The sequence below is a fragment of the Lysinibacillus sp. NPDC058147 genome (assembly GCF_042884205.1).
Taxonomy (GTDB): domain Bacteria; phylum Bacillota; class Bacilli; order Bacillales_A; family Planococcaceae; genus Lysinibacillus.
Map to the genome: position 1 here is coordinate 206408 of NZ_JBHVUJ010000005.1, position 57671 is coordinate 264078.

The 57671-nt window shown below is 36.8% G+C and carries 54 protein-coding genes, 1 pseudogene and 1 riboswitch (1 of these 56 cut by a window edge); of the genes and pseudogenes, 41 read left to right on the top strand and 14 right to left on the bottom strand.

Annotated elements, in window-relative coordinates; translation table 11 throughout:
• The 3 genes from ACFVT8_RS16490 to ACFVT8_RS16500 form a co-directional block, all read right to left on the bottom strand.
• Nucleotides 1-149: the 5' portion of a hypothetical protein gene (locus ACFVT8_RS16490; RefSeq protein ID WP_387083581.1), read on the bottom strand. Its footprint begins 76 nt before the window's first position; only the first 149 of its 225 coding nucleotides appear in the window; the start codon lies at nucleotides 147-149; its stop codon lies beyond the left edge, outside the window.
• A 136-nt stretch (nucleotides 150-285) separates the two neighbouring features.
• Nucleotides 286-507, bottom strand: coding sequence for a hypothetical protein (locus ACFVT8_RS16495; protein ID WP_387083582.1), 222 nt, complete (start codon nucleotides 505-507; stop codon nucleotides 286-288).
• Nucleotides 508-644: 137 nt separating this feature from the next.
• Nucleotides 645-818: a YvrJ family protein gene (locus ACFVT8_RS16500; RefSeq protein WP_387083583.1), complete on the bottom strand. Its 174-nt coding sequence runs from the start codon at nucleotides 816-818 to the stop codon at nucleotides 645-647.
• A gap of 352 nt (nucleotides 819-1170) precedes the next feature.
• On the opposite strand from ACFVT8_RS16500, the gene ACFVT8_RS16505 reads away from it, so the two are divergent.
• Together ACFVT8_RS16505 and ACFVT8_RS16510 are read left to right on the top strand one after the other, a co-directional pair.
• Nucleotides 1171-1761: a sigma-70 family RNA polymerase sigma factor gene (locus ACFVT8_RS16505; protein WP_387083584.1), complete on the top strand. Its 591-nt coding sequence runs from the start codon at nucleotides 1171-1173 to the stop codon at nucleotides 1759-1761.
• Nucleotides 1762-1764: 3 nt separating this feature from the next.
• Complete coding sequence (locus ACFVT8_RS16510) at nucleotides 1765-1965, top strand: hypothetical protein (protein ID WP_387083585.1); 201 nt, start codon at nucleotides 1765-1767, stop codon at nucleotides 1963-1965.
• Nucleotides 1966-2472: 507 nt separating this feature from the next.
• On the opposite strand, the gene ACFVT8_RS16515 is transcribed toward ACFVT8_RS16510, so the two are convergent.
• The 3 genes from ACFVT8_RS16515 to ACFVT8_RS16525 all read right to left on the bottom strand — a co-directional run bounded on the left by ACFVT8_RS16515 (nucleotide 2473) and on the right by ACFVT8_RS16525 (nucleotide 4255).
• Complete coding sequence (locus tag ACFVT8_RS16515) at nucleotides 2473-3372, bottom strand: 3-hydroxyacyl-CoA dehydrogenase (protein WP_387083586.1); 900 nt, start codon at nucleotides 3370-3372, stop codon at nucleotides 2473-2475.
• 226 nt (nucleotides 3373-3598) lie between these two features.
• Entirely contained in the window at nucleotides 3599-3793 is a 195-nt protein-coding gene (locus ACFVT8_RS16520) for a hypothetical protein (protein WP_387083587.1), read from the bottom strand.
• Between the two features lie 27 nt (nucleotides 3794-3820).
• A complete protein-coding gene (locus ACFVT8_RS16525) occupies nucleotides 3821-4255 on the bottom strand; it encodes a hypothetical protein (RefSeq protein WP_387083588.1) in 435 nt (144 codons plus the stop codon).
• Nucleotides 4256-4720: 465 nt separating this feature from the next.
• Between ACFVT8_RS16525 and ACFVT8_RS16530 the strand changes: the two genes are divergently transcribed.
• Nucleotides 4721-5749, top strand: coding sequence for an S-layer homology domain-containing protein (locus tag ACFVT8_RS16530; protein ID WP_387083589.1), 1029 nt, complete (start codon nucleotides 4721-4723; stop codon nucleotides 5747-5749).
• 110 nt (nucleotides 5750-5859) lie between these two features.
• Here the strand turns inward: ACFVT8_RS16530 and ACFVT8_RS16535 are convergent, their stop codons facing one another.
• Nucleotides 5860-6546 (bottom strand): ZIP family metal transporter, encoded by a 687-nt coding sequence (locus ACFVT8_RS16535; protein ID WP_387083708.1) that lies wholly within the window; start codon nucleotides 6544-6546, stop codon nucleotides 5860-5862.
• A gap of 235 nt (nucleotides 6547-6781) precedes the next feature.
• On the opposite strand from ACFVT8_RS16535, the gene ACFVT8_RS16540 reads away from it, so the two are divergent.
• Nucleotides 6782-8470 carry an FAD-binding protein gene (locus tag ACFVT8_RS16540; protein ID WP_387083590.1) on the top strand — a complete coding sequence of 563 codons (1689 nt, stop codon included), beginning with the start codon at nucleotides 6782-6784 and terminating at the stop codon, nucleotides 8468-8470.
• A gap of 178 nt (nucleotides 8471-8648) precedes the next feature.
• Here ACFVT8_RS16540 and ACFVT8_RS16545 read toward each other — a convergent pair whose 3' ends face one another.
• Entirely contained in the window at nucleotides 8649-9320 is a 672-nt protein-coding gene (locus ACFVT8_RS16545) for an NUMOD4 domain-containing protein (protein ID WP_387083591.1), read from the bottom strand.
• Between the two features lie 655 nt (nucleotides 9321-9975).
• On the opposite strand from ACFVT8_RS16545, the gene ACFVT8_RS16550 reads away from it, so the two are divergent.
• The 6 genes from ACFVT8_RS16550 to ACFVT8_RS16575 all read left to right on the top strand — a co-directional run bounded on the left by ACFVT8_RS16550 (nucleotide 9976) and on the right by ACFVT8_RS16575 (nucleotide 15787).
• Nucleotides 9976-10419, top strand: coding sequence for an SACOL1771 family peroxiredoxin (locus ACFVT8_RS16550; protein ID WP_387083592.1), 444 nt, complete (start codon nucleotides 9976-9978; stop codon nucleotides 10417-10419).
• 172 nt (nucleotides 10420-10591) lie between these two features.
• Complete coding sequence (locus ACFVT8_RS16555; RefSeq protein WP_387083593.1) at nucleotides 10592-11230, top strand: sugar transferase; 639 nt, start codon at nucleotides 10592-10594, stop codon at nucleotides 11228-11230.
• Between the two features lie 47 nt (nucleotides 11231-11277).
• On the top strand, nucleotides 11278-12372 hold the full coding sequence (locus ACFVT8_RS16560) for a glycosyltransferase family 4 protein (protein WP_387083594.1): 1095 nt from the start codon (nucleotides 11278-11280) through the stop codon (nucleotides 12370-12372).
• Nucleotides 12365-14047 (top strand): GNAT family N-acetyltransferase, encoded by a 1683-nt coding sequence (locus ACFVT8_RS16565; RefSeq protein WP_387083595.1) that lies wholly within the window; start codon nucleotides 12365-12367, stop codon nucleotides 14045-14047. The genes ACFVT8_RS16560 and ACFVT8_RS16565 overlap by 8 nt, the downstream gene beginning before the upstream one ends.
• Nucleotides 14028-14774, top strand: a complete 747-nt coding sequence (locus ACFVT8_RS16570; RefSeq protein WP_387083596.1) for a hypothetical protein — start codon at nucleotides 14028-14030, stop codon at nucleotides 14772-14774. Before ACFVT8_RS16565 ends, ACFVT8_RS16570 begins: the two co-directional genes overlap by 20 nt.
• On the top strand, nucleotides 14762-15787 hold the full coding sequence (locus tag ACFVT8_RS16575) for a polysaccharide deacetylase family protein (protein WP_387083597.1): 1026 nt from the start codon (nucleotides 14762-14764) through the stop codon (nucleotides 15785-15787). The genes ACFVT8_RS16570 and ACFVT8_RS16575 overlap by 13 nt, the downstream gene beginning before the upstream one ends.
• A 206-nt stretch (nucleotides 15788-15993) precedes the next feature.
• Here the strand turns inward: ACFVT8_RS16575 and ACFVT8_RS16580 are convergent, their stop codons facing one another.
• Nucleotides 15994-16401 (bottom strand): DUF6157 family protein, encoded by a 408-nt coding sequence (locus tag ACFVT8_RS16580; protein WP_387083598.1) that lies wholly within the window; start codon nucleotides 16399-16401, stop codon nucleotides 15994-15996.
• Nucleotides 16402-16947: 546 nt separating this feature from the next.
• On the opposite strand from ACFVT8_RS16580, the gene ACFVT8_RS16585 reads away from it, so the two are divergent.
• From ACFVT8_RS16585 to ACFVT8_RS16600, 4 genes and pseudogenes are all read left to right on the top strand, one after another.
• Nucleotides 16948-17937, top strand: coding sequence for an agmatinase family protein (locus tag ACFVT8_RS16585; protein ID WP_387083599.1), 990 nt, complete (start codon nucleotides 16948-16950; stop codon nucleotides 17935-17937).
• A 135-nt stretch (nucleotides 17938-18072) separates the two neighbouring features.
• Nucleotides 18073-18960, top strand: coding sequence for a 5'-3' exonuclease (locus ACFVT8_RS16590; RefSeq protein ID WP_387083600.1), 888 nt, complete (start codon nucleotides 18073-18075; stop codon nucleotides 18958-18960).
• 280 nt (nucleotides 18961-19240) lie between these two features.
• A pseudogene (locus tag ACFVT8_RS16595) lies at nucleotides 19241-19351 on the top strand (RNA polymerase sigma factor); the annotation flags it as partial.
• A 40-nt stretch (nucleotides 19352-19391) separates the two neighbouring features.
• The gene (locus ACFVT8_RS16600) at nucleotides 19392-19475 is read left to right on the top strand and encodes a hypothetical protein (RefSeq protein ID WP_387083709.1); all 84 of its coding nucleotides are present in this window, start codon (nucleotides 19392-19394) and stop codon (nucleotides 19473-19475) included.
• 55 nt (nucleotides 19476-19530) lie between these two features.
• On the opposite strand, the gene ACFVT8_RS16605 is transcribed toward ACFVT8_RS16600, so the two are convergent.
• The 3 genes from ACFVT8_RS16605 to ACFVT8_RS16615 are packed head-to-tail and all read right to left on the bottom strand — an operon-like array spanning nucleotide 19531 to nucleotide 20645.
• Nucleotides 19531-20034 (bottom strand): C39 family peptidase, encoded by a 504-nt coding sequence (locus ACFVT8_RS16605; protein ID WP_387083710.1) that lies wholly within the window; start codon nucleotides 20032-20034, stop codon nucleotides 19531-19533.
• 57 nt (nucleotides 20035-20091) lie between these two features.
• Entirely contained in the window at nucleotides 20092-20253 is a 162-nt protein-coding gene (locus ACFVT8_RS16610; protein WP_387083601.1) for a hypothetical protein, read from the bottom strand.
• A 47-nt stretch (nucleotides 20254-20300) separates the two neighbouring features.
• On the bottom strand, nucleotides 20301-20645 hold the full coding sequence (locus ACFVT8_RS16615; protein WP_387083711.1) for a thioredoxin family protein: 345 nt from the start codon (nucleotides 20643-20645) through the stop codon (nucleotides 20301-20303).
• A gap of 366 nt (nucleotides 20646-21011) precedes the next feature.
• Between ACFVT8_RS16615 and ACFVT8_RS16620 the strand changes: the two genes are divergently transcribed.
• The 22 genes from ACFVT8_RS16620 to ACFVT8_RS16725 all read left to right on the top strand — a co-directional run bounded on the left by ACFVT8_RS16620 (nucleotide 21012) and on the right by ACFVT8_RS16725 (nucleotide 49361).
• A complete protein-coding gene (locus tag ACFVT8_RS16620; RefSeq protein WP_387083602.1) occupies nucleotides 21012-23396 on the top strand; it encodes a 3-hydroxyacyl-CoA dehydrogenase/enoyl-CoA hydratase family protein in 2385 nt (794 codons plus the stop codon).
• A gap of 50 nt (nucleotides 23397-23446) precedes the next feature.
• On the top strand, nucleotides 23447-24619 hold the full coding sequence (locus tag ACFVT8_RS16625; RefSeq protein WP_387083603.1) for an acetyl-CoA C-acetyltransferase: 1173 nt from the start codon (nucleotides 23447-23449) through the stop codon (nucleotides 24617-24619).
• Nucleotides 24620-24739: 120 nt separating this feature from the next.
• A complete protein-coding gene (locus tag ACFVT8_RS16630) occupies nucleotides 24740-26524 on the top strand; it encodes an acyl-CoA dehydrogenase family protein (protein WP_387083604.1) in 1785 nt (594 codons plus the stop codon).
• Between the two features lie 595 nt (nucleotides 26525-27119).
• Complete coding sequence (locus tag ACFVT8_RS16635) at nucleotides 27120-27377, top strand: hypothetical protein (protein WP_387083605.1); 258 nt, start codon at nucleotides 27120-27122, stop codon at nucleotides 27375-27377.
• A gap of 81 nt (nucleotides 27378-27458) precedes the next feature.
• A complete protein-coding gene (locus tag ACFVT8_RS16640; RefSeq protein ID WP_387083606.1) occupies nucleotides 27459-27815 on the top strand; it encodes an arsenate reductase family protein in 357 nt (118 codons plus the stop codon).
• Nucleotides 27816-28202: 387 nt separating this feature from the next.
• The gene (gcvH, locus tag ACFVT8_RS16645) at nucleotides 28203-28583 is read left to right on the top strand and encodes a glycine cleavage system protein GcvH (RefSeq protein ID WP_155589994.1); all 381 of its coding nucleotides are present in this window, start codon (nucleotides 28203-28205) and stop codon (nucleotides 28581-28583) included.
• Between the two features lie 186 nt (nucleotides 28584-28769).
• Nucleotides 28770-29111 (top strand): toprim domain-containing protein, encoded by a 342-nt coding sequence (locus tag ACFVT8_RS16650; RefSeq protein WP_387083607.1) that lies wholly within the window; start codon nucleotides 28770-28772, stop codon nucleotides 29109-29111.
• Between the two features lie 16 nt (nucleotides 29112-29127).
• The gene (locus tag ACFVT8_RS16655) at nucleotides 29128-29430 is read left to right on the top strand and encodes a thioredoxin family protein (RefSeq protein WP_387083712.1); all 303 of its coding nucleotides are present in this window, start codon (nucleotides 29128-29130) and stop codon (nucleotides 29428-29430) included.
• A 64-nt stretch (nucleotides 29431-29494) separates the two neighbouring features.
• A riboswitch (SAM riboswitch) is annotated at nucleotides 29495-29598 on the top strand.
• Nucleotides 29599-30018: 420 nt separating this feature from the next.
• Nucleotides 30019-31047, top strand: a complete 1029-nt coding sequence (locus ACFVT8_RS16660) for a methionine ABC transporter ATP-binding protein (protein ID WP_387083608.1) — start codon at nucleotides 30019-30021, stop codon at nucleotides 31045-31047.
• The gene (locus ACFVT8_RS16665) at nucleotides 31037-31705 is read left to right on the top strand and encodes a methionine ABC transporter permease (RefSeq protein WP_387083609.1); all 669 of its coding nucleotides are present in this window, start codon (nucleotides 31037-31039) and stop codon (nucleotides 31703-31705) included. The genes ACFVT8_RS16660 and ACFVT8_RS16665 overlap by 11 nt, the downstream gene beginning before the upstream one ends.
• A gap of 83 nt (nucleotides 31706-31788) precedes the next feature.
• The gene (locus tag ACFVT8_RS16670; protein ID WP_387083610.1) at nucleotides 31789-32637 is read left to right on the top strand and encodes a MetQ/NlpA family ABC transporter substrate-binding protein; all 849 of its coding nucleotides are present in this window, start codon (nucleotides 31789-31791) and stop codon (nucleotides 32635-32637) included.
• Between the two features lie 291 nt (nucleotides 32638-32928).
• On the top strand, nucleotides 32929-33813 hold the full coding sequence (locus ACFVT8_RS16675) for a response regulator (RefSeq protein WP_387083611.1): 885 nt from the start codon (nucleotides 32929-32931) through the stop codon (nucleotides 33811-33813).
• A complete protein-coding gene (locus tag ACFVT8_RS16680) occupies nucleotides 33810-34856 on the top strand; it encodes a HEAT repeat domain-containing protein (protein ID WP_387083612.1) in 1047 nt (348 codons plus the stop codon). Before ACFVT8_RS16675 ends, ACFVT8_RS16680 begins: the two co-directional genes overlap by 4 nt.
• Nucleotides 34853-36277: a glycosyltransferase family 2 protein gene (locus ACFVT8_RS16685; RefSeq protein WP_387083613.1), complete on the top strand. Its 1425-nt coding sequence runs from the start codon at nucleotides 34853-34855 to the stop codon at nucleotides 36275-36277. The genes ACFVT8_RS16680 and ACFVT8_RS16685 overlap by 4 nt, the downstream gene beginning before the upstream one ends.
• Nucleotides 36274-39450 (top strand): hypothetical protein, encoded by a 3177-nt coding sequence (locus ACFVT8_RS16690; protein WP_387083614.1) that lies wholly within the window; start codon nucleotides 36274-36276, stop codon nucleotides 39448-39450. The genes ACFVT8_RS16685 and ACFVT8_RS16690 overlap by 4 nt, the downstream gene beginning before the upstream one ends.
• 524 nt (nucleotides 39451-39974) lie before the next feature.
• A complete protein-coding gene (locus ACFVT8_RS16695; protein ID WP_387083615.1) occupies nucleotides 39975-41138 on the top strand; it encodes a dicarboxylate/amino acid:cation symporter in 1164 nt (387 codons plus the stop codon).
• A 94-nt stretch (nucleotides 41139-41232) separates the two neighbouring features.
• Nucleotides 41233-41370 carry a hypothetical protein gene (locus ACFVT8_RS16700; protein WP_387083616.1) on the top strand — a complete coding sequence of 46 codons (138 nt, stop codon included), beginning with the start codon at nucleotides 41233-41235 and terminating at the stop codon, nucleotides 41368-41370.
• Between the two features lie 530 nt (nucleotides 41371-41900).
• A complete protein-coding gene (locus tag ACFVT8_RS16705) occupies nucleotides 41901-43226 on the top strand; it encodes a nucleotide sugar dehydrogenase (RefSeq protein ID WP_387083617.1) in 1326 nt (441 codons plus the stop codon).
• Nucleotides 43227-43237: 11 nt separating this feature from the next.
• Nucleotides 43238-44674, top strand: coding sequence for a polysaccharide deacetylase family protein (locus ACFVT8_RS16710; protein ID WP_387083618.1), 1437 nt, complete (start codon nucleotides 43238-43240; stop codon nucleotides 44672-44674).
• A 5-nt stretch (nucleotides 44675-44679) separates the two neighbouring features.
• Nucleotides 44680-46545 carry a glycosyltransferase gene (locus ACFVT8_RS16715; RefSeq protein WP_387083619.1) on the top strand — a complete coding sequence of 622 codons (1866 nt, stop codon included), beginning with the start codon at nucleotides 44680-44682 and terminating at the stop codon, nucleotides 46543-46545.
• Entirely contained in the window at nucleotides 46542-48293 is a 1752-nt protein-coding gene (locus ACFVT8_RS16720) for a polysaccharide deacetylase family protein (RefSeq protein WP_387083620.1), read from the top strand. Before ACFVT8_RS16715 ends, ACFVT8_RS16720 begins: the two co-directional genes overlap by 4 nt.
• A gap of 21 nt (nucleotides 48294-48314) precedes the next feature.
• Nucleotides 48315-49361 (top strand): glycosyl hydrolase family 18 protein, encoded by a 1047-nt coding sequence (locus ACFVT8_RS16725; protein WP_387083621.1) that lies wholly within the window; start codon nucleotides 48315-48317, stop codon nucleotides 49359-49361.
• A gap of 155 nt (nucleotides 49362-49516) precedes the next feature.
• Here the strand turns inward: ACFVT8_RS16725 and gltC are convergent, their stop codons facing one another.
• The gene (gene gltC, locus ACFVT8_RS16730) at nucleotides 49517-50419 is read right to left on the bottom strand and encodes a glutamate biosynthesis transcriptional regulator GltC (RefSeq protein ID WP_387083622.1); all 903 of its coding nucleotides are present in this window, start codon (nucleotides 50417-50419) and stop codon (nucleotides 49517-49519) included.
• A gap of 557 nt (nucleotides 50420-50976) precedes the next feature.
• Here gltC and sufC point away from each other — a divergent pair.
• The 5 genes from sufC (at nucleotide 50977) to sufB (ending at nucleotide 56230) form a co-directional block, all read left to right on the top strand.
• The gene (gene sufC / locus ACFVT8_RS16735; RefSeq protein ID WP_387083623.1) at nucleotides 50977-51756 is read left to right on the top strand and encodes a Fe-S cluster assembly ATPase SufC; all 780 of its coding nucleotides are present in this window, start codon (nucleotides 50977-50979) and stop codon (nucleotides 51754-51756) included.
• 18 nt (nucleotides 51757-51774) lie between these two features.
• A complete protein-coding gene (gene sufD, locus ACFVT8_RS16740) occupies nucleotides 51775-53082 on the top strand; it encodes a Fe-S cluster assembly protein SufD (RefSeq protein ID WP_387083624.1) in 1308 nt (435 codons plus the stop codon).
• Complete coding sequence (locus tag ACFVT8_RS16745) at nucleotides 53082-54311, top strand: cysteine desulfurase (protein WP_134022484.1); 1230 nt, start codon at nucleotides 53082-53084, stop codon at nucleotides 54309-54311. Before sufD ends, ACFVT8_RS16745 begins: the two co-directional genes overlap by 1 nt.
• Nucleotides 54301-54729 (top strand): Fe-S cluster assembly sulfur transfer protein SufU, encoded by a 429-nt coding sequence (sufU, locus tag ACFVT8_RS16750; protein ID WP_387083625.1) that lies wholly within the window; start codon nucleotides 54301-54303, stop codon nucleotides 54727-54729. Before ACFVT8_RS16745 ends, sufU begins: the two co-directional genes overlap by 11 nt.
• A 103-nt stretch (nucleotides 54730-54832) precedes the next feature.
• Nucleotides 54833-56230, top strand: coding sequence for a Fe-S cluster assembly protein SufB (sufB, locus tag ACFVT8_RS16755; RefSeq protein ID WP_387083626.1), 1398 nt, complete (start codon nucleotides 54833-54835; stop codon nucleotides 56228-56230).
• Between the two features lie 467 nt (nucleotides 56231-56697).
• Here the strand turns inward: sufB and ACFVT8_RS16760 are convergent, their stop codons facing one another.
• Nucleotides 56698-57162, bottom strand: a complete 465-nt coding sequence (locus tag ACFVT8_RS16760) for a hypothetical protein (RefSeq protein WP_387083627.1) — start codon at nucleotides 57160-57162, stop codon at nucleotides 56698-56700.
• Between the last annotated feature and the right edge of the window lie 509 nt (nucleotides 57163-57671).

Below are 57671 nucleotides of genomic sequence, written 5' to 3' on the forward strand. Positions count from 1 at the left end.
GATAATGGGAATGTTAGCCAAAATCCTAAATTACCTAAGCGTTCAATTTGTAATGGTGATTGATTGTAAAAATAATTATAGGTGATACCTAAAACAAGTAAAATTGCCAGCACAATATTGGTCGTTGCAATTTTATTGTTGCTAATCATAATTGCCTCCAATCGATCCTTTTATTGATGTATAGTATGCTTAAAATAAAAATCTGATAAAGAATTTAAGCTTCCCGAATTTGATTACATTACCCGTTTATCATTAGAATATTCAGTGAATTTGTTAGATAAATCTTTAATTTCTAGGACCTATTCTTCCACCTTTTGTTAACCAACTCCAACATATCTCGAAAAACTTCGCCTTTTCTTGTAATAAATAAGGAAAACCAATAAACAACCAATACAAAAAAGCAAGAACCAACACACCAGCTATTATACTGTTCGCCTGTGTAGCAATAAAAATACTGAGGAACATAATAAGAAAATATAGTACAGCAATTCTCTTGTAGGCTATCATAAATCTCCCCTCCTATTAATTACAATCATACAGAATTGATAAAGTTTTGCAATAATTTACATCTTGGTAACATTGAAATTTAACTTTTTTCAGCGGGTGTAAAATGATTGGATTTCTCTCGCTTTACAACATGTGGATTACAGGTTTTTTTTGTATTTCTGATATTTTATAACTTCAGATAACTCCTTGATGGTAGTTTCTAATTTATCGATTTTCCTTTCAAATCGAATGAACAGATAGACTGTTATGGCAATTGGGAACCCAAAATTTCCTATTAAGCTTATCCACATTGGCACATTTTCCGGTGTCATGATGTAAATCACACTCCTTCTTACTCCAAAATATATAAGGTGCTCCTCAGATCCGAATCGGAGATCAAATTGCCTTGGCTATATACTGTAATATGTAAAGAGAATCCTTCTTTAATAAAAACAACCTCACAGTTAAAAATAATTTTGTGATGGTTTCATTGCTAAAAATGCAAGAAAAACTGCTGTTTTATTCATCCATTTAATACCAATAAAGCTAAGTTAAATCACCTTTTTGCATATAAAGGTGATTTTTTATTTCTAAATAAGAACATTTGTTCTTATTTTTGGTTTATAATATAGATACAACATTCACTTTATATAGAAAGAGGGCGGATATAGGAGGGGTTATTAAATGGAGAAAGATAATCAAAAAATAGAGGAATTCTTCTATAGAAATAATGAGCAGGTTAACAATCCAATTATAAAAAGCTTTTTGTCGGATTCCCAAAATCTTTATTTGGTGCAAAAAGCAATTTTATATCCAACTGATATTAATAAGAAACGCGTTGATGAATCTTTTCAATCTCACTATAAAAATGTTAGGAAGACCAAATATGTCAGTAATTTAATTTATTTTTTTAGCTTAGATTTTGATAAAAAAAGAAGACGGCTGCAAAATCGCTCTTTATTAATATTAGATAAGGGCTTATCAGAAAAGGATGGCAAGACTGCAAAAGAGCTCATAGTAGATGCAAGCAATGAAATAGAGCTTGATAATATAGTTGGGGAAGGGTTGTTGGACAATATTGAGGATGAACAGCTTTTAAAGTCCCTACAAAAACTAACGGAGAAACAGCTTCAAATTTTAGAGATGATTTATGTAAAAGAGCTTTCTATAAAAGAAATCGCTCAAACATTACAAACAACACCCCAAAATATATCAAACCTTCACAGGAAGGCTTTAAATAAACTCAATAATACACTCAGAAAAAAGGAGGAATGACTAATGGCAAATTTCGAAAATCAACATAACGAAGAGACGCTAACAATTATAGAGAATTTCATACCTAAAATTAAACATTGTTTACACAATACAGACTATCAAGAAAGGGAAGACTTGGAACAAGAAATTAAACTAAAAATTATAGAAAAGCTTGAAACGGTAAAGTTTCAGGATGCACCTAGCTTTTGGGACTTTTTCTCGTGAAGGTGGCCCGAGCTGGAAACCTAATTAAGTTCTTGGCGAACCTGATCAGTCGAGATAATAGCTGATCACTTTGAGGTACTACCTGATCACATTCAAGGCCAACCCGATCAGATTGGGGGACTACCTGATCACATTCAAGGCCAACCCGATCAGATTGGGGGACTACCTGATCACATTCAAGGCCAACCCGATCAGATTGATGCCCTACCTGATCACATTCAAGGCCAACCCGAGCAGATTGATGCGCCACCTGATCACATTCAAGGCCAACCCGAGCAGATTGATGCCCTACCTGATCACATTCAAGGCCAACCCGATCAGATTGATGCCCTACCTGATCACATTCAAGGCCAACGCGATCAGATTGGGGCCCTACCTGATTATTTTTAAGGTCAACCCGAGCAGATTAAGTAGCTACCCGATCACTTCAAATTGCAACCAATGTCGACACCTCAAAAAAAACGATGTACATAGCAAAGATACTATGTACATCGTTTTATTGATTGATTAACCTTTTAGGAAATCAGGTTTTGCAAAGTTTGGATTTGGATATTTATAAAAACCTTCACCTGTTGCGCGGCCAAGTTTGCCTTTTTCGATATACTCTGTTTTTAAGAGGTTAGCTAGTTTATTCATGTTTTCATCACCAGTAGCAGCGGCTTTTGCTTCTACAATGTTGAAAGCAGTATTAATACCGACAATGTCAAGGATAGCGAATGGACCTAGTGGTGCGCCTGTTCCGATCATCCATGTTTTATCGATTGTTTCTGGGTCTGCCACTTCTTTTACTAATAGTGATTCAGCAGCATCTAAAAATGGAACTAGTAATGTGTTTAAAATATAGCCTGGTTGTTCTTTATATAATGGAAGTGGAACCATGCCGATTGCACGTGCAAATTCTACCACTTCATCGAACACTTTCATATCAGTGCCTGGGTGTTTCATAATTTCGGCTGTGTTGTTTTTCCAAATCGTATTTGCAAAGTGAAGCGCTAAAAACTTCTCTGGACGACCAGTTGCTTCTGCAAATTGGCTTGGTAATAACGTTGATGAGTTTGTTGCAAAGATTGTTTTTGTAGGGGCAACTTTGCCAAGGTTTGTATAAAATTCTGTTTTAATTTTAACAACTTCAGGAATTGCCTCAATCACAAGATCAGCATTTGCAACCGCATCTGATAAATCACTTTTAAATGATAGACGTGCATATGCAGCATCAACTTCTTCTTGAGTCGCTCCTAAATCTTGTTGATATAACGGTTTTAATTTTGTGATACGGTCTTGTGCATTTGTTAATGCCTCATCATTAATATCGTATACCGTTACATTAAAACCTTTAAAAGCTGATTGATAAGCAATTTGACTACCTAGAACACCACTACCTGCAACCGTAATATTTTGATAATTCATCCCAAATTCCTCCTTTGAAATTGTTACATTAATATAATTGTATGGATATGTACTGTATCCCTTATTACAACTCCATACTACTGCTTTCGATATTGAAAAATCAAATAAAAGCCTCAATTGTTATAATGATATAAAGAATTCAATGCTGAATTGATTTTCTTCAAAAGCATAACTAGTTCAAGTATGGCCGTATAACATAAAAAAACGTCACCCGAGAGAGTGACATTTAATTTTCAATGGCTGCTAATGCTTTATCCATTTGGCGTTCATTATATTTTATTGCATTACTATTAGTGGATTCGAGTCCCTTAAAAGTATAATTAGAATTTTGATAAAACCCAAAGACAAAATCGTTGATAGGCGTTTCTTCTTCTCCGTAGTATCTATTCACTACATATGCCTTGAAAATATTTCCTAACATATATTCATCATCTTTTACGTCTGCTAATTACTTTTTATTTTTATATTCGGCTATAATGTAATCCTCGAATTCTTTGATTTCAGCCTTTGTAGCGGGATACTTCTTAGCGTATGCTTCAATTGTATCAAACTTTTTAGAAGGGGGGCTGTTAAGAGAAGCAACCTCTTTTACTTTATCCTGCCAAGTTACGTCTTCTGCTGACTCAACTTTAGCTACTGGTTTTTCTTCATGTGAAATATCCACTTCTGCTTTATTTGATTTATCTTCAGGTGAAATATCCCAATAGCCTATCATACAAAAAATCATAATGATAATGGGAATCGAGGTTAATTTTAACATTTTTAGTGCTTTGATTCGATCCATCTTTATGAAATTGAACACTGCAAGAAGAAGAAAAATAACTGCCATAACGATACTGACTAGAGTTATAAGGACGAATATATTTACAAGTGTATTTACCAAGTACTGAAACTCCTTTCTTTAGTAGAAATCTTCCATATATCGAATATTTTAATATATAGAACTACAATCGGCATTGAATTTTTTCCCGCACACAGAAGATCCCTTGATTATTTCAACTTAAAGAGTATGAATTGGTGTTGGCTACTATATACTTTATACCTACTAAAGTATGAACAGATTTACTAATTTTTCTACATAAATAAAACTACACATAAAGCATATTTATGATATGACATTTATTCTAAGCGAAGAATAATGGTACATTTCGTTGAATTTATTGAAAAAAACATTTAATGCATTGTAGAAATTATGTAATATACCTCCTGGATTTCTATGGATATTTAGTAATTTTTTACGTTGTGAAAAATAGGACTTTTTTATAATTTTGAATTATTCCCATATTTTTATAGATTTACTAACAGTTGTTTTAGTACACTGAATTTATGAATTGAAAGGGGAAAGAATATGAAGAAGACAGTTTTAGCTAGCGCACTTAGTATTGCATGTTTTACAGGAGGTTTTGGGTTACAAGCAAATGCACAAGAAAACGTAGATGTTGCTAGCTTTATCCATCCAAAACAGGTAGTTGCAGCGACAAAACAAGCGCAATCAATGACTTACCAAGATCTTTATAAAACACTAGTAATCTCTAAATTAGCATACGATGATAAAGAAATGACTTTAGTAACGACGAAAAATAATATTACATTAAAGCTATCGTTACAAGCTCTATTGAAAACTACTGAAATGAGTGCACAAGAACAAAAAGAATTTAAAGAGCTTTTCGGTGACTCCATCCAAATGAGATTTACTCCATCTGGAAATGCATTTAAGGCGGAAGTTTATGCTGAAGGAAAATGGCAAGCTTTAGCTGATGAGGATTTGAATGCTTTTGTAGGATCAATTCAAGAAAATGATTTTGAGTTAAAACCAGGTGGTTACTTCACGGATACTATTGGGCATTGGGCAGAGGGCTATATCCAATTATTGTTCCAAACAAACATTATTAATGGTACATCTGCTACAACATTTAATCCAAATGGACAAGTAACACGCGGACAATTAGCTACCATGGTTTTCCATGCTTCAGGATTAGATGTGAAGGAAGATTATGAAGGTCCTGCTACATATAAAGATTTGGCGAACTTCCCGGGTGCAAAGGAAGTAGCGATTTTAGAGGAGTATGGCTTAATCGATATTTTTGATGGAGTTAATTTTGAGCCATATAAACCTGTTACACGTGAGGAAATGGCATTTGTAACAGCAAGATACTTAGAAGGAATGGACTTTGATGTAAGTAAGGTTAGCAAAAATAACCCATTTACAGACAAAAACCAAATGCGTAAGGAAACTGTTGAATCAATCGGGTTATTAAAGCAATTAGGTGTGATTGATGGAGCTAACGGTCAATTTAATCCAAAAGGCAATCTTACTCGAGCACAGTTCTCTAAAATCTTAACACTAACATTAATGTTAGTTGGTGAAGATAAGTAAATCAATTATGCCTCGGCATAATAGCGTCTGGAATCGGCTTTGTGCTGTTTGGACATCCGCTAAAACAAGTTAAAAAGAAGCAATCCACAAATATTGGGTGGATTGCTTTTTTATTCGACCAGCATATGAAATACGTGACTTAATAAATAACCTAATAAAATATATGCTATAAAGGATTTTCGAGATACTGAACGAATATGATGCAAAATAAATTCTGAAATACTTGCGGTTGCGATTAAGCCAATCGATATGCCCATTAGTACTCCTTGTGCCTTATTAGATAACTCCCAATATTGGCCGATCTGTATAAAAATACTAAAGAAAATCGAAAAAGCTATAAAATAAGCAAAGAGTCTCCATAGCCTTTCTCCTTGCGATAATAATGCTGTTGAAAGAGCAAAGCCTTCTGGTAGATGATGTAGAATAATGGAAGCTGTTATTGCAATACTTAATGCGGCATTCCCTAGTAGCTGTCCGACAGTAAGACTCATCGGAATAGTGTGGATAATTATAGCGATAGCGAGTAATGATACAGAGGGATTTTGTGTATGGGAAGCGTGAAATAAACTATTAAGTATTTGAAACATTAAATAGCCCATTAAAATTCCAAGTAAAAGGCCAAATGATTTGTATATTTGAAAAGAAGAAGGAATGACATCTACTACAAGTAAGCCAACTAAAAATCCACCACATAATAATGATAATCCATGGGTTGTATGCTGAAATAGCTTAGAGAATACCCAAGCTAGGGCTCCTCCTATACTAGCACTTAAGAAAAGAAAACCACCAAGTATCATTGCACTCAACTGCAAAATTCCTCCACCCTATATATTCTTTAAGCTGTTTTAAAAATATATGCAAAGTAGAAACGAATATGATAATCGTAAGTTTTAGAAATCGAAACGGAATAGACATCAACCTCAAATTACGGAGGTGTTAAATTGACTGAATATTGGTTAAATTTTATACTCTTTAATAGTAATACCAGATTCATTGATTTAGTAACTACTAATGAAGGTGAGGAATGTAAGTATGAAATGGGATGCGAGTTATGATGTTGTAGTCGTAGGTTCAGGGGCAGCGGGGTTAACAGCAGGTCTGACAGCAAAGCTACAGGGTATGAAATCATTAGTCATTGAAAAGACAGAGCGTTATGGTGGGGCATCTGCCTTGTCTGGCGGAGCACTATGGATTCCAAATAATCATGTGATTAAGGGTGAGGGTGTTCCTGATACACATAAATTAGCGCGTTTATACTTAGATTCAACCATTGGTGATCGTGTACCAGAGGCTTTAAAGGAAGCTTATATTAAACGAGGACCAGAAATGTTAAAGTTTTTAAATAATCATACTAGGCATATGCGTTTCCAGTATGCTAAAGGATATTCAGATTATTATCCTGAAAAACCAGGTGGCTTTCCTCAAGGACGGTCAATTGAGCCACTTATTTTTGATTTAAAGAAAATGGGGACATTAGTAGATACGATGCGTCGTTCAATATTGTCTACTAAAGGCTTTACGATGAATAGCTTTGAATTTCATAAGGTAAATATGATTAGGCGCACAACAAAGGGGAAAACAACTGCGTTAAAATTAGGCGTACGATTAGTGAAGTCAAAAGTTACAGGAAGTTTGCCTGTTGCATTAGGGGAAGCACTAATAGCTCGTTTACGGATGTCACTTGCAGAAGCGAACGGAGAGCTGTGGGTCTCAACTGCATTTAAAGATTTTATCGTTGAAAATAATCGGGTGACTGGTATCATAGTTGAACGAGATAGACAGGAGATGCGTATCGAGGCAAAGCGTGGGGTAGTTCTTTCTTCAGGTGGTTTTTCGCATAATCAAGCATATCGTGAAAAATATTTGCCTGCACCAACAGACGCAAAATGGACTTCTACACCAGAAGGACAAACGGGAGATATTATCGAGCCAAGTGTGAAAATAGGGGCGACACTAGATTTAATGGATAAAGTATGGGGAGCACCCTCTGTTATTGATCCACAAGGGCAACCTTTCTTCCTTGTTGCAGACCGCGGAGTTCCTAATATGATGGTTGTGGATAGTGCTGGGAAACGTTATTTAAATGAAGCGGCACCTTATCATGAATTTGTAGACAATATGCATATTCACCATCAAAAAACAAACAACGCTATACCTTCTTGGATATTGATCGATGCAACGGCAAAAAGTCGTTACATTTTCACAGGACTATTTCCAGGTCAAGCTTTTCCAAAAAGTTGGTTTGATAACGGCATAGTGAAAAGCGCACAAACACTTGAAGAGCTTGCAGAGCAAATGAATGTTCCCCCAGAAAACTTAGTGGAAACTGTAGGGCGCTTCAATGCCTTTGCTCGTAATGGTCGTGATGAAGATTTCCACCGAGGAGATAGTGCCTATGATAATTATTATGGAGATCCTACATTGAAGAATCCGAACCTAGCAGAGCTTAAAAATGCACCATTTTATGCACTTTGTTTATATCCGGGAGATATCGGAACTAAGGGGGGCCTAGTGGTGGATGAGCATGCTCGCGTTGTAAAGGCAGACGGTACGCCAATAGAAGGGTTGTATGCGTCAGGGAATTGTTCAGCCTCTATAATGGGTGAAACCTATCCAGGACCAGGTGCAACATTAGGACCTGGTATGACATTAAGCTATATTGCTACAACGCATATGGCAAATGTAGTTAATAAGGAAGAATCGACCATGCTAAATGTCTAAAGAGTATTTCGAATGGTTTTGAGATAAAGTTGAAGGTCAATAAACGAATAATGACAAACCCGTAACATAGATATCTTCAATAACAAGGGAAAAATATTGAACATCTAATTAGCATCCTAACTTTTGTTTATTTAAAAATCCCCAGCGTCAAAGCAATGACGCTGGGGATTCATTATGATTAAAAGTGTATTCCTGGTTTATCGCTTAGCTTGCAGCCTGTACCATATTTCGCTTTTAAGGCACCTTTAAAGTTAGTTTGTTCAAATTCTGGGAATGCCTGTTTCCAAAGCTCAAATACATTGTGACTTGAAGCAGTACCTTCTTTTGTTAGACGAACAATATGGAAACCATATTCATCGTTGCATCGAGCTAATGGACGATTTTCACGCACTGTAATGATTCGACCGCTCGCTGTAACATCATATAAGCCTTCATAACCTGAAATGGCACGTCTTTCTTCATCGATGTCAGCTGTTTTTTCCGCTTTTTCTTTCTTTGCTTTTTTGACTTCATCTTTTTCTACAGGCTTAGCAGCTTCTTTCGTTTCATTTTTCTCTACAGACTCAGCTACTTCTTTGACTTCATCTTTCTCTACAGATTTAGCCTCTTGATTATTTAGAGTCTCCACAATGACAAAATCTTTATTAGAAGCTTTGTCACTCATTGTCGACATCACGTTCATAATAGAGCCGACATAGCGCACTGGTTTATCTTTGCCCTCTTCAAATACGAAAATATTATAATCGGTTTTATTCATTTTTTTAATAATAATATTTCCTGTTTTAATAGTAAAACCGATAAATTTGTTCTTTTTAAGTGCTTGTATTGCTTGTTGCTTTGTTAAAATCATTTTTAAAATCTCCTAAAGAATTGTTTTTTCTATTCTACCATAAAATCAGTTTTCCTGTTTTTCTTAAATTTTGGATGTTTCATTATTGCCCTGATAATACTATAGCCATGGGAAGAAAGGTGTTGCTTAACTATATAAGCAATCAATCTCTTAAATTTTAAAATGGTAAAATTAAAGTATTATTTAATTTTGTAAGTACTAATTGCTTTTTATGGTAAATGCCTCATCGTCATAACGTTGGGGTTAATTCCGTAGAGTTGGACGGGTAGCCCGAAAACTAATCGGGTAGCTCCGAAAACTGATCGGGTAGCTCCGAAAACTGATCGGGTAGCTCCGAAAACTGATCGGGTAGCTCCGAAAACTGATCGGGTAGCCCCGAAAACTGATCGGGTAGCCCCGAAAACTGATCGGTTAGCTCCGAAAACTGATCGGGTAGCTCCGAAAACTGATCGGGTAGCTCCGAAAACTGATCGGGTAGCTCCGAAAACTGATCGGTTAGCCCCGAAAACTGATCGGGTAGTCCCGAAAACTGATCAGGTAGCCCCGAAAATTGATCGGGTAGCCCCGAAAACTGATCGGGTAGAGCGCAGAACTGCTCAGGTCGCCAGGTAACCGTTCTAACTCATAACTACAAAATAAAAAGGAGGATTTAATTATGGTTCAACATTTATTTAATATGAATTTACAATGGTCGGAGGGGAGAAATGGGACGGGGAGTATTGTTGCAGACAATCTAAATACGAAAATTTCTATTCCTAAAGAAATGAATGGCCCAGGGATTGGGACAAATCCTGATGAAATGCTGCTCGGAGCGGCAGCAACCTGTTATTTGATTACATTGGCTACGTTACTTGAAAATTCGAAGATTGCTGTGTTGGATTTGTCTATGCAAGCTGAAGGTTTTGTTGATGTCACGAATGGGGTCTTTACTTATGAGAGAATCGTACATAAGCCAAGGATTGTTGTACAAAATTTAACTGATCGAGAACAAAAAAGAATTGGTCGACTAGCTGAGAAAGCAGAACAAACGTGTATGATTAGTAAGGCGTTAAAAGGAAATGTTCAAATTACATGCGATGTGCAAATTGTACAAGGTTAAAAAGGAACATCTCCATTAATGGCTGAATATAATAATGTTAGGAGTTATTCAAAAATAATTTTGAAATAACTCCTTTTTTATATTTTTTATAGTGGAATACTGCTTAAAAGAGTTCTATAAATGTCCCAAATGAATATATAGAGTTAAGTGCTAAAAAAATGCAAAGGATGATGTGTTGCACGAGCAGTCAGCTCAGACTATTAAACTTTATAGTCAGTACGGGAAAAGAATTTTTGATATTGCGGGGGCACTCCTATTACTTTTCATTACCATTCCTCTTATGTTAGTAGTATTCCTCGTTTTACTTATTAGCACCGGCCGTCCTGTTTTTTTTAAACAAATCCGTACTGGACAGGATCATCAGCGCTTTGTTATTTGGAAGCTACGGACAATGACCATACAGGCAGTTCCGGTGAATATGCCTACTATGTGTGCAGATGGAATTCCGGATGATTATTTTTTTAAAACTGAACAGGATGTACGAATCACGAAGGTTGGGGCCGTTCTTCGAAAGTTAAGTATTGATGAAATTCCACAGCTCATTAATGTCTTAAAGGGAGATATGAGTATTGTTGGACCACGACCAGAAGTGCCAACCATCACAAATGCTTATAACACTTTACAGGCACGACGTTTGGAAGTAAAGCCAGGTTTAACAGGGCTTGCTCAAATTAACGGCCGATCTAATATTTCTCACGGACAAAAAATTTCATATGACCTAGAATACGTTGATAATCATTCCTTTTGGATGGATTTTAAAATTATTATCAAAACACTTTACGTAGTGTTAGCGAGAACAGGTGCTTATTAAAAATTAAGGAGTGTTAGGTACTGAAGATCGTTCAGCTTATTACACGTATGGATAAGATTGGCGGAGCGCAAAAGCATGTGGAGGCACTTGCTATAAAGTTAAAGCAAGATGCACATGAGGTAACTATTGTAACTGGTCCTTATGATCCATCACTGTGGAGCTTTCAAGAAGAAAAAATCGATGTGATCAGTATCCCAGTCATGCAGCGAGCGATTCACCTAAAAAAGGATTTACAAACCTTTTGGCGATTAAGAGCTACATTAAAAAAAATACAACCAGATATTATTGCAGCACATTCATCAAAGGCAGGTGCAATCGGTCGTGTAGTAGGAAAACTATTACGTATTCCGACTGTTTTTACTGCCCATAGCTGGAGTTTTACAGAAGGCGTACCTCATAACAAAAAGAGAATGTATAGTCGAATGGAAAAATCGGTTCAGCCGTTAACAGCTAAGATTATTACGGTATCTGAATATGATCGCAAGCTAGCATTAACAAAAAAAATTGCTCCTGCTCATAAAATGATGACAATTCATAATGGCATCGACCAAATAGAAAAGCAAATAGCACCTACTAAAGAGAATGAGGAGCATCCATTAATTGTGATGGTTGCTCGTTTTGAAGTGCCGAAAAGACAGGATTTATTGCTGGAGACTTTAGCGGAGCTTTCTGATTTACCTTGGCGCCTGCAATTGATAGGTGATGGCTCACTTCGTCCTAGTTTAGAAAAATTTGTTGCCGATAAAGGCTTAACGGATCGTGTCTCATTTTTGGGCAATCAATTAGATGTCACATCTTTACTTGAGGAAAGTCATTTATTTGTCTTGTTATCAGATTGGGAGGGCTTACCGATTTCCATTATTGAAGCAATGCGAGCGGGGCTTCCAATTATCGCTACGAATGTAGGTGGCGTCAATGAGTTAGTGTCTGATAATGAGAATGGATTTCTAATTAATCGAGATGATAAAGAACGACTAAAGAAAAGGCTTAAACAATTGTTAATGGATGAGAGCTTACGTCAAAAAATGGGGGACACAAGTGAACGGCGCTTTTTAAGGAATTTTACGTTTCTACCAATGTATCAGAAAACTCTATTTGTCTATGAACAGGCTGTAATAAAGTCGGCTAAGAAAGGTGATTAATTTGCAATTAATTCGCATTCGAACTGATGATGAGCTTATGTGGTACAAGGATATTTGGGATGGAATTTTAGCTGAGGAGGTCAATGATAATCCATTTATAGAATTTGCTTGGTTTTATAACTGGTGGCAAATTGTTGGGCGAAGAGAGCGTGTTGAGCTCTATGCTGTTGAAGAAAATGGTACTATCATTGCCTTTTTTCCCTTCTTAGTTCGACTTCGATGGGGAGTACGAATTTACGCCTTTGCGGGAGAAAATATTGCAAATTATTCAGGGGTTGTAGCAAAAAAAGAATGGCTGTTGCCCGCTACAACCTTTGTGTTTGATCAGCTTATTGAAAAGTATAAACATCTACTATTTTCGTTTCATGGATTATTGGAAAGCAAAGACTCTACAAAGGTCATTGAGCAATATTTTGTTGAAAGGCAGTTACGGCCTAGTATTTTTCGTGTAGTGACACCGTATCTTGCCTTTCACGATGTAGATTTCCCTAACTATTTCAAACAACGTAGAAAAATACATGGTGTAGATAGAAGAGAACGGAAGCTGCGTAATTTAGGCTCATTAACGAGGAAAATACCTTCGCAGGACGAGCTGTGGCAAATGTTTAGATTATTTGATCGACGATGGGCAAAAAAGATAGACACAAGTGATTTTACGAAAGGTAAGAAAAAGGATTTTTTCGAACGGTTAACGCTCCTTAAAGGGGAGGCATTACAAGTAGAGGTAGATGCACTTGTTTTTGAAGACCAATGGATTGCCTTCACCTACGGAATTTGCTGCCGTGGACGGTATGTAACTTACGCACTGGCACATGAGCCGACATTTAATATATTTGGGCCAGGTAGATTAATAAATCAGGAAACAATCAAGCGAACTTATTCTGAAAACTATAACTTGTTCGATATGAGTATTGGCTATGAGCCGTATAAGTTTGATTGGCGCTCTAATATTGATTTTACAAGGCGTATGCTCGTAAGCAGTGGGACGAAGCGTGCAAAGCTATTGGCAAGTCGTTTTACACTGAAGGAACGAATAAAGGAATTTTTAAAAGGCAATCATCGTGTTGTTGAATGGAAACGCAATACACTAGGTCAATTTCGTTACTTAGTAAAGTATGGAAAAGTAAAAGATTGGCTAGAATATGGACAACTATTCGTAGAAAAATTTATTCGTTTTAAGCAAGTGGATTTGTATGAATTATCCCCGTCATATAGTGTTACACCGCATCGACCTGTTGGAGATTTGTTTGAGGAGTTGTCGATACAGGAGGCGATGCAACTCGATGAGGAAGAGGTTATTTCTTTATTTTATAAGGGATACACCATTTATAAAGATTCTTTTGCAGAAACGAATAAGCCTGCGTTTGCGTTACATGCAATGAACTGGCGTGTAGATGAATTGCAAATTGTTGAAGCATTGCCAAAGCAGACATATTTTTTAACCTATGATGCTTATAAAAATATCGATATTATTACAGCCTTTTTCCAAAAAATGAAACCTGCACAAACACTTTGGGTTACTGCAAGCTTTTGGCAATGGCGAAAGCGTAAACGATTATTGCAGCTAGGCTATAAACGTATTTCTCGAATGAAACATTTTAAATGTGCTCGATATGAGCGAAATCATGTAGAAAAATACACAGAGAGTGGGGGCGATGTTCATTCTGTCCATTAAAAGTAAGCGATGGAATATCGCAATGCAGCATTTTTATTTTGTAGAGAAGCCAGCAAATGTTAGAAAATCAATGAAGGTTGTTGGATATACAAATTCACTTGTACCGAGCCGTAAGCTTGTTAAAAGTGAAACGGTTCATATTCACCTTACAGATAGTGAATCATCATTGTATCTTGCTCTTTCAGAGAGTAATCGAAAAATACTTCGTCGTGCACAAAAAGAGTCCTATCAAGTTTTTATTTATAAAGAACCATCAGATGAAAATTTACGAGCCTTTCAACAGTTTTATAATAACTTTGCAAAAAGGAAAAAACTCGAGCTAATTAGTAAGTCACAAATGGAAGCTATAACGCTCTTAAAAAATAAAGGAGCGCTATGGTTGTCTGAGATTCGCAGTATTTGTGGACAAACACTATGTTATAGACTCGATATTGTTTACGCTCAAAAAGCGATGTCCTATTATGTAGCGACTTGTCATTCACAAACAATGCCAGAACATTTAAAAAGACCAATACGTTATGCAAATCGATTCTTACTGTGGCACAATTTATTGCATTTAAAAGAGCAAGGCTTTGTTTTATATGATATGGGGAAGCTGACAGATGACCAAAATGTTCGTGCGTTTAAACTAGGCTTCGGTGGCCAAGCCGTCGACGTATACTCTGGCTACATTTCCCAATCAAAAATACGTGCACTGTTACTGGGCGTGCAAAAATGGAGGAAGTAGTAATTGAGGTAAATCGTGGAGGTCTTGTTATATCATTGGATTTTGAGCTAAATTGGGGTGTCCACGATGTATTTAAGTACGGACAATACAATAAAAATTTATATGGCGTACGTGAAGCATTGCCTAAAATACTAGAGTTGTTTGAACAATATGGCATTCATGCGACTTGGGCAACGGTGGGTCTATTGTTTGCAGATACAAAAGCAGAAATGGCTCACTATTTAAGAGGTATCCCAATAAAATATAAAAATATGCGCTACGCAGCGCATACACAACTTGCAGAAGTAGGAGAAAATGAGCAGGAGGATCTCTTACATTTCGGTAAATCTTTAATTGAGAAAATTAAATGTACGCCACATCAAGAAATAGGAAGTCATACGTTTTCACATTTTTACTGTTTAGAAAATGGACAAACGGAAGAAAATTTTCGTGCAGATTTACATGCTACTGCCATGATTTGTGAAGAAAATATCGCACCGATGAAATCGATTGTATTTCCGCGTAATCAAGTGAACGAAGCATATTTCTCAGCATGTCAGGAAGTAGGGTTTGTATGTTATCGAGGAAATGAAAAACATCCGTTATACGATCCTCAAAAATTCACGAAAAAAAGTCGACTATTAGGTGCAAAAAAATGGCTGGATACCTATGTTAATGTAACAGGAAATCATCTTGTAACGATTGAAGAAATGCAAATGGATTCCTTTATTAACATTCGTTCAAGTGCATTTTTAAGACCTTATTGTAGTCCATTACGATTTTTTGAAGGCTTAAAGATTAAACGTATTAAAGAGGGCATGCATGCAGCTGCAAGATCTAAAGCTTTTTATCATTTATGGTGGCACCCTCATAATTTTGGCAAGAACATTGAAAAAAATTTAGCTATGCTTGAGGAACTTTTACAGTATTATCAGGCATTACGTAATCAATATGACTTTCAAAGCTATACGATGCACGAGGTCGCAGAGCTTTGTCAAAGTATATCCCGCAAAAGCCCGATTAGTGAAGACTAATAATCAGTGGGGTGAAGAAGCCCCAAAAAGTAGCAAACTAGAAGATTACCTAGTTCGCTACTTTTTTATTGGGGTAAATGGAGAATGGTTTGCTTGTAATAAAGCTTAATCAAAATAGATTCTTCCCTTATATATTGAGGTTTCGAGTTCGATTCCGGATAAAATTATGCCGAGGCATAATGATCTCAATGAAGATAAAAGAGTCGTTATTTTCCGCTACGTTTAGAACGCATACCTTTTAATAAAGTGACATTATCTGAATTGAGAAATTGCTCATACACTTCACTATTAACATCATATATTGCAAGTTTTCCTTCATCATTGTAGTGTATGCCCCACCCATATTTCTTTACTAATGGAGAAGCTCTAAAACATGCTTTAGGTTTTTGGAGAAAATGTTCTCTTAATTCATCTAATGGATCTGATTTAATTTGGTTTTTAATCAAATAAGTTTGAAATTGTACATCTTCCTGAGTATATTTGTAAGGGTTATTACTGATTAAGTCATATTCGATCGAAGCTATAGTAGGTTTGTTATTTCTTGGGAGAGGTGTAATAGCCGAATTAACTTCCGAATCCTCTGAAATTTTAATAAAAGTATTTTTATAACTCATTAAATCAATCCTTCCTGTAACCATTTACTTTCGTTAGCTTAATAAAAATTCGATGGATATATCTCGCATTCATCAAGATTCTTCATTGATTCTGCTGCTTCCAACAAAATATCAACCATAGAATACGTTTGCCCTCTTGTATAGTAAACTTCCTTAAACATCCATAAATTTCATTAACTGTTAATTTATTTCTACATCCGACTTCTGTTATCCTATTATTTCCATGTAAAAAACTAATATAGATGAGGTGAAAACGGTGCAACTTTGTTGTAAACGTATAACTTTCTGGTCCATCTTTCTTTCAAATCCACATATGGAGAATTTTTCGGAAATTAAGAGGGAAAATACCGAGCTTTGACGAAATTGTATGTACTAATGGTACTATTATTGTGGAAGATAAATTCACTAGGTATATTTCAGTGAACAATAAATTACATAGGGCAATTGACTTCGATTTGGCTCATCACCAAAAGTCGGGGATGACAAAACGTTTGTCATGTGAATAGTTGATAGTTATAAAAAAATGAATTGAAGGTGGTCGGTTAAATGTTTATTCAACCAGAATGGCAGTATAAGCAAGAAAATGGTTCGGCTATGCATCAATGGATTAAGCAAAAAGAAAATCCGCTTCCAAGTGATGTAGATATTATTTTGTACGGTGCTTTATTATCGTATGCTAGTAAACCCTCCGAAAAAGCACTGTATCCAACAGCATTTCGAAAGGCTTGGCCAAGCTTTCAATCTTATAATTTAGATGAGCAAGTAGATTTGCGCTCGTTGGCAGTCGTTGATGTAGGCGATGTGGCTATTCACGAGGCGGATAGAATGCTTTCGGAGTCAGCTGTAGAAGCTGCGGCAGAAAGCTTAAGCACCGCATATTCTAAAAGCTTTACCTGTCTTATAGGTGGAGATCACGCGATTACATCTTGCTCTCTAAGAGGTATAAAGAATGCTTTTCCAAAGGATCGAATAGGGATTATTCAAATTGATACGCATTTGGATGCCCGCAATCAGGAGGAAATTGGTTTAGCCATGGATTCTCCGATACAGAAGCTCATTGCAGCAGGCGTTGTAGAGGGGAAACATGTTTATAATGTCGGATTACACGGCTTTTTTAATTCACCAGAAATGATTCACTACGCGAAAGAACAAGGAATTCATATGATTACGTTAAAGCAAATGCGCCGTGATGGCATTCAATTAACGATTCGCGAAATGCTCCGTCAGCTTATGTATGAGGTGGATCGTATTTATGTTTCTGTAGATTTGGATGCACTCGACATCGCATTTGCCCCAGATGTACCTGCAGCAACACCTGGTGGATTAACGGCCTATGAATTATTTGATATTCTAAAGCTCATTGGAGAAAATGAAGGGGTCCGCCATATTGACTTTGTCTTCGCAGATCCAAAGGAGGGGGACCTACGTCCAGAAACAGTAAAGATGGGCGTGACAGCATTTTTGCAATGGTTAACAGGTATTCGACTGGATTACCGCAATCGTATCTCAAAGAAAAGCAATGCCATAAGTAGATAATAATAAAATGAGACGTGGAATGATGGCTTGTATATATTTACAATGAAGTTTGATGATAGTTTGCTATAATAGAACAATGCTTAATATATTATGAATTAATACATCATTGTATTGTTATAGAGAGGATTATTTATCATGACAACAAAACCAAAACTTTTAATTGTGGATGGCATGGCGCTATTATTCCGTTCATTTTTTGCGTCTGCTGCTATGGGGCATTATATTCGTCTTGCGGATGGAACACCTTCGAATGGAGCACAAGGATTTGTGCGCCATGTATTAACGGCACAATCTATTATGAAGCCGACCCATCTTGCTGTTTGCTGGGATATGGGTGCACATACATTCCGTAACGAATTATTTGATGGCTATAAGGCTAATCGTCCATCACCACCAGAGGAAATGCTACCACAATTTGATATGGCAAAAAATTTATCGCAACAAATTGGCTGGCAAAATTTCGGGGTTAAAGGGATGGAAGCAGATGATTTAATTGGCTCAATGATTACAAAATTTCAGGATGAGGCTGACATTACGGTAATTAGCGGAGACAAAGATTTACTGCAGCTTTTAAGACCATCCGCGGAAATTGCTTTTACGAAAAAAGGCTACACAGAGTATGACGTTTATACACATACACGCTTTCAAGAGGAATATGGCATCGAACCGATTCAATTTGCACAGGTCAAAGCTTTTATGGGGGATACGAGTGACGGTTACCCAGGTGTTAAGGGGATTGGACCAAAGCAGGCACTTACGTTAATTCAAACATATGGTTCTATCGAAAATGTTCTTACATCATTAGATGAATTAAAGCCTGGTCAACGCACAAAAATTAAAGAGAATCTTGATATGCTAAAATTGTCACATGAGCTTGCAACAATTCAAACGAACGTACCAATCGAGGCAGAATTAGCGAGCTTAGTATTACCTAATTACGAGCCTCAAACGTTCAAAGAAATAGAAGAACGAGGCTACACATTAATCGCCAAACAGGTACGTTCATTGTATTCGCTTATTTAAAAACAACATCATGATAAACACCGCAGAGTATAGAAATATGCTCTGCTTTTTTATGGTTCATCACCAAATGTCGAGGTAGGTGTTTGTTAAAACATGCCATGTACATAGGTTGTTTGGAGTGGAGGCTGGACGCCCCCAGGAAAGCGCCCAGCCGGAACGGAAATCAACCACACTTTATGGTGATGAGATTTTTTTATACAAAAATTTGTAACCTTTTCCTAACCTCAAACGAATAAGCAAATAAATAAAAGGAGGGGAAAGATTGATTGATTCAAATAACATGGAATCAAGAATAGTTGAAATCTACAATTTGTATTACTTAGACGTTTATAGATTTCTTGTTTGTTTTACGGGAAATCAAAATGATGCTGAGGATTTGACCCAAGAAGTAAGAACTCCATGATAATTCAGTATTATTAGAAGTTGGAGGTATAGATAATACGTTGGAAGAAACGTATAGAACAATGGATGTATTTGCAGAAGTTCTAAAAGTTATTATTGAGAAGAGTAAATAAGCCTTGAATTATTGATGAAAAAAGAGCGTGTCTAACATTGCAGGCACGCTCTCACTTATTTCGGTGTAATTTTCACGAAGCTCAATACTTTTTCATTATCTTTAAAAGGAGCCGTTCGAATTTTACTTTCACGATTAGGGCCGCCATTATCATGGAACATTAACCACAGCTCATCATTTCGTATTTCATAGCCAACAAGAGGTACCCAATGATAGGCGAAGGCAGATTTTTTATCGCACCAATTTAAGCTGAAATAGCGGTCAAAGCGTACGGCGACAGGGCGACCAGCATCGATTTCCTGCATAGCCTCCTTTAACGTACAATCACGAATATCCCATGTCGGATGGAGCCGGCGAAGGTTGCGAATTAGCCGCCATTTAAATAATCCGATCTTTGTGCCACCGAGAAGTTTGTAAAGCTCGTTTACTGAAGGAGCTTGATCTTCTAAATAGTGTAAGACTACATGTATAGTTGTAGGACCACAAGCTGAATTACGGTATTTTGGTGCAATGGATGCATCATATTGTGATTTTCCAAGTAGCGACAATGGCTGTCTCATCATAATCTCCTTTTTAAAAAGAGCTGCATTTCAAAAAGAAATGCAGCTCGCTTTTTATTATTGTTGAGTAGATAAGAATTCTGTAACTTGTTGCTGACGCTTCGCTTTCGCACATAAAGCATCTGTTGCTGACGCTTCGCTTTCGCACATAAAACATCTGTTGCTGACGCTTCGCTTTCGCACATAAAACATCTGTTGCTGACGCTTCGCTTTCGCCACAGATTAGTAGCTCTTCTACATTGACTTTGCTATTTTAGCCTAGTTAATTATTGTTGAGCAGATAAGAACTCTATAACTTGCTGAGGTGATTTAGCATTAGCACTATGTAAGTGTGCTAATTTTTCACCGTTTTGGAAAATTAGTAGGCTTGGAATACCCATTACATCATATTTGTCCGCAATTTCTGGAAGCTCATCGCGGTTAAGTTCATACCAGTCATATTGGTTGTACTCTTCGATAATTGGATCGATGAACATATTCATACGTGTGCAATCTGGGCACCATCCAGCGTAAAATTTCACTAGAACTTTTTGATCACCAGAGATCAGTTCATTAAATTGTTCAGCAGTTGTAATTGTTTTCATTAGTATTTCACTCTCCTTGCTTTCCATTCTACACATTTTTCTCGCAACCTGAAAGTTTTCTGTTTGGAATAATCGATATCTACTTATTGTCTTGTTTTCGCTCGTAAAAAACAAAAAAAGTTATATATTGCAAAAATAATTGGAGAAAAATGATTGCTAAATTAAACAAAATAATCTACACTAAAAACAGAAAAAGTAGTTTTATCTTCATTCAGCGGAAAATATTTACCTCAAAGACTACAATGGTAGCTGGACGGAGATAAGCCTCAGTCGTATGTCACGGATTACGCCTAAAAATAATCTGGACGAAAATACACTAAGGCAAACTTGATATTTTTTTGGCCAAAAAATGAATGGCTATTCATTCAATGGGAGAATAAGGGGGAATTGCTTGTGACTTACAACATTAAAAAAGCGGCTGTTCTAGGTTCTGGGGTGATGGGCTCTGGAATTGCAGCACATTTAGCAAACATCGGTATTCCAACATTATTATTAGACATTGCACCGAAAGAACTCACAAAAGAGGAAGAAGCGAAAGGTCTTTCCATAGAGCATCCTGCTGTAAGAAATCGTATCGTTAACGGATCTCTTCAAAAGTTATTAAAGCAAAAGCCAGCACCACTTACTTCTAAGAAAAATCTATCACTACTAACGGTTGGTAACTTTGAGGACGATTTAGAGAAATTAAAAGATGTAGATTGGATTATAGAAGTTGTCGTTGAAAATTTAGCGATTAAACAAAACCTATATGAAAAAGTTGATGCTGTACGTAAGCCTGGAACAATTATTAGCTCAAACACATCTGGCATAAGTATTGACGCAATGGCAGAAGGGCGTTCAGAAGATTTTAAAAAGCATTTCCTTGGAACACACTTTTTCAACCCACCGCGCTATTTAAAATTACTTGAAGTCATTCCGGCAAACACAACAGCGCCAGAGGTTGTAAGTTTTATGAAAACATTTGGCGAAGATGTGTTGGGCAAAGGTGTCGTACTTGCTAAGGATACACCGAACTTCATTGCCAACCGCATCGGAACGTACGGCTTACTAATTACTTTACAAGAAATGATGAAGGGTAGCTATTCAGTTGGTGAGGTAGATTCTGTCACAGGTCCACTAATTGGTCGTCCAAAATCTGCAACATTCCGAACGTTGGATGTTGTTGGTTTAGATACATTTATCCATGTAGCGAAAAATGTTTATGATCAAACAACTGGTGAAGAGCAACAAGTATTTGCAGTACCAGAATTCTTACAGAAAATGGTTGCAAACGGCTGGCTAGGAGCAAAATCAGGTCAAGGTTTCTTCTTAAAGCAAGGTAAAGAGATCCTTGAAATTGATCCAAATACATTGGAATATAGCCCAGTGAAAAAATTAAAAACGCCTTCTATCGAAATGGCAAAACAAACTCGTGGATTAGCAAATAAAGTGAAAGTACTAACATATGCTAAGGATCGTACAGGAGAGTTATTATGGGGTATCTTCGCTCCAACGCTAATTTACTCTGCACAGCTACATGGTGAAATTGCTGATGATATTGTTGCGATTGACAATGCTATGAAATGGGGCTTCGGCTGGCAGCAAGGTCCATTTGAAATATGGGATGCAATTGGCGTGAAAGAGTCCGTAGCTAAAATGGAGGCTGAGGGTCGTGAAGTGCCGGCATTTGTCAAAGATATGTTAGCAAGTGGCTTTGACGCTTTCTATTCGGAAATTGACGGTGACCTAGCGTATTATAATGGCTCTGAATACGTAAAAGTCCCAGTTAATGAAAAAGAAATTAACTTAAAACGCTATAAGAAAAAGCACGGTGTTATCAAATCAAATACAGGTGCTAGCTTAATAGATTTAGGTGACGGAATTGCATTACTTGAATTCCATTCCCAATCAAATGCAATTGGCTTAGACATTATTCAAATGATTAATTTTGCAGTCGATGAAGTAGAAGCTAATTATAAAGGCTTAGTCATCGGTAACCAAGGGAAAAACTTCTGTGTTGGTGCGAATCTAGGAATGATTTTAGTAGAAGCACAGGATGATAATATTTTTGAGCTAGATTTCGTTATAAAATCGTTCCAAGATGCGATGCAAAAGATTAAATATTCTCGTAAGCCTGTAGTGGCAGCACCTTTTGCTATGACACTTGGCGGAGGCGCAGAGGTTTGTTTACCGGCTGCACATATTCAAGCAACAATGGAAACGTATATGGGCTTAGTAGAAGTCGGCGTAGGATTAATTCCTGGCGGTGGCGGTAATAAGGCACTTTACCAAAAGTTCATCAAAGGGTTACCAAATGGCGTTGAAGTAGACTATCAACATATCGCTAATAAAGTATTTGAAACAGTTGCGATGGCAAAAGTTTCGACATCTGGTGAAGAAGCGCGTGAAAATAACTTCTTAAACTTCGCTGACGGGATTTCTGTTAACTCAGATCACCAACTATATGATGCAAAACAAGCTGCATTAGCGCTTTATGAGGCAGGCTATCAACCACCTGTACCTACGAAAGTTCCTGTAGTCGGTGCATCAGGCTACGGTACGCTACTAATCGGTGCGCAAGGAATGTTTGAATCAGGCTATATTAGTGAACACGATTTAAAAATCGCTAAAAAATTAGCATATGTCATTGCTGGTGGTAAAGTTCCATATGGCACATTAGTAGATGAACAGTACCTATTAAACCTTGAGCGTGAGGCGTTCCTAAGCTTAGTTGCAGATCCATTGTCTCAACAAAGAATGCAACACATGCTTTTAAAGGGAAAACCACTGCGTAACTAATTTCAAGACTGTGAACATACTTGCACATGAAACAAAGGGGGATTAATACGATGCGTGAAGCCGTTATTGTAGCAGGAGCACGAACTCCGATTGGAAAAGCAAAAAAGGGTTCTTTAGCAACAGTTAGACCAGATGATTTTGGAGCGGTTGTTGTCAAAGAAACATTAAAAAGAGCGGGCTATGAAGGTCCGATTGATGATTTAATTTTAGGATGTGCAATGCCTGAAGCTGAGCAAGGCATGAACGTAGCACGTAATATTGGAGCACTTGCTGGATTACCAGATACTACGCCAGCGCTGACAATTAATAGATTCTGTTCATCAGGTTTACAAGCAATTGCATTTGCAGCAGAGCGTATAATGCTAGGACATTCTAAGGCGATTCTTGCTGGTGGAGTTGAGTCGATGAGTATGGTGCCAATGGTAGGAAATACACCTCGCTTAAATCCAGCTTTAGCAGAAACTGCTCCACAATATTATATGGGGATGGGGCACACAGCTGAGGAGGTAGCACGTCAATACAATGTAAGTAGAGAAGATCAGGATGCATTTGCTGTTCGTTCACATGAGCTTGCAGAAAAAGCGATTAAAGAAGGTAAATTCAATGATGAAATCGTACCAATCGAAGTGGAGCAGCATTATGTAGACGATAACAACAAACCACAGGTGAAAAAATTCACGTTTAGCATGGATGAAGGTGTACGTCCAGGTACATCTGTAGAAGGTTTAGCGAAGCTTCGTCCAGCCTTCCATGTTAAGGGCAGTGTTACAGCTGGTAATGCTTCTCAAACTTCGGACGGTGCAGCAGCAGTACTTGTAATGGATCGTGAGGAAGCAGAAAAGCAAGGGCTTACACCAATGGCGAAATTTTTAGGCTTTGCAGTTGGTGGTGTACCTCCGGAAGTGATGGGTATTGGACCAATCGTGGCTGTACCTAAAGCACTTGAAATTGCAGGGCTAGCAATTGATGACATTGATTTATGGGAAATTAACGAAGCATTTGCGTCACAATCCTTACAAGTTGTACGTCATTTAGGCATCGACCAGAACAAAGTAAATGTCAATGGTGGAGCAATTGCCTTAGGTCACCCACTTGGTGCAACTGGAGCTATTTTAACATTAAAGCTTATCCATGAATTGAAGCGACAAGGTAAGAAATATGGTGTTGTGACAATGTGTATTGGCGGCGGAATGGGTGCTGCAGGAGTATTTGAAATTCTATAAATTTTGCTAGATCAGCTTGGGGTGCAGCGTTTCCGGTTGCCTCCGAACACAGTGCTTCAAGCTTGTCTATATATTGGGGATAAATACTATTAAAAATAGATATATAGGGAGGAATTTAGAATGACAGAAAAAACAACGGATTTCATTAAAGGCGGCGGATTTATTATTGAAGATGTGGAATTAGATCGTGTATTTACACCAGAAGATTTCACAGATGAGCATAAAATGATTGCTAAAACAACTGAAGAGTATGTAGCAAATGAAGTGTTACCAGTCGTAGAAAATTTAGAACACCATGAATTTGAGCATTCGGTTCGTCTACTAAAAAGTGCAGGTGAGCTTGGCTTACTAAGCGCAGATGTACCTGAAGAATATGAGGGTCTAGGATTAGACAAAGTTTCTTCTGCATTAATCGCAGAAAAAATGTCAGTTGCTGGTGGCTTCTCTATTACGCATGGTGCACACGTAGGTATTGGTTCTTTACCAATCGTACTTTTCGGAAATGAAGAGCAAAAACAAAAGTATTTACCAAAGCTTGCGTCAGGTGAATTAATTGCTGCTTACGCATTAACTGAGCCAGGTTCAGGTTCTGATGCATTAGGTGCAAAAACGACGGCAAAATTAAATGATGCAGGGACACATTATATTTTAAATGGTGAAAAGCAATGGATTACAAATGCAGGCTTTGCAGATGTATTTGTTGTCTATGCAAAAATCGATGGCGATAAATTCACGGCATTTATCGTAGAACGTGCCTTCAATGGCGTTTCAGTTGGCGCAGAAGAGAAAAAAATGGGGATCAAATCTTCATCAACACGTACATTAATCCTTGAAGATGCAGAAGTACCTGTAGAAAACCTTTTAGGTGAAGTAGGACGCGGACACGTTATTGCCTTTAATATTTTAAATATCGGTCGTTATAAATTAGGGGTTGGAACAATTGGTGGCTCGAAGCGTGCATTAGAGCTTGCCATTCAATATACAAACCAACGTCAGCAATTTAAAACGAAGCTGTCTGATTTCAATCTAACAAAAGAAAAATTATCAACAATGGCTTCACAATTATATGCTTCTGAGTCATTAAATTATCGTACAGTAGGTTTATTTGAAGATCGTTTAAGTCAGCTAAGCCCAGAAGAGCAAAAGCAAGGGAAAGTAATAGCTGGTGCAATTGCTGAGTATGCTATTGAATGTTCTATTGCTAAAGTATTTGGTTCTGAGACTTTAGATTACATTGCAGATGAAGCGGTTCAATTACACGGTGGTTACGGCTTTATGGCTGAATACGAAGTAGAGCGTATTTATCGTGATTCTCGTATTAATCGTATTTTCGAAGGTACAAATGAAATTAACCGCATGATTGTACCAGGTACATTCATGAAGAAAGCAATAAAAGGTGAATTACCATTACTACAAGTCGCTCAAAACTTACAACAAGAGCTTCTTATGCTAATGCCTGAAGATGTAGGCACAGAACCGCTAGCACAGGAAAAATATCTTGTGAAAAATGCGAAGAAAATTGCTGTATTAGCATCAGGTTTAGCAGCACAACGCTACGGTGCGAAGCTTGATCAAGAGCAAGAAGTATTGGTGAATATTGCAAATATCGCAAACCAACTATTCGCTATGGAATCAGCTGTATTACGTACAGAAAAAGCGATTGCTCGTGACGGTGCTGAAAAAGCTCATCAAAAATTACTGTACACTCAAATCTTCTGCCAAGAAGCATTTGCAGAAATTGAAAAAGAAGCAAAAGATACGATTCTTGCCTCAGCAGACGGTGATGCTGCACGCATGACATTGTCTGCACTACGTAAGTTAACTCGCAACAACTCATACAACTTAATCGCGAAGAAACGCGAAGCTTCTGTTAAATTAATTGAAGCAGAAAAATATGTAGTTTAATATAGCAGACTAACCTAGCTATCCTCATAGATGAGATAGCTAGGTTTTTTTGTTGGGAATAAAAGTAAAATTCTTCGGCGAAACGGGGGGATTTCCGTTCCGGCTGGGCGCTTTTATCGCTGACGCTTCGCTTTCGCGCAGAAAACATTTGTTGCTGACGCTTCGCTTTCGCACAGATAAAACATTTGTTGCTGTCGCTACGCTTTCGCACAGAGTAGAGCTTCCTGGGTGCGTCCGATGAGCCGCTTCACTCGCGTTGCTCGCTCCAGGGTCTCGGGCCAGCACGATGCTGGTCACGAAGGCGTTATCACAGGACGTAATGGTTTTATCCTTCGTTCCTCTATTGCGGATCCCCAAGGAGACGCCCAGCCTCCACTCCAATCAACTTATCCACATGACATACGTTTAACAAAATGTCATCCAACTTTTGAGCTTTATCGATTAACTTTTACGTTTTATCATCAACTTCTGAATTTTTTCGACATCTACCTGCCAAAGAGCCAAATAAGGATTCATACATAAAACTGTGTGTGATCCTCTGACTGTCGTTTTATAGCAAAAGGGTTTCGTCTGTGCGAAAGCGGACCGATTCAAAATGCCAATCGCTGATAACATCAAGAAAACCGCTGATAAAAAGCCGAGAATCGCTGATAACATCAAGAAAATCGCTGATAAAAAGCCGAGAATCGCTGATAACATCAAGAAAACCGCTGATAAAATGTCGCGAATCGCTGATAACATCATGAAAATCGCTGATAAATTTTCGAGAACCGCTGATAGCATCATGAGTTGCCCTGCCGAAACGGAAAACAACCCCTCGCTATGCCAGAGAGAGTTTCATTTTGGTTCGTAACGGTTATGATGGTATACTACAGAAAATGAGGTAGACACTGATAATATTGTGTCCTCAAAATGATAGTAGAGGAGCCTATAAATGACGATTCAATTTATTCATTATCCGAAATGTACTACTTGTAAAAAAGCTCAAAAATGGCTAAATGACAATGGGGTTTCATACGAAGAGGTACACATTGTCGAACAACCGCCTACAAAGGACGAATTATCAAAACTATGGCAAGCTAGTGGACAACCGTTAAAGAAATTTTTTAATACTTCTGGTATGAAATATCGCGAGCTTGGCTTAAAGGATAAACTTGCTGAAATGACTGAAGAGGAGCAACTTGAACTGCTTGCTTCAGATGGTATGTTGATTAAACGTCCGATTGTAACCGATGGAAAAAAAGTTACTTTAGGGTTTAAAGAATCAGATTTTGAGCAAGCTTGGAAATAACGCTTTTAACTTCTTTCAGTAGAAGTCTCTCACCTCTATAGTTGGTGAGATGAATACGGTTATAAATTACTTTCCAAACATCCGTTGAAATAGAAGAACTCAGTCTAAGAGCGCCACGTCCTGTGGCAACGGCTGAGTGACCAACATCATGTTGGCCTAAAGCCTCCGGCGGATGTCATAGAATCGGAAAAGAGTTCTTAGGGGGGATTAGCCTAAAACCATCGCATCCATGCGATAACGGCTAATTGACCTGCATCGTGCAGGCCTAAGCACAAAGCATTCCGGACACAATTATGCTGTGGCATAATTGATTCTTGCTTGTTTTTATGGAAGAAGTATGGCACACTGAAAATGAATATATTACATATTTATGGAGGGGTTTTTTGCATGAGCACACCTAAAGACTTACGTTACTCTGAAGAGCACGAATGGGTAAAAGTAGAAGATGGTAAAGTACGTATCGGTATTTCTCATTTCGCACAATCTGAACTTGGAGATATCGTTTTCGTTGAGCTTCCACAAGTTGGCGACGAAATCAAAACTGATGATCCATTCGGTAGCGTAGAATCTGTAAAAACAGTTTCTGAATTATACGCACCAATCTCAGGTACAGTAGTTGAAGTAAATGCAGATTTAGAAGATAGCCCAGAATTCGTTAATGAATCACCATATGAAAAAGCATGGATGATCGTTGTAGAGCCAGCTGATGCATCAGAGATTGAAAAGCTAATGACAGCTGAGCAATACGAAGAAATGATTGCAGAATAAGACAAGCCTGAATTAGAAAAACGTCGGAAACTACCGACGTTTTTTATTATCTTCATTCATCCTGTCATTACAGTAAGTGTGGTGAAAGCAAGTATATTCCTTTATCAATAGGTGTCTAACTGTATCAACAACAAGGTTTATTGATATAATGAGTTATAAGGGATATGTCTAAATGGGGGTGGCGTGATGGTCGAGGGAAAATGCTTAATTGTCGAAGGCCGATCGGATAAGCTTCAAATTGAACCTATTTTAAATGAAGATGTTAAAATACTTTGTACGAATGGTACAATCGGTGTGCATCAATTAGAAGAGTTGCTTGATCCATACGAGGGATGTGAGCTTTTTACGTTTTTTGATGCAGATACATCGGGTGATAAACTACGAGCATTAATGGACAGACATTATCCAGAGGCAGAGCATTTACGTACGATGCCAACATATAAGGAAGTTGAGACAACTCCGAGAAAGGTGTTAGCAGCGATATTACTTCGTGCACACTTCTCAATCCATAATGAATATATTTTGTAAGGTTGCGTGAAAAATGATGGAAGAATGGTCAAAAGAGCAGTGGGACGCAGTTGTCCAATCAGGTGAAAAGGCTGCCTTTTATTTATATACGCCAATGTGTGGAACGTGTGCAGTTGCATCGAAAATGATGACGATTGTTGAGCAATTGCTGCCACAGCTACAGGTCGGTAAAGCGAATATTAATTTTATAGAGCAAATAGCTTATGCTCATAAAATCGAAAGTGTACCATGTTTACTCGTATGTGAAGACGGAGAAGTGACAGAAAAGGTTTATGCCTTTCAATCCGTACCATATTTATACGAATTGTTAAAAAATTAATTGACTGAATATTAATAGCGTGGTAAAGTAACAAATATATTAAAAAAACAATAAATATATCGAACTCTTATAAAGAGCGGCGGAGGGAAGTGCCCTATGAAGCCCGGCAACCATCACAAAGTGAAAAGGTGCCAAATCACCCAAAGATTTATCTTTGACAGATGAGAGAACGGTTTAGCGTATAAGATACGTGACCCCTTCTACTTGTCTATAAGTGAAGGGGTTTTTTTAACTTCTTTCAACACCCGCTGAAATAGAAGAACTCAGTCTAAGAACGCCACATCCTGTGGCAACGACTGAGTGACCAACGTCATGTTGGCCTAAAGCCTCCGGCAGATGTCACGGAATCGGAAAGGAGTGCTTAGGGGATATTAGCCTAAAACCATCGCATCCATGCGATAACGGCTAATTGACCTGCATTGGTGCTGTGTTGCTGACGCTTCGCTTTCGCACAGACAAATAGACGTTACTGTCCGCTGCGTTAGCACTACGCATTCGCGCAGAAAACATCTGCAGGCCTAAGCACAAAGCCGATTCCGGACGCAATTATGCCGAGGCATAATTGATATAAGAAAAGGAGAATTCGCTATGATCAATCTTCAAAATATTACGAAGAAATACAAAACCGCGAATGGCGAATTAATAGCTGTCAAAGACGTCAACCTTTCTATTAATAAAGGTGAAATTTTCGGCATTATCGGCTATAGTGGCGCTGGTAAAAGTACAATGATTCGCTTGTTAAACGGCTTGGAAAAGCCTACATCCGGTACGGTGACGGTTAACAATCAAGAATTTTCATCCATAAAGGGGCAAAAGCTCAGAGATGCTAGACAAAAGGTCAGTATGATTTTCCAACATTTCAACTTACTTTGGTCTAGAACTGTTGAAGAAAACATCGCTTTCCCACTAGAAATTGCAGGTGTTCCAAAAGCAAAACGTGAAGCACGTGTGAAAGAATTAATAACTTTAGTTGGCCTAGAAGGGCGCGCTAAAGCATATCCATCACAATTATCAGGTGGACAAAAGCAACGTGTAGGTATCGCTCGTGCACTTGCTAATAATCCAGAGGTATTGTTATGTGATGAGGCAACATCCGCACTCGATCCGGAGACAACAGATGCTATCCTTGATCTCCTTGTCGATATTAACGAACGATTAGGTTTAACGATTGTGTTAATCACACATGAAATGCACGTTATTCGCAAAATTTGTCATCGTGTAGCGGTTATGGAAGCTGGAGAAATTGTAGAACGTGGTGAAGTATTACAAGTATTCCAAGCTCCACAAGCTGCCATTACGAAAAAATTCGTTTCTCAAATTACAGATACGAAGGAAACACAGGATACTGTGGCACAAATTAAAGCAAATTACCCTAATGGACAACTTGTTAAGCTAATTTTTGTAGGTGAAAAAACGGAGCAGCCTGTCATTTCACATCTTGTGAAACAGTTTGATGTAGAAGTAAGTATTGTACATGGGAATATTTCGCAAACGAAAAATGGCGCGTACGGTACACTTATTGTGCAAATTGAGGGCTCAGAGTCCAATGTTGCTGCTGCACTTAGCTACTTAAATACAGTCGAAGTACAAACGGAGGTGATTGCAAATGCTAACTAGTCTTTTTCCGAATGTCGACTGGGAAAAATTGTGGGACGCTACGTATGAAACATTGTACATGACAACAGTTTCTACGGTTATCACATTTATACTTGGATTAGTAATTGGAATCTTATTATTTTTATCAAGTCCCAACCAATTATGGGCCAATAAACTTGTGAACTTTTTAACGGGCTCAATCGTTAACATTTTCCGTTCGATTCCATTTATCGTTTTGATTATCTTATTAATTCCATTTACGAAGTTTTTACTCGGCACAATTCGTGGCGCAGATGCGGCTTTACCAGCACTAATAATTGGAGCTGCACCATTCTATGCACGAATGGTATTAATCGCCTTACGTGAAATCGATAAAGGTGTTATTGAAGCAGCTCGTTCGATGGGTGCCAAAACATCAACGATTATTTGGAAAGTATTAATTCCAGAATCGTTACCAGCGCTTATTTCGGGTATTACTGTAACGGCTGTAGCACTTGTTGGTTATACTGCGATGGCAGGTATTATCGGTGCAGGTGGTCTAGGAAACTTAGCATTCTTAGATGGTTTCCAACGTAATCGCACAGATGTAACTTTAATGGCGACTATATTAATCTTAATAGTTGTATTTATTATCCAATGGATTGGCGACATGATTACGATCAAAACAGATAAACGTTAAAAAGAACATCTCGCTACATCTAAGAGGTTATTTCGGTTTTATACCGCTAACATATTTAAATAAGAAAAAGGGAGAGTAATAAAATGAAGAAGTTATTAGCAGGATTATTTTTATCAGTATTAGTACTAGCTTTAGCCGCTTGTGGTGCTGGTAAAAAAGAAGATACAAGCTCAGGATCATCATCTAGTGATAGTAAAGAAAAAGCAACGTTAACAGTAGGTGCTTCAAATACACCTCATGCGGTTATTCTGGAAAAAGCAAAACCAATTTTAGCTAAAGAAGGTATCGATCTTAAAATTGAAACATATCAAGACTATGTATTACCAAACAAAGATTTAGAATCTGGCGAACTTGATGCAAACTATTTCCAACATCTACCTTTCTTAGAACTTAGCATGAAAGAAAATGGCTATGACTTTGTAAATGCTGGTGCTATTCACATTGAACCAATCGGGATTTACTCTAAAAAATATAAATCTCTTGAGGATCTACCAGAGGGTGCAACAATTTTACTTTCTAGCTCAGTTTCAGACCACGGTCGTATGTTATCACTATTAGAAGCTAAAGGCTTAATTAAATTAAAAGATGGTGTTGATAAAACAGCAGCAGAAATAAAAGATATCGCAGAAAACCCTAAAAACTTCAAATTCGATGCAAATACAGCGCCTGAAATGCTTGTACAAATGTACGAAAATAATGAAGGTGATGCGGTTCTGATCAACTCGAACTTTGCAATCGATAACGGCTTAAATCCATTGAAAGATGCAATTTCTCTTGAAGATAAAGAATCTCCATATGTAAACATTATCGCTGTACGTGCTGGTGATGAAACAAAACCAGAAATTAAAAAATTAGTAGAAGTATTAAAATCTAAAGAAATCCAAGACTTCATTATTGAAGAATGGAAAGGTTCGGTTGTACCAGTTAAATAATTATAATTTATCAAAAAGGGAATGTAAGTATGAAAGCTTACATTCCCTTTTTTTCTTCCTCTAAAACGTCTTTTTTCAGAAAAATACATTTTTTTATCAGAAAAGTTATTATTCTGTAGTTTACAGCAAAAATATAATAATATTTTAAAGTGGTCGATTTACCATAAATTTTGTATAGAAATTGTTAAGCCATCTTTATTACTATAGTTGTTGTGTTTATAAATCAAGAGAATGTTAGAAAAATAATGAAGGAGAATGAAATACTTCTTACATCAACTGGAGTGAACAATAATGAATAAATTAATCATTGCAGAAGACATCATGCAGGAGCATGATGTGAAGGGTTATTTTGAAATTTTGCGTGAGAGCGTTATTCGCTCGCGTTTAACAATGACGGCAGTCTTTTTTAAGTTAGCTAATTCCTCACAAGAAACTGATATAGAACGTAATCAAGTGAATCATCAAATTTCAGCTTTTCTAAAATCAAAAATACGAAAAACGGATTTACTTTTCCAATTAGCAGATGGCGTACATTGGGGAATATTTTTTCTACAAAGTAGTGAAGTAGAGGTAAAGGCGTTTTTAAAACGGATTTTTGCAATTCTAAAGCAAGAAAGGGAATATCAGCAAATTACATTAAAAGCATCTATTACTGAAATAAGAAATAATAGCGTTGACTTTGAAACGCTGTTAAAAAAGAATAAGCAAAAATTAGCAGATGGCGAACAGCCGACTTGGTCAATAGAACAGGTTACAGATTATAGTGTACAACCTATGGAGCAAGTAAAAGTAAGCATTATTGAACAAAACCCAATCTTTAGAAAAGTGCTAGAAACAACGATCAATCACTTGGACATTCCTCATTTTACTTTAGACGTTGCTACCTATGAAGATGGCTATAGTTTTTTACAGTCCGATAGCTATAAAACAGGCCATATGCATTTAGTTATCATGAATGATATTTTACCACGTAAAAATGGCTTAGAAATTTTGCACATTTTGCGAGAAATGCCGAATGAGAAAAAGTTCATCATTTATATGATGTCAGAAAGAAACTCAGAAGGGGCAACACTTAATGCTTATGAAGGTGGAGTCGATGAATTTATCGTAAAACCATTTAATTTACGTTTGTTAGAAGCAAAAATAAGGAGAACGTTTGCGAGGTTTTGGTTATGATCGAGCTATCGATTTCTTTTCTTTTAACGACCGTCGTTGTTTTATTAGTAATTTTATTTTTATTTACGATATATCTACTTTTTCAGCATCAGCGGGAGGTTCGCTTTGCTGAAATGCGTGATACTTATTTACAAAACTATTCACAGCATTGGTACAACTATTTAATCAATGATGAAATTTTCTCTATGGTGCTTGTACCTCGCGAAAGAGCTCAAGTAGCTGCTATAGAAATAATCTTTTCATCTTATTTGAAAAATATAATGAATGACAAAGTAGAACATAAAATCAAAGAGTTTTCTAATCTCTATTTAAAAAAATTTTATGAAAAGGATTTAGCAAGTAAACGTTGGAGCATTAGGATGAATGCTTTATATCGTATTGCTGATTTACAAATAGATGAGTTAGTAGATACTTGTCAACAATTCGAAAAAACCAAAATTTCGGAGGAAGAATATTTTCAGTTGTTAAAAATATACTCTCTCTTCCAACCGGAAATGTTTATCGAAAAAATTAAAGAATCGAGCGTTAACTATTCTGAAAGCGAATATAGAAGATTATTTGTACTGTTAGAGGATGACGTATTTATTCGATTATTTGAAGACTTTGATAGCTGGACGGAAAATATTCAATTTGCTGCAATTGATACTGCAGCAGTAAAAAGAAATATGCAATATATTGATAAATTAAAACAGCTATTAACACATGAGGTATCGGAAATAACAATAAGAGCATTAAAGGGTCTTTACGAAATTGGTGTAATTGATGAAATCGATCCTTATGTTCCATTTGTGACATCGGATATGTGGGAAGTAAGATTAATGATTGCAAAAATCTTTAAGCATGTGCCACTAGACTATACCTATGTTTTTTTAGAACAGCTTCTTGAAGATGAAAATTGGTGGGTACGCTCACAGGCAGCAAAAACAATTGCGGAAAACAGAGAAGGAATTGAAAAATTACAGCAATTTATGGAGTCTTCAAACGACCAATATGCAATTGAAATGGCACAGGAAACAGTAGTCAGAAGGCAGGGGATCAAATGAAATTAATTTTAGATTATTGTATGTGGTTCTTTGGCGGCATTATTATGTTTTATATGTTATTCGTTATTGTTTCATATTGCGCAATGTTTGTAATTGCCATGCTAGATTTGCGAAAACGTTATAAATTAGATCCCTCAGAGTATGATGATGCACATATAGATGCCTTCTACTCAAAACCAGTATCCTTACTAGTCCCTGCTTACAACGAAGAGGTTGGAGTTGTAGATACAGTCTATTCATTGCTGAATTTACGATATCCACAAACAGAAATTATCATTATTAACGATGGTTCTACTGACACTACACTGCAAACTGTCATCGAGCATTTCCGAATGAAGCCCGTTGATAAAATTGTTCGTACAAATATCCCGACAAAAGAAGTTAAACAAATTTATGAATCAGAAATCTATAAGAATTGTATTTTAGTGGATAAAGAAAATGGTGGTAAGGCGGATGCATTAAATGTAGGTATTAATGTTTCGCAATATCCTTATTTTTGCTCTATTGATGGTGATTCAATTTTAGATGAAAAATCATTGCTTCGTGTGATGAAACCAATTATTTTATCTGATGGTGAAGTGATTGCGGCAGGAGGAAATATTCGCATTGCCAATGGAGCAAAAATGCAGCTTGGTTCCGTTACTGAAACGCACTTACCTAATAATTACTTAGTAATTATGCAAATAATTGAATATTTGCGAGCTTTCTTAATGGGACGAATCGCTTTAAGTAAATTCAATCTTGTGCTTATTATTTCCGGAGCATTTAGTGTCTTTTCGAAGGAATGGGCTGTGGAAGCGGGCGGTTATTCAACGAATATTATTGGGGAAGACATGGAGCTTGTCGTGAATATTCACCGTTTGATAAGAAAGAAAAAAGAAAAGAAACGTATTGAATTTGTACCAGATCCTGTGTGCTGGACGGAAGCGCCTCAAACATTAGGGGTATTGCGAAATCAACGTAGACGTTGGCATCAAGGATTATTTGAAAGCCTTTGGAAGCATAAAACGATGACGTTTAATCCAAAATATGGATCGATAGGGTTTATTGCATTTCCTTATTTTTGGCTTGTAGAATGTCTAGGTCCTATTGTTGAGTTAGGTGGCTATATTTATATCGTTGTAGCATTTTTCTTAGGGAAAATCTATTATGAAGCAGCCGTAATACTGTTGCTGCTCTTCGTTATTTATGGAGTTATTTTCTCAGTAGCATCTATATTATTCGAGGCATGGGCCATGAATACTTATCCGAGAAAAAGAGAGTTATTACGAATGATACTTTTAGCATTTACTGAAATTTTTTGGTATCGACCACTCACTCTTTTATGGCGCTGTGAAGGATTACTTCGGTTTGTGCTAAGAAAAAGCGATTGGGGCAATATGAAGCGTGTCGGCATCGCTGAAAAGGAGAAAAGTGTATGAAGCGAATATATATAGGGGTCATAGCTATTCTAATTCTCATTATTACACCTATAGCATGGTGGTATTTGAGCGATGAAAAACCACTGAACGTCGCGATCCTAGATAAAACGGTTCCGAATGAAACATATCGAGAGCATTTAGGTGTGAACTGGTTTTTAAACCATTATAAATATACAATTGATCATCAACCATATGATGTACAAAAAAATTACTATGGAACGATTCCGAATGATACAACAAAAAGAGTAACGGAAAAAAAGTTTCCGACTGACTACAGTAATTATGATGTTATTTACTTGGCAGATACGTATGGTGTTTATAAGGATGATTTAAATGAAAAAAAGCGTCTAGGTAAACGCTCTGAAAAAATTGTTGGTGGCTTGGAAATGGATGAATGGCAGTCTATAGTAGGTCGTTTAGCAAGTAATAAGAAAAGTATGCTGATAGCTGAATACAATACATTTGCGTCACCAACATCAGAGGCAGTTAGAAAAGAGCTACAGGATTATTTAGGGATTTCATGGTCTGGATGGATTGGGCGTTATTTTGATGAGCTTGATTATCATAAAAACTCAGAAATTCCACAATGGGTCATTGATGAACATGGTGATAAATGGCCATATAAGGGCGGTGGCTTTCTACTATTTAATGAAATTACAGAAAAGCTTATTGTGCTAGAACTGGACAAGCATGTAAAAACAGAAGGTATTCAGGTGCAATTTACTGAAGAAGGGAAAAAATTCTTTAATACTTCAGCTAGTGCTGAATATGGCTATTGGTTTGATATTATCACACCTAAATATGCAGAGGACGCCCTTGCTAATTATAAATGGGACTTAACAAAAGATGGGGAAAAACTATTAAAGGACAACGATATTCCTCAGCAATTTGCGGCTATCGTTTCACAGGATAAACGTTATACTACAAGCTATTACTTTGCTGGAGATTTCAACGATATTTCACGTGTTCCGAACCTTTATAAAATAAAAGGATTACCGACCATCTATAAATACGCTGAGAAGTATTCAGATAGTTCATTTTACTGGTCGATTTATATACCAGTCATGAATAAAATTTTTGAAACGTTTGAGCAAAAAAAGGCTCATGAAAACGTTAATCATGAAAAACAAAATTATAATGCACGTATAAAAGGTGAATCATTTGAAGTCTTACGTGATGGAAAGTGGGAGCCACTAGTATTTAAGGGCGTTAATATTGGTATGGGTAAACCGGGAGCATTCCCTGGTGAAGCCGCTATTTCGGAAGAAGAGTACTATCGATGGTTCCGTCAAATTGCTGAGATGAATGCCAATACGATTCGTGTCTATACATTACACCCACCAGGTTTTTATCGGGCACTTGCCAAATACAATGAGGAAAACCCAGATAAACCATTGTATGTATTGCATGGTGTATGGATTAATGAGGAAGGCTTGTCTGATTCGCTTGATGCCTACGATGAAACTACCTTAAAGGATTTCCAAAGTGAAATGAAACGCATGGTAGATGTTATTCACGGTAATACTTATGTGAAACCAGTAGCAGGACATGCTTCAGGATTATATGATGTTGACGTTTCAAAATATGTTATCGGCTGGGTGCTTGGAATTGAATGGTATCCGCAAATGGTTGTCGGTACGAACGAAAAACACGCTCATATAGGCGAATACAATGGGAAGTATTTTGAAACGAAAAATGCTGCACCATTCGAGCATTGGTTAGCGGAGCAAATGGATCTTATTACTACTTATGAGAAGGATAATTATAATTGGATCCGTCCAATGAGCTTCACAAACTGGGTAACGACCGATTTACTAGACCATCCATCTGAACCTTCTAAGGATGAAGATTTAGTAGGGGTCAATCCAAATGTCATCTATACGAAGGGTGAAATGCAGGCTCCAGGACAATTTGCTTCTTATCATGTGTATCCATATTACCCTGACTTCTTTAACTTCGACCAAAAATATTTAAATTATAAAGATTTCCGGGGCAATAAAAATAGTTATGCTGGTTATTTAAAAGATTTACATCAGGCTCATCGTATGCCTGTTCTTATTGCAGAATTTGGAATTCCTGCGGCACGTGGTATGACACATGAAAATGTTTATGGCTGGAATCAGGGGCATATGTCAGAACAGCAGCAGGGTGAAACACTTCAACATTTATATGAAGATATTATGCATGAAGGCTTGCTGGGAGGTCTTATCTTTACATGGCAGGACGAGTGGTTTAAACGAACGTGGAATACGATGGATTATGATGACCCGAATCGTCGACCGTTTTGGTCCAATGCACAAACAAATGAACAGCAGTTTGGCGTACTAAGCTTTGATAGATTTAAAGTAAAAGTAGACGGCGATACAAAAGAGTGGAAAGGTACACAACTGTATAATACCTCACCTTCAGATGCCACAGATTTTGCAGTCGATTATGATGAAAGATATTTGTATTTCAAAATAAAAAGTGATGTACTAGACAAAGCCTCACCACGTATTTTACTTGATGTAGTACCAAATCAAGGGAATACTTCGGCGACATCAATAAAAGATATGACGTTCTCAAATGGCGTTGATTTTATAGTGGAATTAAATAAAAGTGGCGACTCACGAGTGGTCATAGATCAATACTATGATTTCTATGATTATTTTTACGGTCATAATTTAAATATGATTCCGCCTCGTATGGCAACTATCACCAAAAATAGTGGTAAGTTTGCACCGATTTATTATGTATTAAATAAACAGCTATACTTACCAGAACAAAAAATTACGACCGATTTTAGTTCTTATGAAACAGGAAAGCTGCTTCAGGGCAATGCCAATCCAAAAGCCAAAGATTACAATTCGTTAGTAGACTATACGTGGACGGATGATAATGTTATCGAGCTACGAATTCCTTGGCTACTAATCCAAGCAAAAGATCCAAGCCAGCGTGAGTTTATGGGGGATCTATATAAGGATGGGAAGGAAGCTTCGACTAAAGTCGATAATATTTATATTGGTGCTGTCTTTGTAGATAAGGATGGCAAGGTTGTGAAATCTTTACCAGAGAAAAAGGATCAGGTCTTACCTGCTCTCTCAGCTTACTCTTGGGAAAAATGGCAAACTCCAAAGTATGAAGAGCGTTTAAAACAATCATATTATATTTTACAAAAATTATTTAAAGATTAATCAGTTATGCCTCAGCATAATTGCGTCCGGAATCGGCTTTGTGCTTAGGCCTGCAGATGTTTTCTGCGCGAAAGCGTAGTGCTAACGCAGCGGACAGTAACGTCTCTTTGTCTGTGCGAAAGCGAAGCGTCAGCAACACAGCACCGATGCAGGTCAATTAGCCGTTATCGCATGGATGCGATGGTTTTAGGCTAATATCCCCTAAGAACTCCTTTCCGATTCCGTGACATCCGCCGGAGGCTTTAACTTCTTTCAGCTGGTGTTTGGACAACCGTTGTAAAGTAGCTTAAATCCGCATTCATCGCATCACCTATAGAGGTGAAGACTTTTGCTGAGAGAATTTAAATGGAAGCTTAGGATAGGCGAGTTTTTGCCTATTCTAAGTTTTTTATTTTTATTAGAAAATAAAGAAATGTTTTGCAATTTCGCCTATTTAACGAACTGTATATTCTCTCAACCGTTTATGTTAAATTACTAATATTACATTCGTGAAAGACAGTTGTATTTTTAAGGAGGACAATATAATGAAGTTTAAATTTGGTCTATTGGCAAAAATTATTGTCGCGATTTTGTTAGCGGTAATACTCGGAAACTTTATGCCAGAGCCATTTGTACGTATATTTGCAACATTCAATGGTGTATTCGGTAATTTTTTAAAATTTGTTGTACCACTTATTATTATTGCATTTATTGCTCCGGGCATTGCTCAGCTTGGGAAAGGCTCCGGAAAATTATTAGGTTTAGCAACATTTTTTGCTTATTTCTCAACAATCATTGCAGGTATACTCGCATTTTTTGTAGCGCGCAATGTGCTACCTAATTTCATTTCAAATGGTGATATGGAAAACATGAAAAACCCTGAGGAGTTTTTAGCACAGGCATTCTTTAAAATTGAAATGCCTCCAATAATGGATGTCATGGCAGCATTAATTTTCGCATTTATCGTAGGGATTGGTATGACTGCCATTCAAAGTGATGTTATGAAACGCGGTTTTGAAGAGTTTAACGTTATCATAGAAAAATTAATTTCATTTGTTATTATTCCACTTTTACCATTCCATATTTTCGGTATCTTCTTGAATATGACATTTGGTGGTCAAGTAGCAAAAATCTTATCTGTTTTTGCAATTGTTTTCGCATTGATAATCGTGATGCATTGGGTAATATTGCTAATACAGTATACAACTGCGGGAATATTAAATAAGAAAAATCCACTCAAATTGCTTCGAACTATGCTACCTGCATATTTTACAGCTTTGGGTACACAATCCTCAGCGGCAGCTATTCCCGTTACATTGCGACAAGCGCAAAAAACAGGAGCTTCAGAAAAAGTTACGAATTTTACTATCCCACTGTTTGCCACAATTCATTTATCGGGTAGTACGATCACAATTGTGACATGCTCTTTAGGCGTTTTGATGATGAACGGTATGGATATAGGCTTTGCACAATATATAGGCTTTATTTTTATGCTAGGTATTACGATGGTTGCTGCACCAGGTGTCCCTGGAGGAGGAGTTATGGCAGCAATTGGTTTACTACAAACAATGCTCGGCTTCGATGAAACAATGGTTGCACTAATGATAGCACTGTACTTAGCACAAGATAGCTTTGGTACTGCTACAAATGTAACTGGGGATGGAGCATTATCTATGATTGTCGATCGTTTTAACAAAGAAGCGAATTAGAGCGACGGATAAAACAGAGGCCAAGTGGTGGATATAACCGCTGAAGTCGTGGATTGAACAGCCAAAGCGACGGAAAGAAGAGCCAAAGTAACGATTGGAAATCAAAGCGATGGAAAGAATCATCAAAGCGACGGAAAGAAAAGCTAAAGTGACAGAAAGAATCATCAAAGCGACGGAAAGAACAGCCGAAGTGACGGAAAGAACAGCCAATCTGACGGATAGAATTACCTAAGCAAAAAAAATCGCCTACTACGGCGATTTTTTTTTTTACTTTGGATGTTAATTACTAAGATGTTGGAGTTCTCTTAAAAATTAATGAAAGAGTGCTACTTTTCAAGTTGTGATAATAAAGCGTTTCTCATGGATTTAATAGTTAATTAAATAGTTTTAAAAAGAATAGTTTATTTTTTTTGTTACAAATAATTACAGTTTATGATTGCTGAAATTTAATAAAATTCTATGTTTTTGCAGAGGATTATTTAAAAAATATAGTACTAAAGAATTGATTAAAAAATTTAGTTAGAAAAAAATACGATAAGATAGTTATTTTTTCTTTTTGTATGGAATTTGTTTAGAAAATGTTTAGTTTAATTTAGTACTATATGCATGTAAGAAGTGAATATTTCAAATTTTGGTATTAATTTACTGGGGGTGGCTGTGGAAATGAGGAGAAATCATATACAAAAAATGAAGCGTAAAAAAATTAGCAATTGTAGAAGTAGTCTTTGAATTTAAAATAACTTAGACAGGGAGTAATTGCTTATGGGAACAAAAATTGAGTCACCTATATTAGCTTTATCAAAAAAAATCAAAACAAGAAGTGCCACAATTGGAGTTGTTGGACTTGGTTATGTAGGGCTTCCACTAGCCTTGGAAATCGTCAATAAAGGTTTTGGAGTAATTGGGTTCGATAAAGATAATGGGAAAATTTCTAAATTAAAAAGTGGTGATAGCTATATTGCTAATATGTCTAATGCAATCATCAAGAAAGCGGTTAACGAAGAGAAATTTGAGCCAACAAGTGATTTTTCTAAACTTATACATGCAGATATCATTATTATTTGTGTACCGACGCCTACGACTTCAGATGGAACACCTAATATCTCGTATATTATTGATGCAGCTAATGCAATCGAACAGAACATGTCCTCGAATACTTTAATTATTCTTGAAAGTACAACTTACCCTGGAACAACAGAAGAAGTAGTTCAACCAATCCTAGAAAAAGGTAACTTTGTTATTGGACAAGATATATTTTTAGCATATTCTCCTGAACGTGTAGACCCTGGAAATTTAAATTTTTCTGTTTCGAATACGCCTAAAGTAGTTGGCGGAATATCAGCAAGTTGTTTAGAAGTGTCCAAGCTTTTTTATGAAACAGTGATCAATACAAATGTGTTTTCTGTAACAGGTCCAAAGATTGCTGAAATGGAAAAGTTACTAGAAAATACGTTTCGACAAATTAATATTGCCCTTGTCAATGAATTAAGTCAGGTTTGCCATAAAATGAATATCGATGTATGGGAAGTTATTGAAGCTGCCTCGACAAAGCCTTATGGTTTTATGCCATTTACACCTGGTCCTGGAGTAGGGGGTCATTGTATACCAGTAGACCCTAAATATTTATTATGGGCTGGTCAGCAGCATGGTGTTTCAGCAACATTAATTGAGACGGCAGATAAAATTAATGATTCTATGCCAAGCTTTGTAGTTGAAAGATTAGAAAATTATTTAAATGCACATGGAAAAGAGATAGATGAGGCAGAAATTGTAGTGATTGGAGTTTCCTATAAGCCAAATATTAATGACTTTCGGGAATCACCAGCATTACATGTCATTGATAAATTAAAGAAAAAGCAGTGTGGTCTAAAAGTTATTGATCCATTTATTAGAACATTTACAGTTGGTAATGACATGTTTAACACAGTTTTACTTACAAAAGAATTAATTCAAAAAGCGGATGGTGTAGTCATTTTAACGAATCATACAGCTATTGATTATAGATTGATTGATCAACACGCTGCTTTAATTTTTGACACACGTAATACCCATTATTTGTTTAAAAATGAAAAATATCACAAATTATAGAGGGGGATTCTGTGAACACGGGGCGACTAAAATTATGTAGTCTATTATTCATTTTATTTTTAGCTGGATGTCAATCGTCTACTCAAAATAATCAGGTGAAACCAGTTGATTCGACAATTGAGGTAAAGGAACATGATGGGACAATGAGTGATTCATATAGTCACGTAAGTATACTTAGCCCAAAGGTCGCTTTAACCTTTAATGGACTTGCAGAAAAAGAAACAATGCAGAAATTACTAAAGGTTTTAGATCAATTTAACATGAAGGCAACATTTTTTGTAGAAGGTACGCGGGTGGCACAAGATCCTGAGTTAGTGAAGGACATTTTAGCTAAAGGTCATGAAGTGGAAAATGGTACTTTGACATTTCCTGAAATGACTGAATTGAATTATGAAGAAACCTATAAAGAAATTTATTTAACGAATCAAGTTTTTGAAGAGCATCTAGGTTATACACCAAAATACGTTCGCAGTCGTTCAGGTGATTCAACTGACAATATGCGTTTAGCAACTAAAGCCCTCAATATGAAGGGAGTTGTAGAATCTTCCATTAATCCGAAAGATCGAAATATGCAAAGTGCTGAGGAAATAGTGGATTATATTCATCGCTTTATCAACAGTGGATCTGTTATTCATTTAAACACTTACATTAATCCTGCAATTATTGATGTTGTACCACTATTGTCTCAATTAGGGGAAGAAAAAGGATATATATTCTCTACAGTAACGGACATTTTAGATGAACAATATTTAGTGAAATCATTAGAAGAAATTGAAGGCTATGATGCTATTAAAATGAATTCAGATTACGAAAATGTTAAACCAAATATGTACTATCGTAAAAATACTTCTAAAAAAGAAATTTCTTTAACTTTTGATGATTGGGCAAGTGAGAAGAGAATTAAAGAAATTTTGGATGTTCTTGATAAATATAATGTTCAATCTACATTTTTTTTAATTGGCAAAGGTGTGGAAAAGAATCCGCAATTAGCACGATTAATTGTTGAAAGAGGTCATGAGGTTGCAAGCCATTCCTATTATCACCTTGATGTTACGACAATGACACCGGAGGAACTCCAAAATGATGTCGTTATGGCACATCAGGCTCTAACATATGCCATACAGGAAGAGCCTTTGCTGTATTTTAGGCCAAATAAAGGTGTTATTAATGAAGAGTCAGCGAAAATTATTGCTGCTACAGGTGTCGAATCAATTGCTATGTATGATATAGCATCATTTGATTGGAATTTAGAATATACCCCTCGAGATATTTATAATCGTGTGATGACTAGAGTAGCTCCAGGAAAGGTAATTGTTATGCATATTTTAGATGGTACAAAAACAGTTGAAGCATTGCCATTAATCATTGAAAAACTACAAAAAGATGGGTATAGTTTTGCGAAAATGTCGACTTGGATTGAAGAAGATTCAAATAAGAAAGTGAATTGATAATCATGAATAAGAAAAAAGAGATTTTAACAATACCACGCTCTGATCGACGCATTTTATCTAATATTCCTGACCCGGAAAATGTACGAAGTCTCGTTAATCGTCGAGGTGCTTCGTATCAAAAAGATGAAATTGATCCTACAGATGTCAATGAAATATATCGTTTACAGCTGTTAAGTTTACGCTATGAAACCAATTTTGAAGTACAAATTACAAAAGCTAAGAAAAAGGTTAGTGACAAACATTACGCTGAGGATATTTCGGTAACAGGTATCCTTGTCTATTCAAATAATCCTAATAATTTACTAATAGATGAAATTATAACGATGAAATTCACCATACCAGGTGGTGCGATGCCGGAGGGTTATGAATCTAGAGTAAAGGTAAAAGCGAAAGTTGTTCGTCATTTTATAAAAGAAATGGATGGAGAAACTCGATATTATTATGCATGTGAATTTTTACAGCCTTTAAACGCCTATATGACAAAAAAACGCTGGGGATTATCAATCTTTATGGCAAGTTTATTCCTATTGGTAGTTTCTCTTATCGTTATGTTAATGCGTGCTGAAAGTGTCATTTATTTTAGATTTAACAAATTCTTATATCTATATAGTATTATTGCTGCAACATTTCTTTTAAGTAGATATTTATTTGGTATTTTTTATAGGAATGTACCGATAAACCCAAAGTTTGAACCAGGCGTATCTATTATTATTCCAGTGTTTAACGAAGAACAATGGATTCATAGAACAATTTTAAGCTGTATTAATCAGTATTATCCCGTAGACAAATTAGAGGTTATTGTAGTGGATGATTGTTCAACAGATAGAACTGAGGAAAAAGCAAAAGAAATGATTGAACTTATTCATAGTGAGGGTGAGCGATTTAAAACAGAGGATCGCTTAAGCTTCTATAAACTACCTCAAAATGGAGGGAAACGTGAGGCTTTAGTGGCAGGGGTGCATCTTGCTAAACATGATTTAGTTGTTTTCGTAGATTCTGATAGTTTTTTAGAACCTCATGCCATTCGAAATTTAGTACAGCCTTTCCAAGATCCTAAAATGGGCGGTGTAGCTGGAAGAACAGAGGTTGAAAATAAGTTTACAAATGCTCTGACAAAATTGCAAACGGTTCGATATTATATAGCCTTTCGAATCATGAAAGCTGCTGAGTCTTGGTTTGATACAGTAACTTGTTTATCTGGTCCTTTAGCATGTTATCGAAAAGAGCTTATTTTGAAGAACGAGACAGCATGGTTAAACCAAAAATTTCTTGGACAGCCTGCGACATTCGGAGATGACCGTAGTATGACAAACTATATTTTGAAAACACATCGAACGGGATATCAGGACAATGCTGTATGTTCTACAATTGTACCATCAGACACGAAAGTCTTTTTATCTCAACAAATGAGATGGAAACGATCATGGCTACGCGAATCGTTACGAGCATTTTTATTTATGTGGAAGAAGGAACCTTTTATGTTTCTTTTCTTTATCATCGGTTTAATCGTACCAATAGCAGCCCCTATTGTTGTTGTTTACAATTTAGTTTATGTGCCAATTATGCATGGCATTTTTCCAACTACATTTTTAATGGGATTGTTATTGATGGCAATGCTAATGAGCTTGGCCCATCTTTTCTTTAGAAAAAGTAAATTGTGGGCATTTGGTTTTATCTTTGTACTTTTCTATGAATTTATTTTGCTGTGGCAAATGCCTGTTGCATGGGTTACATTTTGGAAATCAACGTGGGGTACGAGAGAGACACCTCAAGATATCATCGCCAAAGAAAAGAAATTAGAAAAACAAAAATTACGAAAATCCCGAATTTCGATTCTAAAAATTAGAAAAATGGGTGAGAAGGAATGAGTGGAAAAAATGTTGCAATAAATTCAGCTAAAAAGAATCGAAGGAAAATAATACGATCCATTGTCCAAATGATTATCGTTATATTTTTAGCTGTTTTATTAATCCGTATAGTATTTTTAACTGATAAAAGGGAAGAGGAAACGGTTCCTTTAGTGAATAAAGATGGTTTCATCGCTTTATCATATTTTGGTGTGAGCAGAGGTGATTCTCCTAAATATGTATCTAAAGAGAGTTTGAGAAAACAACTAGAACTGCTTGAAAGTCAAGGCTATAAAACAATTACTCAGCAGGATATTTTAGATTTTTATCAGAAAAACAAAACATTACCAGAAAAGGCGTTGTATTTATCATTTGAAGATGGACGTACAGATTCTAGTATATTTGCTCAAAACATCATGGAGGATCTAAATTATAAAGCTACCATGTTTACGTACGCCAATAAAATGGATACACGGGACAACAAATTTTTAAAGCCGAAAGACTTATTACTCATGAAGAAAAGTGGCTTTTGGGAGTTGGGCTCTAATGGGTACCGCTTAACATATATTAATATGTATAACGATAAAGGACAGTCGTTAGGTGTAATAGATGAAAACAATGCGCCGAATAAAACGACTATCGAATATTATAATCATTATTTAATGGACTTCATTCGCAATCAATATATGATTCCAAGTGAAACGCGACAAGAAATGGAAAAACGTGTCCAAAAAGATTACAAGCTAATGCATGATATTTATAAGGAGGAATTAGGAGAAGTTCCTAGGGCCTATGCTATTATGCACGCCAACTCACTTTATAATAATATGGATTCATTAGTTGAAAGTGCGAATAATAAAGAAATTAAGGATATATTTAAAATGCATTTCAATTTAGAGCTAGGGGCATATAATGATGCGGATGCTGATCTGTACAACTTAAGCAGATTACAAGTATCCCCCTATTGGTCTACCAATCATGTGATGATGAAAATCAGCCAAGCTAGTAAGCAAAAAGTAGAATATGAAGTGGGAGATCATCAACAGGCTAAAGAATGGTCAGTGATGAATGGTGCAGCAGAATTTCAAAATAATGAGATTACTATAACATCAGCACCTTCTAGTGAAGGCCGGATATTATTGAAAGAAACTCTCCCAGAGCAATATAATATTAATTTTGCCTTTAAAGGGAATGTCGTTGGACAACAATCTATTTATTTAAACTATGATGAAAAAAATAATAGCTATATTCGGGTGGCATTAATAGATAATGAGATTGTTGTTTCTGAAAAATCACCAGAATCCAGCGTAGTTGAGAAGGGGCATTTTCCGTTAAATGAAATAAAGTGGAATAAAGAAGAGTATGCCTTTAATAAGGCTACCGTATACGATTATCAGGATACGCAAGAAGGCTCTAGAATAGACGAAGAAGAGTATCCACGAAACTTAACAAAAACAAGAGTATTTAACATTTCTGTCAATAAAGATAAAATAAAGATAGATGTTGATAAGGTATTATCCAAGACAATTCAAGTAAATCCTGACATTCAAGGATCTCAAATTGGATTTGGTGCGTTGTTCAGCAAAAAAGAAACATCGCATGAACAGTATGCAGATGATATTTATGATACATTCATCGAAGATATTTTGATAACAGATGTTAATGATCATACGCTTTTTACTAACCAATACACGAATTTCGATAAAGTAAAGTACAAAACAATGACTTTATTTAATAACGTTGTTGATTTCTTTATTGAAACCTTCTAAAACGGGGGGAACTAAATTCAAGTGAAAAAGATTTTTTTGTTTATCTGTCTAGCAATACTAATTATCACAGCTTGTAGTAATAGTATAGAAACACCTGTTAAGGCTAGAGAAGGGTTGAAGAATAAAGGTAAGCTTCAATTGTCTATTTGGTTACCTGAATGGCAAAATAAATCTGCCATCGAGGATGTGGAAAGTACACAACAGGGCTTACAAGACATTCGCGTTTTTGGTGCTTATTTTAATGAGAAGGACCAATTATTATTAAGTGACGAGACGACAGAAATGTTGCAACAAACACAGCAACAATTTAATGAAGCACATCATGTTATACTCACGTTAATTAATGATTATGTTACAGCTAACGCTCCATCAGTTCAAAAGGATAGTACGTTATTACATCGATTGTTACAAAATCCGTCATCAAGGCAGCAGCATATTGATAATATTATGAAGGTCGTTGAACAGTATAATGTAAATGGTATCGAAATTGATTATGAAAAGATTGCTAAAGAGGATCTCCCTAAGTACGTCCATTTTTTAGACGAACTTTATGAACAGCTATCGAAAAAGGATATTTCATTACATGTCCTACTAGAGCCTAGCTTCCCGTTTAATGTTAAATTGCCAAATGGGCCTAAATATACAGTGATGGCTTATAATGTGCACGGATATCATAGTGGTCCAGGTGCAAAGACAACCTTTTCATTTTTAAGTGACTTAATAAAAAAAATTAGGAAGTCTAATCAAAAATTTGCGATTGCTTTTGCAACTGGCGGATTCCAATGGGTAAATCAAGGTAAAACGGTTGCTTTAACGGAAGTAGAGGCAGAGGAATTATTAAACGAAACGAAAGCGGATAAATATCGCGATCAAGCAAGTGGTGCTGCATATTTCACATATTTAGATGAACAAAATGTTAAGCATGAAGTTTGGTACGCCGATCGGGAAACACTTGAAAAATGGACAGCGTACGTGCAAAAGAGACGCTACAATGACGTTGTTTTATGGCGTGCCGGAGGTCTAGGCTCAAAAACATTACAATGGATTAACGAACAATCAGAGAAGTGACAGGTAGGATTGCCGGAGCGACGGAAAGAAGAGCTGAAGCCACGGATGGAATCATCAAAAGCGACGGAAAGAATCAGCAAAGTGACGAATAGAACAGCCAATCTCACAGATAGAAACACCTTAAGCCAAAAAAATCGCCAGCTACGGCGATTTTTTTATTGGAATTGAGAAAGACGTGAAAAGAAATTTGTCACGAAGTCTAAAAATATTTTTTCTGATGGTGCAATCTCGCGGTTTACAGGTGAAATAATACCGACCGTTCTTGGAATCGTAGGTGCTTTAATAGGCACCTTTACGGTGAAACGAGCAGCCGAATCATATAGTGAGCTTTCTGGTAATAAGCTGACCCCTATGCCTGCTGCGACAAGACCCTTTAGTGCATCTAAGTCTTCACCCTCGGAGATGACATTTGGCGAGAAGCCGGCAGCTCGGCAGGCATCCATAGCTACTTTATGTAATATGTATCCATCTGGGAATAATACAAATAAATCGTTACGTAAATCGGCAAGCTGAATACTTTCCCTTTTGGCTAATGGATGTTTTGCTGGCAGTAATGCGGCGATATTTTCAGTAAATAATATTGTTGAATGGATCGATTCGTCCTTTGGTGGAAGAGGGCCTAAAAAAGCTAAATTTAACTCGCGATTTTTGACTGCATCAATTAAAAAACGATAAGAGCCTTGACGGAGTTGGAATTGTAAATCTGGATATTCACGCTTAAAGGCTGAAATAACAGTTGGCAATACATAGCTAGCCAAGCTCGTTGGGAAACCGATTTTTATCGTACCTTTAGCAGGATCTAAATATTCTTCAACTTGCTTTGCGGCAAAATCAATGGCTTTTAAAGCAGTGATTGTATGCTCGAGAAATATTTTTCCAATCGGTGTCAATTTAACATTTCGACCGACACGTTCAAAAAGTGGTGTGCCTAATTCATCTTCTAAATTAGCAATTTGTCGGCTTATTGCAGATTGAGCTACATGAAGATGTTCGGCAGCTTCTGAAATGTGTTCCCTCTCAGCAACTTCAACAAAATAACGTAATTGACGTAACTCCACTAGATATTCACCTCTATTAATCGAAAAATACGATTGATTATACCTCAATTATATACTATTTAAGATGAAAAATGATTGTCAATAAACAAATGATGGCTAGCAAGCTTTATTTGAAGGAGATGCTCTAACCCGCCAAAAGTTTGGAACGGAAATCACTTCACGTTATAATTTAATCTTAATCTTATCTACAATATTCTTTCCTTTATTTGATTCTATTCTAATAAAAAAGGTTATAGTATTGGTATTGTTATTTATACATTTCTGTCACAAAACCGCTACAATTCGCACTTTCTGCGGGGTTTTCACTATGTAGCTAGATGAAATCCATTCTCAATTAGTTTTATTTCATTGAAAATGAGGAAAGTTGATTCTCATTGTCAATAACGATTAGCAATAATCTGAAAATGCTTACAAACTCTTTGTTTTTAAGGATTGTCTCAGAGAAAAATGAAAGTAATTGAAATGGTTTGCATAGAGAACGATTTTCAGTTAAGATTAGAATGATGATAATTAAGGAATGGATCACCATTCACTGAACACACTATGGAGGTATTTTCATGTCAACTTTAGTTATTAAAGATCTTCACGTTGCAATCGACGGGAAAGAGATTTTAAAAGGCGTAAACCTTACAATTAATACAAATGAAATTCATGCAATCATGGGACCAAACGGAACTGGTAAATCAACACTAGCTTCTGCAATCATGGGTCACCCTAAATATGAAGTAACTTCTGGTACAGTAGAACTTGATGGCGAAAATGTACTAGAAATGGAAGTGGATGAGCGTGCTCAAGCAGGCTTATTCCTAGCTATGCAATATCCTTCTGAAATCGCTGGTGTAACAAATGCTGACTTCTTACGTTCAGCTATCAATGCACGCCGTGAAGAGGGCGATGAAATTTCTCTAATGAAATTTATCCGTGAATTAGATAAAAACATGGAATTCCTTGAAATGCACGAAGATATGGCACAACGTTATTTAAATGAAGGTTTCTCTGGCGGTGAGAAAAAACGTAACGAAATTCTTCAATTAATGATGATTAAACCAACTTTTGCAATTTTAGATGAAATTGACTCTGGTCTTGATATTGACGCGCTTAAAGTTGTTTCAAAAGGAATCAATGCAATGCGTGGAGAAGGTTTCGGCTGCTTAATGATCACTCACTACCAACGCCTACTTAACTACATTACACCAGACCATGTACACGTAATGATGCAAGGTCGCGTTGTTAAATCAGGTGGCGAAGAATTAGCACAACGTTTAGAAGCTGAAGGCTATGACTGGATTAAAAAAGAATTAGGTATCGAAGAAGAAACTGAAGAACAAGAAGCATAAGAGGGAGGACGAACTAGCATGACAGTGGAACTTAACTTGCCTGTAACAGTACAGGACGTGCGCTCGTTCTCAGAAGCAAATGGAGAACCGGCTTGGTTTACAGAACTTCGCGCGGCAGCACTAGACAAAGTAACTGGTTTAGATTTGCCAAAACCAGACAGAACAAATATTACAAAATGGGATTTTGTGAATTTCCCAACTCATACAGTTGATAGTGAAGGATTCGCTTCACTTGATGCATTACCAGAAGAAGCAAAAGGTTTAATTGATCTTGAGGCTCAAGAAAATCTTTATGTTCAACGCAATAACACACCAGCTTTCATCAAAACATCACAAGAACTAGCTGATAAAGGTGTTATTTTTACAGATATTTTAACAGCGGTTCGTGAACATGGTGACCTTGTTAAAAAGTACTTTATGACAGAAGCTGTAAAAGTTGATGAGCATAAATTAACGGCGCTTCATGCGGCACTTGTCAATGGTGGTGTGTTTGTATACGTACCTAAAAATGTAATTATCGAACAACCGCTTCAAGTAGTATTCTTAAACGATAACGCAGAAGCTTCATTATATAACCACGTGTTAGTTGTAGCTGAAGCAAATTCAGCTGTAACGTATGTTGAAACATATATTTCAACTGTTGAAGAAGCAAAAGGTCAAGCAAATATTATTGCAGAAGTAGTAGTTCAAGACAATGCACAAGTTACTTACGGTGCGGTTGATGTACTTGCGAAAGGATATACTACTTATGTAAATCGTCGTGCACGACTAGCTCGTGATGCGAAAGTAGATTGGGCTCTTGGTTTAATGAATGACTCAGATACTATCTCTGAAAACATTACACATTTAATCGGTGACGGTTCTCATGCTGATACTAAAACTGTAGTTGTTGGTCGCGGTGAACAAAAACTTAACTTTACTACTGAAGTTCGTCACTGGGGTAAGAACTCAAATGGTCATATCTTAAAGCATGGTGTAATGAAAGATGCAGCACAATCAATCTTTAACGGTATTGGCTACATCGAACACGGTGCGACAAAAGCGGATGCACAGCAAGAATCACGTGTATTAATGCTTTCTGAAAAAGCTCGTGGCGATGCAAACCCAATTCTATTAATCGATGAAGACGATGTAACAGCAGGACACGCAGCATCTGTTGGTCGAGTGGATCCACTACAACTTTACTACTTAATGAGTCGTGGTATCTCGAAAGCAGAAGCAGAGCGCCTTGTTATCCATGGATTCCTTGCGCCAGTTGTTACGCAATTACCAATCGAAGGCGTACAAAAGCAACTGACGGAGGTTATTGAAAGGAAAGTTCGCTAATGATGAATAAAGACATTAAAAGCTATTTCCCAATTTTAAATCAGGAAGTAAATGGTCATAAGCTTGTTTACCTTGATAGCGCAGCAACTTCTCAAAAACCTATTCAAGTAATAGAAGCAATGAAGCATTATTATGAATTCGATAATTCTAATGTACACCGTGGTGTGCATACATTAGGAAATCGTGCTACTGACAAGTATGAGGGTGCACGTGAAAAGGTTCGTAATTTTATTAATGCGACATCAACGCAAGAAATTATTTTTACTCGCGGTACTACAACTGCTTTAAATACAGTAGCATCAAGTTATGGTCGTGCTAATGTTGCTGAAGGTGATGAAATTGTCATTACTCACATGGAGCACCACTCTAATATTATTCCTTGGCAACAACTAGCGAAGGAAAAAAATGCAACGCTGAAATATATTGAACTTGAAGCGGATGGCACACTTAACTTAGAAAAGGTTCGTGCGACAATTACACCTAAAACAAAAATTGTGTCGGTGTCAATGGCGTCAAACGTCCTTGGAACGATTAATCCAATTAAAGAGATCGCTCAAATCGCGCATGCGAACGGTGCTGTAATGGTAGCAGATGGTGCACAAGCGGCACCACACATGAAAATCGATGTACAAGATTTGGATGTAGATTTCTTAGGGTTCTCAGGTCATAAAATGTGCGGACCAACTGGAATAGGTGTACTATATGGTAAAAAGGAACACCTTGAAAAGATGGAGCCAATTGAATTTGGTGGCGAAATGATTGACTTTGTTGGACTTTATGATTCAACGTGGAAAGAACTACCGTGGAAATTTGAAGGTGGAACTCCTATTATTGCAGGTGCAGTAGGTTTAGGAGCCGCTATTGATTTCTTAACTGAAATTGGGCTAGATAACATTGCGGAGCATGAGCATAAACTTGCAGGCTACGCGATGGATCAGCTTGAAACAATCGACGGACTTAAAATTTTCGGCCCACGTGACCCAATGAAGCGTTGTGGACTTGTAACGTTTAACTTAGACGATGTACATCCACATGATGTAGCAACGGTTCTTGATATGAATGGTATTGCTGTTCGTGCAGGACATCATTGCGCACAGCCACTAATGAAATGTCTTCAACAAGTAGCGACAGCGCGTGCAAGCTTCTATCTGTATAATACGGAGGAAGATATTGACCGCCTTGTTGCAGGGTTACGTTCTGCGAAGGAGTATTTTGGCGATGTCTTTTAATAATTTAGATCAACTATATCGTTCAGTCATTATGGATCATTATAAAAATCCTCGTAATAAAGGATCTATTGAAGAAGATGCTGTAACGATCGATATGAACAATCCGACTTGTGGAGACCGTATTCACTTAACGCTAAAAGTGACTGACGGTATTGTGGCGGATGCGAAGTTTGACGGTGAGGGCTGTTCGATTTCGATGTCTTCTGCGTCAATGATGACGCAGCTTATCAAAGGGAAAAAAATCGAGGAAGCGTTAGAGCTTGCTGAAATTTTCTCTAAAATGATGATGGGTGAAGACTATAGCGATAAATATGACCTTGAGGATGTTGAGGCACTACAAGGTGTTTCTCAATTCCCTGCACGTATTAAATGTGCGACATTAGCTTGGAAAGCGATGGAAAAAGGTGTAAAGCAATAAATAAATCCTAATTTTGAGTGAAAGCTACGATGTGTGCTTTCACTCAAAATAAGATTGCGAGCTTTAAACAAAATAACAATAATGCATGAACGGAGGAGAAACGATGGCTAAAAAAATGCCTGATATTGGCGATTACAAATACGGTTTCCATGACAAGGACGTATCAATTTTCCGTTCAAAACGTGGTTTAACTGAAGAAATCGTCCGTGAAATTTCAACTATGAAACAAGAGCCAAAGTGGATGCTTGAATACCGCTTAAAAGCACTTGAAACTTTCTATACAAAACCAATGCCGCAATGGGGTGGCGACCTAGGAGATTTAGATTTTGATGAAATTACGTATTACGTAAAACCATCAGAAGCTACACAAAAATCTTGGGATGAAGTACCTGATGAAATTAAAGCTACTTTTGATAAATTAGGTATTCCAGAAGCAGAGCAAAAATACCTTGCAGGTGTATCTGCACAGTACGAATCTGAGGTTGTATATCACAACATGAAACAAGATCTTGAAGACCTTGGTATTGTGTTCAAAGATACTGACTCAGCTTTACGTGAAAACGAAGATATTTTCAAACAATACTGGGGCAAAGTGATTCCTTACACTGACAACAAATTCGCTGCACTAAACTCAGCTGTTTGGTCAGGTGGATCATTTATCTATGTACCACCAGGTGTAAAAGTGGAAACGCCATTACAAGCTTACTTCCGTATTAACTCTGAAAACATGGGTCAATTCGAACGTACGTTAATTATTGTAGATGAAGGCGCTCACGTACACTACGTTGAAGGTTGTACAGCTCCTGTTTACACTACAAACTCTTTGCACTCAGCAGTAGTAGAAATTGTTGTACGTAAAGATGCATACTGCCGTTATACAACGATTCAAAACTGGGCAAACAACGTTTACAACCTAGTAACAAAACGTACAGTTGTTGAAGAAAACGGTACGATGGAATGGATCGACGGTAACATCGGTTCTAAGTTAACAATGAAATACCCAGCTTGTATCCTTAAAGGTGAAGGCGCTCGTGGTATGACATTATCTATCGCATTAGCAGGTAAAGGACAACACCAACACGCAGGTGCGAAAATGATTCATATGGCACCAAACACATCTTCAACAATCGTTTCTAAATCGATTGCTAAACAAGGTGGTAAGGTAACGTATATGGGTCAAGTTCGTTTCGGCCCTAAAGCAAGTGGTGCGCGTGCTAACATCGAATGTGATACGTTAATCATGGACAACCAATCTACTTCAGATACAATTCCATACAACGAAATCTTAAATGATAATGTTTCTTTAGAGCATGAAGCGAAAGTTTCAAAAGTATCAGAGGAACAATTATTCTACTTAATGTCTCGTGGTATTTCTGAAGAAGAAGCGACAGAAATGATCGTAATGGGCTTCATCGAGCCATTCACAAAAGAATTACCAATGGAATACGCAGTAGAAATGAACCGTCTTATCAAGTTTGAGATGGAAGGCAGTATCGGGTAATATACCTGAAACGCCTGATATATAAGGGTTATAGAGGTTTTGGAAGAACATTGAAAATCGGCCGTGCCGAAAACGTGCCGATTCAGATTTTATCTTTAGTGTTGGAGGCGAACTTTTTTAGTTCGTCTTCTTTTATTTTTTCAGTAATATCTAAATAGATATCAGAAGTATTCCTGATTCTAAAAGTAATACTGCATGAGTATGTCTAAAACAATGAGTTCCTTTATAATCCACGCCAGCTGCCTTGCAATACTTCCCGATACTTCCTAATACTTCCCTAACTGTGGATTGAGTTAAATAATTTCCGAGATAGTTCTGCAGGTACATTTACAGGAATGGCTGCAGCACAAGCGTGAGCAACTAAAATAAAAACAGCTAAGTTAGCCCAAGTAACAAATATAGTAACCGAATAAATGAAATAGACCAAGATAGCTTAATTGCCGTCTTGGTCTAGGTTCATTTATATTTTATTGATATGTAATTTTTCCATTTACAGTATACTCTGCTTTGTAGTTTGCAGCTGAGGTTCTGTTAACATAGAGTGTATATTTTTTTCCAGCTTTTACAGGTATACTAAAATTCACGCTGCCATTACCATTAAATTCTTTTACTAAGATATCAGCAAAATCGTTCTCAGATACTTTGTACATAGTCTTAAATGGGATTGATCCACTAAAGGTTTCACTTTGATACCCACTAACAGTTGCTGTACCATCTTCAGTGGGAGTAAATGAAACTAATCTAATAAAAGCAAACATTGAACTAGGGGTTGTCTGTTTATAAGTAGCAGATTCTAGTGCAGCCGCTGATTCTATAGCAGAAATAGATTCTAAATCAGAAATAGGTTCTTGTGCATTAGCTGATACACCGCCAGTAATTCCACCAAACAGCCCTAGAGAGATAACAGGTATAAGAAATAATTTTTTCTTCAAAATGAAAACCTCCTAAAATAGAAATATATTACAATATTATAATAACATAAATATTTTTGGATGGTCAACCAATTACTGGATTAATAGGTTGGATATGCCGATTAAACGCTAAAAACTCAAGTGGAAAAATTATTCATCACCCACCATAAACCAGGCGCTCATGAGAGTACCTGGTTTTTTATGTTTATTCATTGTTACTTGCTTTTACTTCCGAACAAACCACATTTTCATTAACTATTGGAGACGATACCTTTGATTTCATGTAATAAGATGCGTAGGTCAGTTACATAAAGCTGTTTTGTACCTTTTACAGATGCAAATACCGCTAGTAGTGTTTCGCCTTGTTCTGTTTAGTCTATCGTCAAACATTTGAATCTGTTTTACCATTGCTTTCTTCTTTCCAAAGCCTGCAAATTTTATTGTTTCTGCTATTGTATCCATGTCATACACTTCTTAAAAAATTTTGTCATTAGTATATATAAAAAAGCCACTCATTTGAGTGACTCTAA

Excerpts from the sequence above, each read along its gene's own strand:
- ACFVT8_RS16495 (WP_387083582.1), bottom strand. The coding sequence starts at position 507 with ATGATAGCCTACAAGAGAATTGCTGTACTATATTTTCTTATTATGTTC.
- ACFVT8_RS16500 (WP_387083583.1), bottom strand. The coding sequence starts at position 818 with ATGACACCGGAAAATGTGCCAATGTGGATAAGCTTAATAGGAAATTTT.
- ACFVT8_RS16505 (WP_387083584.1), top strand. The coding sequence starts at position 1,171 with ATGGAGAAAGATAATCAAAAAATAGAGGAATTCTTCTATAGAAATAAT.
- ACFVT8_RS16510 (WP_387083585.1), top strand. The coding sequence starts at position 1,765 with ATGGCAAATTTCGAAAATCAACATAACGAAGAGACGCTAACAATTATA.
- ACFVT8_RS16515 (WP_387083586.1), bottom strand. The coding sequence starts at position 3,372 with ATGAATTATCAAAATATTACGGTTGCAGGTAGTGGTGTTCTAGGTAGT.
- ACFVT8_RS16520 (WP_387083587.1), bottom strand. The coding sequence starts at position 3,793 with ATGTTAGGAAATATTTTCAAGGCATATGTAGTGAATAGATACTACGGA.
- ACFVT8_RS16530 (WP_387083589.1), top strand. The coding sequence starts at position 4,721 with ATGAAGAAGACAGTTTTAGCTAGCGCACTTAGTATTGCATGTTTTACA.
- ACFVT8_RS16535 (WP_387083708.1), bottom strand. The coding sequence starts at position 6,546 with ATGATACTTGGTGGTTTTCTTTTCTTAAGTGCTAGTATAGGAGGAGCC.
- ACFVT8_RS16540 (WP_387083590.1), top strand. The coding sequence starts at position 6,782 with ATGAAATGGGATGCGAGTTATGATGTTGTAGTCGTAGGTTCAGGGGCA.
- ACFVT8_RS16545 (WP_387083591.1), bottom strand. The coding sequence starts at position 9,320 with ATGATTTTAACAAAGCAACAAGCAATACAAGCACTTAAAAAGAACAAA.
- ACFVT8_RS16550 (WP_387083592.1), top strand. The coding sequence starts at position 9,976 with ATGGTTCAACATTTATTTAATATGAATTTACAATGGTCGGAGGGGAGA.
- ACFVT8_RS16560 (WP_387083594.1), top strand. The coding sequence starts at position 11,278 with ATGGATAAGATTGGCGGAGCGCAAAAGCATGTGGAGGCACTTGCTATA.
- ACFVT8_RS16570 (WP_387083596.1), top strand. The coding sequence starts at position 14,028 with ATGTTCATTCTGTCCATTAAAAGTAAGCGATGGAATATCGCAATGCAG.
- ACFVT8_RS16575 (WP_387083597.1), top strand. The coding sequence starts at position 14,762 with ATGGAGGAAGTAGTAATTGAGGTAAATCGTGGAGGTCTTGTTATATCA.
- ACFVT8_RS16580 (WP_387083598.1), bottom strand. The coding sequence starts at position 16,401 with ATGAGTTATAAAAATACTTTTATTAAAATTTCAGAGGATTCGGAAGTT.
- ACFVT8_RS16585 (WP_387083599.1), top strand. The coding sequence starts at position 16,948 with ATGTTTATTCAACCAGAATGGCAGTATAAGCAAGAAAATGGTTCGGCT.
- ACFVT8_RS16590 (WP_387083600.1), top strand. The coding sequence starts at position 18,073 with ATGACAACAAAACCAAAACTTTTAATTGTGGATGGCATGGCGCTATTA.
- ACFVT8_RS16605 (WP_387083710.1), bottom strand. The coding sequence starts at position 20,034 with ATGAGACAGCCATTGTCGCTACTTGGAAAATCACAATATGATGCATCC.
- ACFVT8_RS16615 (WP_387083711.1), bottom strand. The coding sequence starts at position 20,645 with ATGGAAAGCAAGGAGAGTGAAATACTAATGAAAACAATTACAACTGCT.
- ACFVT8_RS16625 (WP_387083603.1), top strand. The coding sequence starts at position 23,447 with ATGCGTGAAGCCGTTATTGTAGCAGGAGCACGAACTCCGATTGGAAAA.
- ACFVT8_RS16630 (WP_387083604.1), top strand. The coding sequence starts at position 24,740 with ATGACAGAAAAAACAACGGATTTCATTAAAGGCGGCGGATTTATTATT.
- ACFVT8_RS16635 (WP_387083605.1), top strand. The coding sequence starts at position 27,120 with ATGCCAATCGCTGATAACATCAAGAAAACCGCTGATAAAAAGCCGAGA.
- ACFVT8_RS16640 (WP_387083606.1), top strand. The coding sequence starts at position 27,459 with ATGACGATTCAATTTATTCATTATCCGAAATGTACTACTTGTAAAAAA.
- gcvH (WP_155589994.1), top strand. The coding sequence starts at position 28,203 with ATGAGCACACCTAAAGACTTACGTTACTCTGAAGAGCACGAATGGGTA.
- ACFVT8_RS16650 (WP_387083607.1), top strand. The coding sequence starts at position 28,770 with ATGGTCGAGGGAAAATGCTTAATTGTCGAAGGCCGATCGGATAAGCTT.
- ACFVT8_RS16655 (WP_387083712.1), top strand. The coding sequence starts at position 29,128 with ATGGAAGAATGGTCAAAAGAGCAGTGGGACGCAGTTGTCCAATCAGGT.
- ACFVT8_RS16660 (WP_387083608.1), top strand. The coding sequence starts at position 30,019 with ATGATCAATCTTCAAAATATTACGAAGAAATACAAAACCGCGAATGGC.
- ACFVT8_RS16665 (WP_387083609.1), top strand. The coding sequence starts at position 31,037 with ATGCTAACTAGTCTTTTTCCGAATGTCGACTGGGAAAAATTGTGGGAC.
- ACFVT8_RS16670 (WP_387083610.1), top strand. The coding sequence starts at position 31,789 with ATGAAGAAGTTATTAGCAGGATTATTTTTATCAGTATTAGTACTAGCT.
- ACFVT8_RS16675 (WP_387083611.1), top strand. The coding sequence starts at position 32,929 with ATGAATAAATTAATCATTGCAGAAGACATCATGCAGGAGCATGATGTG.
- ACFVT8_RS16680 (WP_387083612.1), top strand. The coding sequence starts at position 33,810 with ATGATCGAGCTATCGATTTCTTTTCTTTTAACGACCGTCGTTGTTTTA.
- ACFVT8_RS16685 (WP_387083613.1), top strand. The coding sequence starts at position 34,853 with ATGAAATTAATTTTAGATTATTGTATGTGGTTCTTTGGCGGCATTATT.
- ACFVT8_RS16690 (WP_387083614.1), top strand. The coding sequence starts at position 36,274 with ATGAAGCGAATATATATAGGGGTCATAGCTATTCTAATTCTCATTATT.
- ACFVT8_RS16695 (WP_387083615.1), top strand. The coding sequence starts at position 39,975 with ATGAAGTTTAAATTTGGTCTATTGGCAAAAATTATTGTCGCGATTTTG.
- ACFVT8_RS16705 (WP_387083617.1), top strand. The coding sequence starts at position 41,901 with ATGGGAACAAAAATTGAGTCACCTATATTAGCTTTATCAAAAAAAATC.
- ACFVT8_RS16715 (WP_387083619.1), top strand. The coding sequence starts at position 44,680 with ATGAATAAGAAAAAAGAGATTTTAACAATACCACGCTCTGATCGACGC.
- ACFVT8_RS16720 (WP_387083620.1), top strand. The coding sequence starts at position 46,542 with ATGAGTGGAAAAAATGTTGCAATAAATTCAGCTAAAAAGAATCGAAGG.
- sufC (WP_387083623.1), top strand. The coding sequence starts at position 50,977 with ATGTCAACTTTAGTTATTAAAGATCTTCACGTTGCAATCGACGGGAAA.
- sufD (WP_387083624.1), top strand. The coding sequence starts at position 51,775 with ATGACAGTGGAACTTAACTTGCCTGTAACAGTACAGGACGTGCGCTCG.
- ACFVT8_RS16745 (WP_134022484.1), top strand. The coding sequence starts at position 53,082 with ATGATGAATAAAGACATTAAAAGCTATTTCCCAATTTTAAATCAGGAA.
- sufU (WP_387083625.1), top strand. The coding sequence starts at position 54,301 with ATGTCTTTTAATAATTTAGATCAACTATATCGTTCAGTCATTATGGAT.
- sufB (WP_387083626.1), top strand. The coding sequence starts at position 54,833 with ATGGCTAAAAAAATGCCTGATATTGGCGATTACAAATACGGTTTCCAT.